Annotated in this window: 44 protein-coding genes, 2 tRNA genes and 2 pseudogenes (2 of these 48 only partly in view); 24 read left to right on the top strand and 24 right to left on the bottom strand. The window is 39.3% G+C overall.

Features of this window, described 5'->3' with window-relative positions:
• The 4 genes from ACRWQN_RS10795 to gloA all read left to right on the top strand — a co-directional run.
• Positions 1-227, top strand: the 3' end of a protein-coding gene (locus tag ACRWQN_RS10795) for an electron transport complex subunit E (protein WP_434937684.1). Its footprint begins 469 nt before the window's first position; the window shows 227 of its 696 coding nt (coding positions 470-696); its start codon lies off the left edge, out of view; its stop codon occupies positions 225-227.
• An 8-nt stretch (positions 228-235) separates the two neighbouring features.
• Entirely contained in the window at positions 236-877 is a 642-nt protein-coding gene (nth, locus tag ACRWQN_RS10790; protein ID WP_434937682.1) for an endonuclease III, read from the top strand.
• 620 nt (positions 878-1,497) lie between these two features.
• Complete coding sequence (locus ACRWQN_RS10785; protein WP_434937680.1) at positions 1,498-3,459, top strand: methyl-accepting chemotaxis protein; 1,962 nt, start codon at positions 1,498-1,500, stop codon at positions 3,457-3,459.
• Positions 3,460-4,051: 592 nt separating this feature from the next.
• On the top strand, positions 4,052-4,462 hold the full coding sequence (gene gloA / locus ACRWQN_RS10780; RefSeq protein ID WP_434937679.1) for a lactoylglutathione lyase: 411 nt from the start codon (positions 4,052-4,054) through the stop codon (positions 4,460-4,462).
• A gap of 129 nt (positions 4,463-4,591) precedes the next feature.
• On the opposite strand, the gene ACRWQN_RS10775 is transcribed toward gloA, so the two are convergent.
• The 7 genes from ACRWQN_RS10775 to ACRWQN_RS10745 all read right to left on the bottom strand — a co-directional run bounded on the left by ACRWQN_RS10775 (position 4,592) and on the right by ACRWQN_RS10745 (position 14,235).
• Entirely contained in the window at positions 4,592-6,997 is a 2,406-nt protein-coding gene (locus tag ACRWQN_RS10775) for a TonB-dependent receptor (RefSeq protein WP_434937677.1), read from the bottom strand.
• A 904-nt stretch (positions 6,998-7,901) separates the two neighbouring features.
• A complete protein-coding gene (locus ACRWQN_RS10770) occupies positions 7,902-8,978 on the bottom strand; it encodes a protein-glutamate methylesterase/protein-glutamine glutaminase (protein ID WP_434937676.1) in 1,077 nt (358 codons plus the stop codon).
• Complete coding sequence (locus tag ACRWQN_RS10765; protein WP_434937674.1) at positions 8,975-9,487, bottom strand: hypothetical protein; 513 nt, start codon at positions 9,485-9,487, stop codon at positions 8,975-8,977. The genes ACRWQN_RS10770 and ACRWQN_RS10765 overlap by 4 nt, the downstream gene beginning before the upstream one ends.
• Positions 9,484-10,284 carry a CheR family methyltransferase gene (locus ACRWQN_RS10760; protein ID WP_434937672.1) on the bottom strand — a complete coding sequence of 267 codons (801 nt, stop codon included), beginning with the start codon at positions 10,282-10,284 and terminating at the stop codon, positions 9,484-9,486. The genes ACRWQN_RS10765 and ACRWQN_RS10760 overlap by 4 nt, the downstream gene beginning before the upstream one ends.
• A gap of 98 nt (positions 10,285-10,382) precedes the next feature.
• Entirely contained in the window at positions 10,383-10,919 is a 537-nt protein-coding gene (locus tag ACRWQN_RS10755; protein WP_434937670.1) for a chemotaxis protein CheW, read from the bottom strand.
• A gap of 9 nt (positions 10,920-10,928) precedes the next feature.
• On the bottom strand, positions 10,929-12,545 hold the full coding sequence (locus ACRWQN_RS10750; RefSeq protein ID WP_434937668.1) for a methyl-accepting chemotaxis protein: 1,617 nt from the start codon (positions 12,543-12,545) through the stop codon (positions 10,929-10,931).
• 43 nt (positions 12,546-12,588) lie between these two features.
• Positions 12,589-14,235, bottom strand: a complete 1,647-nt coding sequence (locus ACRWQN_RS10745) for a chemotaxis protein CheA (RefSeq protein WP_434937666.1) — start codon at positions 14,233-14,235, stop codon at positions 12,589-12,591.
• Between the two features lie 63 nt (positions 14,236-14,298).
• Here ACRWQN_RS10745 and ACRWQN_RS10740 point away from each other — a divergent pair.
• A protein-coding gene (locus tag ACRWQN_RS10740) for an IS3 family transposase (protein ID WP_434937665.1) occupies positions 14,299-15,476 on the top strand; the annotation gives its coding sequence in 2 pieces (ribosomal slippage) (positions 14,299-14,557 and positions 14,557-15,476; 1,179 coding nt in all).
• A gap of 135 nt (positions 15,477-15,611) precedes the next feature.
• On the opposite strand, the gene ACRWQN_RS10735 is transcribed toward ACRWQN_RS10740, so the two are convergent.
• From ACRWQN_RS10735 to ACRWQN_RS10690, 10 genes are all read right to left on the bottom strand, one after another.
• Positions 15,612-16,052: an Hpt domain-containing protein gene (locus tag ACRWQN_RS10735; protein ID WP_434937663.1), complete on the bottom strand. Its 441-nt coding sequence runs from the start codon at positions 16,050-16,052 to the stop codon at positions 15,612-15,614.
• A 42-nt stretch (positions 16,053-16,094) separates the two neighbouring features.
• Positions 16,095-16,409 carry an STAS domain-containing protein gene (locus ACRWQN_RS10730; protein WP_434937661.1) on the bottom strand — a complete coding sequence of 105 codons (315 nt, stop codon included), beginning with the start codon at positions 16,407-16,409 and terminating at the stop codon, positions 16,095-16,097.
• A gap of 42 nt (positions 16,410-16,451) precedes the next feature.
• Positions 16,452-16,814 carry a response regulator gene (locus tag ACRWQN_RS10725; RefSeq protein ID WP_434937660.1) on the bottom strand — a complete coding sequence of 121 codons (363 nt, stop codon included), beginning with the start codon at positions 16,812-16,814 and terminating at the stop codon, positions 16,452-16,454.
• A gap of 55 nt (positions 16,815-16,869) precedes the next feature.
• Positions 16,870-18,036 carry a methyl-accepting chemotaxis protein gene (locus tag ACRWQN_RS10720; protein WP_434937658.1) on the bottom strand — a complete coding sequence of 389 codons (1,167 nt, stop codon included), beginning with the start codon at positions 18,034-18,036 and terminating at the stop codon, positions 16,870-16,872.
• Between the two features lie 873 nt (positions 18,037-18,909).
• The gene (gene ruvB / locus ACRWQN_RS10715; protein ID WP_434926093.1) at positions 18,910-19,914 is read right to left on the bottom strand and encodes a Holliday junction branch migration DNA helicase RuvB; all 1,005 of its coding nucleotides are present in this window, start codon (positions 19,912-19,914) and stop codon (positions 18,910-18,912) included.
• 20 nt (positions 19,915-19,934) lie between these two features.
• On the bottom strand, positions 19,935-20,552 hold the full coding sequence (gene ruvA, locus ACRWQN_RS10710) for a Holliday junction branch migration protein RuvA (RefSeq protein ID WP_434926092.1): 618 nt from the start codon (positions 20,550-20,552) through the stop codon (positions 19,935-19,937).
• On the bottom strand, positions 20,549-21,070 hold the full coding sequence (gene ruvC / locus ACRWQN_RS10705; protein WP_434926091.1) for a crossover junction endodeoxyribonuclease RuvC: 522 nt from the start codon (positions 21,068-21,070) through the stop codon (positions 20,549-20,551). The genes ruvA and ruvC overlap by 4 nt, the downstream gene beginning before the upstream one ends.
• An 8-nt stretch (positions 21,071-21,078) precedes the next feature.
• On the bottom strand, positions 21,079-21,825 hold the full coding sequence (locus ACRWQN_RS10700; RefSeq protein ID WP_434931935.1) for a YebC/PmpR family DNA-binding transcriptional regulator: 747 nt from the start codon (positions 21,823-21,825) through the stop codon (positions 21,079-21,081).
• 153 nt (positions 21,826-21,978) lie between these two features.
• Positions 21,979-23,757, bottom strand: a complete 1,779-nt coding sequence (gene aspS / locus ACRWQN_RS10695) for an aspartate--tRNA ligase (RefSeq protein ID WP_434937656.1) — start codon at positions 23,755-23,757, stop codon at positions 21,979-21,981.
• Positions 23,758-24,156: 399 nt separating this feature from the next.
• Positions 24,157-26,979: a transporter substrate-binding domain-containing protein gene (locus ACRWQN_RS10690; RefSeq protein WP_434937655.1), complete on the bottom strand. Its 2,823-nt coding sequence runs from the start codon at positions 26,977-26,979 to the stop codon at positions 24,157-24,159.
• Positions 26,980-27,282: 303 nt separating this feature from the next.
• On the opposite strand from ACRWQN_RS10690, the gene cmoA reads away from it, so the two are divergent.
• From cmoA to ACRWQN_RS10655, 7 genes are read left to right on the top strand one after another with little or no spacing between them, the layout of a single operon-like run.
• Positions 27,283-28,014, top strand: a complete 732-nt coding sequence (gene cmoA / locus ACRWQN_RS10685) for a carboxy-S-adenosyl-L-methionine synthase CmoA (RefSeq protein WP_434937653.1) — start codon at positions 27,283-27,285, stop codon at positions 28,012-28,014.
• Complete coding sequence (gene cmoB, locus ACRWQN_RS10680; protein ID WP_434932014.1) at positions 28,011-29,003, top strand: tRNA 5-methoxyuridine(34)/uridine 5-oxyacetic acid(34) synthase CmoB; 993 nt, start codon at positions 28,011-28,013, stop codon at positions 29,001-29,003. Before cmoA ends, cmoB begins: the two co-directional genes overlap by 4 nt.
• A gap of 25 nt (positions 29,004-29,028) precedes the next feature.
• Positions 29,029-29,805 carry an ATP-dependent zinc protease family protein gene (locus ACRWQN_RS10675; RefSeq protein ID WP_434931939.1) on the top strand — a complete coding sequence of 259 codons (777 nt, stop codon included), beginning with the start codon at positions 29,029-29,031 and terminating at the stop codon, positions 29,803-29,805.
• 8 nt (positions 29,806-29,813) lie between these two features.
• Complete coding sequence (locus ACRWQN_RS10670) at positions 29,814-31,319, top strand: inactive transglutaminase family protein (protein ID WP_434926084.1); 1,506 nt, start codon at positions 29,814-29,816, stop codon at positions 31,317-31,319.
• A complete protein-coding gene (locus ACRWQN_RS10665; RefSeq protein ID WP_434926083.1) occupies positions 31,319-32,275 on the top strand; it encodes an alpha-L-glutamate ligase-like protein in 957 nt (318 codons plus the stop codon). The genes ACRWQN_RS10670 and ACRWQN_RS10665 overlap by 1 nt, the downstream gene beginning before the upstream one ends.
• Positions 32,238-34,031 carry a hypothetical protein gene (locus tag ACRWQN_RS10660; RefSeq protein ID WP_434937651.1) on the top strand — a complete coding sequence of 598 codons (1,794 nt, stop codon included), beginning with the start codon at positions 32,238-32,240 and terminating at the stop codon, positions 34,029-34,031. Before ACRWQN_RS10665 ends, ACRWQN_RS10660 begins: the two co-directional genes overlap by 38 nt.
• Positions 34,009-35,139: a DUF3541 domain-containing protein gene (locus ACRWQN_RS10655; RefSeq protein ID WP_434937650.1), complete on the top strand. Its 1,131-nt coding sequence runs from the start codon at positions 34,009-34,011 to the stop codon at positions 35,137-35,139. Before ACRWQN_RS10660 ends, ACRWQN_RS10655 begins: the two co-directional genes overlap by 23 nt.
• Before the next feature lie 92 nt (positions 35,140-35,231).
• Here ACRWQN_RS10655 and grxD read toward each other — a convergent pair whose 3' ends face one another.
• A complete protein-coding gene (gene grxD, locus ACRWQN_RS10650; protein WP_434926080.1) occupies positions 35,232-35,573 on the bottom strand; it encodes a Grx4 family monothiol glutaredoxin in 342 nt (113 codons plus the stop codon).
• Between the two features lie 244 nt (positions 35,574-35,817).
• Between grxD and sodB the strand changes: the two genes are divergently transcribed.
• The 10 genes and pseudogenes from sodB to ACRWQN_RS10600 all read left to right on the top strand — a co-directional run.
• Positions 35,818-36,399, top strand: a complete 582-nt coding sequence (gene sodB / locus ACRWQN_RS10645; RefSeq protein WP_434926079.1) for a superoxide dismutase [Fe] — start codon at positions 35,818-35,820, stop codon at positions 36,397-36,399.
• A gap of 296 nt (positions 36,400-36,695) precedes the next feature.
• Positions 36,696-38,630, top strand: coding sequence for a PrkA family serine protein kinase (locus ACRWQN_RS10640; RefSeq protein ID WP_434937648.1), 1,935 nt, complete (start codon positions 36,696-36,698; stop codon positions 38,628-38,630).
• Positions 38,631-38,698: 68 nt separating this feature from the next.
• Positions 38,699-39,967 (top strand): YeaH/YhbH family protein, encoded by a 1,269-nt coding sequence (locus ACRWQN_RS10635; RefSeq protein WP_434937647.1) that lies wholly within the window; start codon positions 38,699-38,701, stop codon positions 39,965-39,967.
• Between the two features lie 8 nt (positions 39,968-39,975).
• On the top strand, positions 39,976-41,523 hold the full coding sequence (locus ACRWQN_RS10630; protein ID WP_434937645.1) for a SpoVR family protein: 1,548 nt from the start codon (positions 39,976-39,978) through the stop codon (positions 41,521-41,523).
• Positions 41,524-42,047: 524 nt separating this feature from the next.
• On the top strand, positions 42,048-43,115 hold the full coding sequence (locus ACRWQN_RS10625; protein WP_434937644.1) for an efflux RND transporter periplasmic adaptor subunit: 1,068 nt from the start codon (positions 42,048-42,050) through the stop codon (positions 43,113-43,115).
• A gap of 12 nt (positions 43,116-43,127) precedes the next feature.
• A complete protein-coding gene (locus tag ACRWQN_RS10620; RefSeq protein WP_434937642.1) occupies positions 43,128-46,379 on the top strand; it encodes an efflux RND transporter permease subunit in 3,252 nt (1,083 codons plus the stop codon).
• A pseudogene (locus ACRWQN_RS10615) lies at positions 46,376-49,440 on the top strand (efflux RND transporter permease subunit). Before ACRWQN_RS10620 ends, ACRWQN_RS10615 begins: the two are co-directional and overlap by 4 nt.
• A 47-nt stretch (positions 49,441-49,487) precedes the next feature.
• Entirely contained in the window at positions 49,488-50,384 is an 897-nt protein-coding gene (locus ACRWQN_RS10610; RefSeq protein ID WP_434937640.1) for an MBL fold metallo-hydrolase, read from the top strand.
• Between the two features lie 397 nt (positions 50,385-50,781).
• Positions 50,782-51,645, top strand: a complete 864-nt coding sequence (locus ACRWQN_RS10605; RefSeq protein ID WP_434937638.1) for a delta-class carbonic anhydrase — start codon at positions 50,782-50,784, stop codon at positions 51,643-51,645.
• A gap of 451 nt (positions 51,646-52,096) precedes the next feature.
• Positions 52,097-52,273 (top strand): annotated as a pseudogene (locus ACRWQN_RS10600) (IS110 family transposase); the annotation flags it as partial.
• A gap of 35 nt (positions 52,274-52,308) precedes the next feature.
• Here the strand turns inward: ACRWQN_RS10600 and ACRWQN_RS10595 are convergent.
• Together ACRWQN_RS10595 and ACRWQN_RS10590 are read right to left on the bottom strand one after the other, a co-directional pair.
• Entirely contained in the window at positions 52,309-52,929 is a 621-nt protein-coding gene (locus ACRWQN_RS10595) for a hypothetical protein (RefSeq protein WP_434926070.1), read from the bottom strand.
• A gap of 110 nt (positions 52,930-53,039) precedes the next feature.
• A complete protein-coding gene (locus ACRWQN_RS10590) occupies positions 53,040-53,474 on the bottom strand; it encodes a hypothetical protein (protein WP_434937637.1) in 435 nt (144 codons plus the stop codon).
• Positions 53,475-53,832: 358 nt separating this feature from the next.
• On the opposite strand from ACRWQN_RS10590, the gene ACRWQN_RS10585 reads away from it, so the two are divergent.
• Positions 53,833-54,048, top strand: a complete 216-nt coding sequence (locus tag ACRWQN_RS10585; protein WP_434937635.1) for a phage integrase N-terminal SAM-like domain-containing protein — start codon at positions 53,833-53,835, stop codon at positions 54,046-54,048.
• A 1,041-nt stretch (positions 54,049-55,089) separates the two neighbouring features.
• Here ACRWQN_RS10585 and ACRWQN_RS10580 read toward each other — a convergent pair.
• On the bottom strand, positions 55,090-55,326 hold the full coding sequence (locus tag ACRWQN_RS10580; protein ID WP_434937633.1) for a hypothetical protein: 237 nt from the start codon (positions 55,324-55,326) through the stop codon (positions 55,090-55,092).
• Between ACRWQN_RS10580 and ACRWQN_RS10575 the strand changes: the two genes are divergently transcribed.
• Positions 55,310-56,635, top strand: coding sequence for a hypothetical protein (locus tag ACRWQN_RS10575; RefSeq protein WP_434937631.1), 1,326 nt, complete (start codon positions 55,310-55,312; stop codon positions 56,633-56,635). The two genes, ACRWQN_RS10580 and ACRWQN_RS10575, sit on opposite strands and share 17 nt — an antisense overlap.
• 403 nt (positions 56,636-57,038) lie before the next feature.
• On the opposite strand, the gene ACRWQN_RS10570 is transcribed toward ACRWQN_RS10575, so the two are convergent.
• The 3 genes from ACRWQN_RS10570 to ACRWQN_RS10560 form a co-directional block, all read right to left on the bottom strand.
• Positions 57,039-57,124 (bottom strand) — tRNA-Leu (locus ACRWQN_RS10570).
• Positions 57,125-57,165: 41 nt separating this feature from the next.
• A tRNA-Gly gene (locus tag ACRWQN_RS10565) sits at positions 57,166-57,241 on the bottom strand.
• Positions 57,242-57,498: 257 nt separating this feature from the next.
• Positions 57,499-57,671, bottom strand: the 3' portion of a protein-coding gene (locus ACRWQN_RS10560; protein ID WP_434929785.1) for a glyceraldehyde-3-phosphate dehydrogenase. Its footprint extends 1,267 nt past the window's final position; 173 of the gene's 1,440 nt are visible here — the last part of the coding sequence; its start codon lies off the right edge, out of view; it ends in the stop codon at positions 57,499-57,501.

Below are 57,671 nucleotides of genomic sequence, written 5' to 3'. Positions count from 1 at the left end.
TATTTTACGGCGCGGATTTATTATTAGGTGATTGGGCTAAATCATTAACCATACATCTTTGGCAAGTTGATAATGCCTTCCTGTTAGCACTACTACCACCCGGTGCTTTCATTGCAATGGGTTTATTAATTGCACTTAAAAATTGGATCGATGATGCGATAAGACAACGTCAGCCTAAGGTGCAAACAGAGGCTGTAGCCCGCGTAAGAATTACTAAAGTGAGCTAGCATTACTGATGAATAAAGATAAGCGTGCACAAATCCTAACCCGATTAAGAGATAACAACCCTAAGCCAGAAACAGAGCTTAATTTCAGTTCGCCCTTTGAATTGTTAGTCGCAGTTACGCTCTCGGCACAAGCTACCGATGTCAGCGTAAATAAAGCCACCGACAAGTTATTTCCTGTTGCCAATACTCCACAAGCTATTTACGACTTAGGTGTCGATGGTCTAAAGAACTATATTAAAACGATTGGCCTGTATAACAATAAAGCCATTAATGTGGTGAACGCCTGTAAAATGCTAATTGACCTTCACGGCGGTCAAGTACCCGAGAATAGAGAAGCATTAGAAGCCTTGCCTGGTGTTGGGCGCAAAACCGCTAATGTTGTACTCAATACAGCATTTGGCTGGCCAACTATTGCGGTTGATACACACATTTTTAGAATGGCAAACCGGACTAAATTTGCCCCAGGTAAAAACGCCGACTTGGTTGAGCTTAAAATGCTAAAAGTGGTACCGAGTGAATTTAAAGTCGATGTTCATCACTGGTTTATTTTACATGGTCGCTATACATGTCTGGCGCGAAAACCACGTTGTGGTAGCTGCATTATTGAAGATTTATGCGAGTTTAAAGAGAAGATTTATCCTGAAGAATAACACCAATTAAATATAATATTTAATGACTTAACTATCTGAAGCATTGATTTAAAAACAAATTATTATTGAGTCACTCTGGGCTTGTTCTAAAAATAACCATTAGCATAAATTAAGCACTTTAAACGTTTTTAAATAACATAAGAAAATCTTCAGATTTTTAACAAACTCCATAATTATAATTTAGTAGTCGCTATCCGATGTCTTCCATTGACTGGACTAAGAAAATACACCGTCCATATTGTTTGATAAACCACGTTATAGATATCTAGATAAAATAACTACCTATTACCTTTGATCATATTTTTCATCTAATATTCAAATAACAGGCTATAGTAAATTAGTTGATTGTTAATATCTGCAATGACTGTTAACTGTCTCAATGTATAAATGCTTCAAAAGTTGCTTATTTGAGTTAATTAACATTGCAAAATACTATGCTATTGAACTAAGAAACTTATCTTAACTCACGATTATATCTACCTGATAAGTCTATTTTTTATAAATAAAACAGTTGCTGTAGAACGAATCGTTACAATAACACCAACATCATCTACATTTAAGGGATCTAATAAAGATGTTTAATCGTACTCGTTATGGGCAATTTTATTGGAGTAAAAAGCATGAAACGTTGGCTATCTCGTCACTTATCTGTGTTAACCCTTGTTCCTGTTATTTTCTTAATTCTGTTTATATGCGCTGATATCGTTCGTGCATATGGTTCTCTTGACCAAGCTAACAAAACTATTGTTGATGCAAAACTAGTAACAATTACTAGTCATTTAGTTCATGAATTACAGAAAGAGAGAGGCATGTCCGCAGGATTTATTGGCTCTGAAGGGGTTAAATTTGCTGCTGAAATTAAACAGCAAAGAATGGTTACTGATAAGCAAATTCTAAATTTAATAAATTTTATAGATAAAGCTGACATGGATGCCAAAAGTGCTCAGGACATTGCCCAACTTATTAATAATCTAAAGAAAATAGAACAAGTTCGTATAAATGTTGATTCTATTATGATTTCATTAACAGACGTACTCTCCTATTACACAATAAATAACCAAATCATATTAGACTTGAATGGATATTTAGCTTCACAGTTGGAAGAAACCACCTCTGCAGAAAAATTTTTGACCCTTTACAATATTTCCTATACCAAGGAACAAGCAGGAATTGAAAGAGCGATACTTAACAGTGTATTTGCTAGTAACACTTTTACGCCAGCATTATTCAGTTCTTTCATTGAACGAGTGACTAAGCAAAATACCTACCTTAAATCGACTTATATTGTTGCATCACCAGCGTACAGAAAAGTATTAGATGGTTTTGTTGAATCAACACAAAACCTAGAAGTGCTTAGGTTTCGTGAAATAGCAGAAAAAAATAGTGGGTTTAATGTCGATGCTAATAGTTGGTTTTCTGCAGCAACGTTACGAATAGATGCGTTAAAAGTTGTTGAACAAAAGTTACTTGATGAGACATCTCAATATGCGATGGATAAAGTAAATTCAAGGCTACTGGTAATTCTTATTGAGAGTGCTGTGTTGATTTTGATGCTGATTTTAGCCTATTCAGTGTACAGCACCTTAAAATTAAGAGCATTACAGTCATATGAAATAAATCGGTTTATGAAGAAAATTGATACCGAAAAAGATCTAACTGACTCAGTAGAAATAATGACTGAAGACGAGCTAGGCAGAATAGCCAAGTTAATCAATATTACATTTTCAAATATAAGAAAAGATTTTGCCAGTTTTCAAGAAAATGCTCATAAAATTGGTGTTGCGACCATGCAAGCATCAAGTGCCTCAAAGGAAAGCAAAGATAGCTTGATGCAATTGCAAATTGATATTTCTAGCATCGCTAGTGCTACAGAACAAATGAATGCGTCGATAAAATCTGTGATGGAAAATATGTTAATTGCCTCGGATGAAGCAGCAAATGCAGCAAAAGAAACTGTCAATGGTGAGGTCGCGGTAAAGACTTCGATGTTGGGTGTATCTAGGACTGCAGAGGAAGTGGCGAGAGTTGGTGATACGATCACTGAGTTGAATACCCGAGTTAACGATATTTTAGGAATGGTAGATGTAATCAAGTCGGTTGCTGAACAAACTAATCTACTTGCATTAAATGCTGCTATTGAAGCAGCAAGAGCGGGTGAGCAAGGCAGAGGATTTGCAGTGGTAGCGGACGAAGTTCGCTCGTTGGCTCAGCGAACTCAACGATCAACTGAAGAAATATCAGGCGTTGTAGATGTACTTAAGCGCAGTTCACAAAAAGCATTCTCAAGCATCGAAAGTGGCAATCAACAAGCTAGGGAGGCTGTAGTAAACGCTCAGAAAATTTCAACAGTTTTAGAAAAAATAGTCAATAATATTAAATCTGTTGATGATGTAACACGTGTTATCGCCATATCAACACAGGAACAAAGTGATGTTATTCAAGACATTAACTCTAATGTCGGCAGTATAAATGATCAAGCACGAAAGAATGTGGTAGGAGCAGAACAATTATCTGCATCTAGTTTACAATTATCGCAAATTGCCAAAGATATGGAATCACGGATTCAAGTTTATAAATTTTAGAATTAATGGTTATTTTTATACAAATCAAAAAGTAAGCTTTTGAAATACTTTGTTCTGAAATGACAACCGTTCTTTTAAATAACAAATCGTTCTAAATTCTCACTTGTAAAAATCGTCAACCACTTTGAGTTTAAAATGCTCAAAGTGGTACCGAGTGAATTTAAAGAGAAGGTTTACCCCAATGAATAAGCGTTTATGATTAAGTTGGGATCAAAAAAGCCGCTAATGCGGCTTTTTTATTATTTAGCATTAATGAACTATTGTGCTCTTAAAAAAGTGATACGAAGAAAGCACTGAAACAAATTGCAATTACCACTGTAGTACCTAAAGCCATTTTAAGTTCAGTTGTCATGTTTAACCCTCCCAAATATTATGATCAAATAATAACGCGATAGAAATAATTTCATAGAGAGAAACAACACAATTGTGATGTAAAGCAAATATTTTGTGCTTTATCGCATGCCTGTAAAATAATACTCAAGCGAATATCTAGGTTTACCGACCAGATCTGACACTCTGGCCTATTATACTCCCATTACTCTTGATATTATTCTGATTTACTCTCTATACCTGTTTTGAAAGGACGATTAACATGTCACAACTTTTACACACCATGATCCGTGTAGGTAACTTAGCGCGCAGTATCGCTTTTTATACTGATGTAATGGGAATGAAATTGCTCAGAAAATCTGAAAATGCTGAGTATAAATATACCCTAGCATTTGTCGGCTTTGGCGAAGAGTCTACCGGACAGGCTGTTATTGAACTGACCTATAACTGGGGTGTTGAACAATATGATTTAGGTACTGGATTTGGTCATTTAGCAATAGGTGAAGAAGATATCTATGCCCGTTGTGAAGCCATTGCCGCAGCAGGTGGTAAAATTACTCGCGCGCCTGGACCAGTCGCTGGCGGTAAAACGCAGATCGCTTTTGTAGAAGATCCTGATGGATACAAAATTGAATTAATTCAAAAGAGTTCAGCAACGGCCGCATTAGGATAATGCTGCAGTCCCACACAGTTTACTAGTGAAAAAAAGCCAGCTTACGCTGGCTTCTATTTATCACTTTGCTGTCTTAGCGCAATTCCTTGCTAGCGCTAACTCAGATTTTAATTTAAGTTTTTATTTGGCTTAGAACTTCATTGAGAAACCAGCATAATACTGACGTCCAATAACATCATAAACTTCAGGTACAGTACCACCATCTGAACCATTTGTTACACTTGACGGTTCTTCATCAGTTAAGTTTTTAACACCTGCAATGACCGTCATATCATTGTTGATATGATATGTACCAGAGATGTTGTGGTAGAGCACTGAATCAGCCTTAGCTAGCGCAGCAATTGGATTATCATTTTCATCATAATCAGTATAGTGGTCGTCCATTGGCCCAATATAGCGATTAAAATACATCACACTCCAATCACCTTGAGACGCTTGAATACTGAAGTTATTACGCACTTTTGCATAGGCGCCAAAATTGCCGTCAATTGTGCCCGTGTAATCTTCGTTATCTTGCTCAAAGTTCAGCAAGTAAGTAGTATCGTTACTGATCTTCCAGTCTAGGCCTAAGCCTTCAAAGGTATACGCTAGGTTAAAGTCGATACCTGAAGTATCTTGAGAGCCCACGTTAGTCAGTGAGCTAGTTAAGTTATCAAACTTAGCCGCTCCGGCCGCTGGGTCAATGCCAAAGGTTTCACAAGCAGTGTTGTCGTTACCAACTAAACATGCATTAATGCCTGATTGCACATCTAGACGTGTAATCGCATTAGTCACTTTGAAGCTCCAGTAATCTAATGTTAACGATAAGCCGTCAATTGCACTCGGTGAATACACAACACCTGCGGTTAATGATTCAGATTCTTCTGCTTGCAAATCATCATCAGAAGTATAACGAACCAGAATTTGCGGGTCCTGCTCATGACCTAACGGATCGGTTAGGTAATCGAATGAACCTGTGTCTCCGCCGTATAATTCGCTGATGCTTGGTGCTCTGAAGCCTGTTGCAGCAACACCACGAAGCATTAAGTCATCAGCGGCTTCATAGGTTAAACCCACTTTCCAGGTAGTCGCTTTACCAAAGGTTGAATAATCATCATAACGTAGCGCAAATTCACCGGTTAATTTATCAGTAAACGGTACACTCACTTCTTGGAAGATAGATAACACGTTATAGTCGCCATCCGTTGCATCCTGCTGCGCAGCAGTGCTGTCACCATCCTGAATAACTTGATCAGGAGTATAGGAACCACTCTCATAGCGGTACTCTGCGCCAATTGCAAAAGCAACTGCACCGGCATCTAAATCAAATAACTCACCGTTTAGACCTGCAGAGAAAGTATGTTGCTCATTGCCACCACTATTTTGTTCGGTAAAACTAATGTCGTCGATAATAGCTTGATTTAATGGGTCGCCACTAAACCATGCATCCTGGTTAGCATAAACAGAGGCTTCCATGTTTGTCGCATTAATTGAATTATCAACCTGTGTTTTCGCTTTGTTGTTGCCGTAGGTATAAGATGCGTCCCAGTTAAAGCCAGTATGAACATCTAAAGTACCAGCTAAACCTGCAGATAAACGATATGTATCGGTATCTTGCGAACTTATACGCGGGCCTACATCAGTGGTACGACGGCGATAATTGACACGGCCGGTATCATCAGCAGCAATACCGCCAGCAATCATTGCATCATTAAACGTGAAACAAGACTCGCCTGGTAATGTGTTAGGATCACCGCACACATTTAACATGATATCAGCTGGTTGAGCTGACATTTGCTGACTAGATTTACGTTTGGTATATAAAAAATCACCGGTAAATACAATATCATCGTTGATTTCTTGTACCATGTTAGCAAACACACTGGTACGTTCATTTGGGGTTTGATAGAAACTGTCTTGGGTATAGTCATAACCACTATCGCGATTAACCCACTCACCCTGATCGTTAATTACCTTGCCACCTAATGAACCCGTCGGGATAAAAGAGCTATAACCAGGATCTGTCCAGTCGCGATCTGATTGAATCACGCCTTCACGTTTAGAATAGGCAACCCCAAAAGTATAGTTTCCTGAGTCAGTGTTCATGCCATAAAGCGCACTGATTTCACCGTTTTCGCCATCGCTTTTATCAGTCATGCCACCTTGAACATCAAACTGAAAACCTTCAAAGTCTTTTTTGGTGATAATGTTTACCACACCCGCAATAGCATCAGACCCATATACGGCAGAAGCACCGTCTTTTAAAATTTCAACACGGGCAATCATGGCGACAGGAATCGCGTTTAAATCGACAGCGCTATCTGCACCAGAACCAGAATTGACCATACGACGGCCATTCAATAGCACCAAAGTACGTTGAGAGCCCATACCGCGTAAATCAACCTGGGCTATACCATCGGCACCATTATTTGTGCTCGAACCAACCGCGGCACCAGCCATTGATGTTTGTGCCTGTAACAACTCATCAACAGAAGTAAATCCTTCAGCTTTAATCGCAGCGGCATCAATTACGGTAACTGGTGAGGCAGTTTCCATATCCTGACGTTTAATGCGAGAACCTGTGACTTCAATACGTTCTACTTTAACCTGCTCATCCGCAGCGAATGCAGAGATTGAAACACTTGAAGAAACGGCAAATGAAGCAATTAAGGCCGATTGAATACTTGTAGAAATAATTTTTTTTGGAACATAGTAATTAACTCCCAGTCATATTTATTATTATATTTTCGTTACCTTTAACTTGGTAAATATAACGACGACTAGATAGTGAATAAATTTATTAAACAGGTCAAACATAAAGGAACAAGCTTAGCAGATACATAGGTTGCAATCACTTTGAAAATAATAATTATAATTGTTAATACCAAATAACATTTACTTTAAAACGGATAATATAGCGTCAAATACCCTAGCTCTACTTACTTTTAAAGCTGAATCCTCTGTAGAAATAATAACATTAAACAAGCCCAATAAATTAACAAAACGTGACGTAGGTCACGCCAAATACCGTTAGGCTGATGATAAAGCAACAAATCTCGCTGTTAACCAGTATTGATATGGCCATTTACTAAACAAAACAATATTTAACTTAACTTTTCAGATTAATTACTATTCATAAACCTCACTAATTTTGTATCAGACAATTTAAATACAAACATTAAATTAACACCTTAGACATTTAGAGTTAATGCGGCTTACGTTGATATTTTAATATAAATAGCAACAACACTTTAATCCGGCGGATACACTTGTTAATATTCCAGTGGAATAAGGAAGGATTTCAACAGATGCAACCTAGGTGTTATATTTATAATATTGATTTAAATAAGAAGGGAAATGCTTTATTTAATAATGATATAGTCTAAATTACTTTTTGAATTAATCATTTATTTTCAATAATGTAATTTCTATAGTCTACACTCTGATTTTAACTATTCTGCTAGTCTTTTAAATGAGCATAACGCATGATTTCTTGCGGGATTTGATTTAACGCTAATACTTTATTCGCCGCTCCAAGTGCAATAGCTTCTTTTGGCATGCCAAATACTACACAAGATTTCTCATCTTGAGCCACCGTAGGCGCGCCAGCATCCAGCATATCTTTTAGTCCTCTTGCACCATCATCGCCCATGCCGGTTAGAATAAATCCTACCGCATTCTTGCCGGCACATTTAGCGGTCGATCTAAAAAGTACGTCTACCGAAGGCTTATGACGATTCACTAAAGGGCCATCAATAACTTCCACTATGTACTGTGCGCCATTACGTTTAAGCAACATGTGTTTCCCTCCCGGAGCAATAAGTGCATGGCCAGGTAAAACACGATCATTGTTACGGGCTTCACTTACACGTATATCGCAAATATTATTAAGTCGCTCAGCAAAAGATGCGGTAAACTTTTCAGGCATATGTTGAACAATCACTATGCCAGGACAATTAGAAGGTAAAGCTTTTAGAAGGTACTCTAAAGCTTGAGTGCCACCTGTGGATGTACCAATGGCGACCACATGTTCGGTCGTTTTAGACATAGCCGATGCCCCGCAAGGTATTAAGCTTTCTACACTATTTTTTACTCTTACAGTGACCGCAGCCTTAGGCATGCGAATATTGCTCATATTTGCTTTTGCTGCGGCTTTAACTGCGTTTGTAATATCACTCGCGGCATCTTGGATAAAATCTTTTAAACCTATTTTTGGCTTGGTCACTATGCTAACGGCACCAGCAGACAAAGCCTGCATAGTTGTTTCAGCACCTTTGTCTGTTAATGTTGAGCAAATCACAACTGGAGTTGGCCGTTCTGCCATGATTTTTTTAAGGAAAGTGACGCCATCCATCCGCGGCATCTCTATATCTAAAACAATGACATCAGGCCACTGAATTGCCATTCTATTCATGGCAAATAAAGGGTCAGCAACAGCACTAATGACCTCAATGCCAGGGTCTTTATTCAATACACTTTGCAATACCTGTCTGACGATGGCCGAATCATCGACTATCATTACTTTGATTTTTGTCATAGCGCTTCTCTAGTAAGATCGCGTTCACCGTATTTTACCCATACATCACCATTCCATAATTCTAGATAGACTTGTCTGTGAACCGAGCCTCCTAAATCCATGTTTTGAACATTAAATCCGTTAACGGCTAATAATTTTAGTCCCGCATCAATATTTTTTTCAGCAACATTAAGAAAATGATGATTAAAATTGAGTTGTTGAAGCATATTACTGCCACCGAATAGCTTGACATGATAGTCTTGAGGTAAGGTTTTATATTTTCTTATTTCCTTTAAAAACAGTGAAATAGCTCCATCGGCAAAGAAACCAACATCGAGTCTTTTAGAGGTGCCACAGCAAGGCAACATATAGTGGCACATTCCACCTAAATGTTTTTCAGGATGCCATAAAGTGATGGCAACACAGGAACCCAGCAAGGTATTAATTTTTACCTTTCCTTGGTTAAAGTGAAACTCACCAGGTTGCAAGGTTATGCTCTTAAAATCAGTGTTTGGCAATGCAGTATTCATCGTTTTTGATACACAGAAGGAACAATGACTTTCAGGTTATCCACAACACCATTGAGACTCTCAGAATGGCCAACTATAAAGTATCCATTGGGTTTTAGTTGTCTTAGTAATTGATTAACAACTTGTTGCTTTGTTTTCATATCAAAGTAAATGAGTACGTTGCGAAGAAAGATCACATCAAAACTACCAAGTTGACCAAGGTTATCTTTTAAATTGGCATGTATAAATTTAACTTTTTGCCTCAGCTCAGGACACACGATGAACGTGCCTTGCTGCTGCCCTGTTCCCTTGAGGCAATACTTAGTCAGATAGTTTTTTGGAATATTATCTGCTTTTTCAATAGCGTAATGCCCGCTTCTGGCTCTATCTAATATTTGAGTACTGATATCTGTACCCAAGATTTCCCAATTTTTACTACCAGCATGTTCTGCCAGTATCATTGCCAGAGTATAAGCTTCCTCACCGGATGAACTTGCTGCGCTCCAGACGCTGTGGTGAACACTATTCCAAGTTGGGATAATGATATCTCGAATAAAGTCGAAGTGTTTGGGCTCGCGAAAGAAAAAAGTCTCATGGGTCGTCAGTAAGTCTATGGCTATTTGATATTCGTTATGAGATTTACTCTGCAGTAACTCAAAATATTGCGTATAACTATTTAATCCAAAATGTTTAACCCTTTTAGCAAGCCGGCTGCTGACAAGAGCTTTTTTATTTTCAGATAAATTAATACCAGCTATTTCATAAATCATTCGTTGAAATAAGCAGAACTCTTTATCACTGAGGTTTAAAATATCCATACTTATCCTCAAAAAACAGCAGATCAAAAATATTCCCACACCTGTTAGGTTTTGAAAGCGTAGGAATAAAGCAGTGATTTACAGCATTTTTTTTCTGATCACTGTTTGTTATTAGGCAATTGATCTTGAACTAAGGTGCTTACCATTGTCATTTCTTGGACGGACAGGACCTTATCTACCTGTAAGATAATCACAAACTTACCATTTATCTTACCCATTCCGTGAATAAAATCTGCCCTTATTTGTGCGCCAAAGGCTGGTGCAGGTTCTATATCTTTGTTACTTATTTCAATCACTTCAGAAACAGCATCAACCATTACACCAATAACTTGCATTACATCTTCATTCAGTACTTCGATTATGACAATGCAAGTCCGTTTTACAATATTGCTTTGTTCAGCCCCAAAGCGAGCAGCTAAATCCACGACTGGAACGACAGAACCTCTTAGGTTTATCACACCTTTGATGAAATTTGGCATCATAGGAACAGGTGTAACATTACTGTACTCTAGAATTTCCTTTATATGTAAAATACCAATTGCATACATGGCTTCTTTTAAATTAAAGGTTAAATATTGCCAATCATCTTCAATATTATTATCAATAGAACTGGCCAGCTTGCTGGGAAAATTCATTATTACCTCCTAAAAGCGTACAAAGTCATGTTCGCTAGTGGCAGCAGAACGATCTTTGGTCCTGGTTCTTGATTTATCTGCTTGACCTTGATGATTTGTTCTCTTGCTATTCATTTGAGTTGAGCTGGAAATTTCAACCTTAAAGAAGCTAATAACGTCTTGAAGTAATTCAGCTTGGCTACTCATTTCCTCAGCGGTGGCGGCAAGCTCTTCAGATGCAGAAGCGCTTTGCTGAGTAATTTGACTGAGCTGTTCCATTGCCGTGTTAATTTGCGCGGCTCCAGAAGATTGTTCTTCAGAAGCGGCGCTTATCTCTTGGACAAGATCCGCTGTTTTCTTGATTGAAGGTACAATCTCATCCAGAAGCTTACCCGCTTTTTCAGCCAACCCGACACTATTTGCCGCCACGCCGCCAATTTCTTGGGCAGCAACTTGGCTGCGCTCAGCGAGTTTGCGAACTTCAGCGGCAACAACGGCAAAACCTTTACCATGCTCACCGGCCCTAGCAGCCTCAATAGCGGCATTAAGCGCTAATAAATTAGTCTGATAGGCGATATCATCGATAATACTGATTTTATCAGCTATTGATTTCATAGCAGTTACTGTTTGCTGTACCGCGATTCCACCTTCGTCAGCTTCTTTAGCCGCCTTAGACGACATACCATCAGTAACCTTGGCATTTTCGGTATTTTGACTGATTGATGCGGACATTTGCTCTATTGAAGCAGAAGTTTCTTCCACACTTGCCGCTTGCTCACTTGCCCCTTGACTCATGCTCTGAGCCGTTGCAGAGACCTGTTCAGAGGCACTAGAGAGATTATCGGCTGATGCACGAATGCTAGTAATGATTTCTGAAAGCTTGGTTACCATTGTATTAACAGCAAAAAGCATACTTGAGGTGTCATTTGCTTTAACGTCAACTTTAACTTGTAAGTCTCCATTAGCGATTAAACTGACGACCTGAGTAACGTAACTAGGCTCACCACCAAGTTGACGGGTAATGGATTTAGTCACTGCAATCGCGCCTACTATGGCGACAACGAAAGCAAGTAACCCCGCAATCCCCATTGCCCAAATACCATCTTCATAGCTCTGCTGAGAGACTTCGGCTGAGCCTTCTAGCACAGAGCCTTGAAAACTAACCAATTCTGCAGCTGCTGCTAAATAAGCATTAAGAATAGGCATGGCATCATCGATCATCACTTTGATGGCCTCTTCTTTTAACCCCTTGTTAATCAGGTCATTGATTTGATTAAACTCTGTTTGAAAATTAACCCTCATCTCTTTAAGTGCTGCCATTTTAGCCTTTCCATCGGGCAATTTAATCATTGCATCAAGTTCAGCGGTTTTTTGGTCTATATCAATCTTATTGCTTTCTAGTCTTTCATGCAGTGATTTTTGATCGCCTGGATCGTCATTTATTAATAGTTCTAAACGGCTTTTTGCATTGCTATTCGCCAAATCTATTAAGTCATTGGCCAAAACTGTTTTACGCCAATCATCGGTGACGATCCTATAGGTAATACTATTAACGGTTGACAGCTCTTTTAAGCCAATCCCGATAATGACTAACATTAAGACGATTAGCAGCGCAAAGGTAAGACCAAGACGCATACTTAGTTTCATATTATTAAACATCCATTTATTCCTTTCGTTAAGAAATTCGAAATCAAGCTTGGCTGTAAAGGGCTTTGGCTGATTCAGTTGTTAGTATCTTTTGTACTAAGTTAGGCACGTCAAGGATTAGCGCAACTTCGCCACTGCCCAGCACAGTTGAACCACTTATTCCTTGTATATGACTAAATATGTTACCTAAGGGCTTAATAACAGTTTGAAACTCCCCTACTAGTTTATCGACCGCCAACCCTACTTTGTTGCCAAGGTAAGAAATTACGATAACATTTTCTCGTTTAGGTGGACGCCCGCCTAAATTGAACAAACGCCTAAGTCTAATAAAGGGCAATACTTCTCCCCTTAGATTGATATAACTTTGCTGTGAATTAGGGGAAATGTCCGAGTTAGCTTCATTCAACTCAACACACTCAAGCACCATGTTGAGCGGTATTACAAAGGATGATTTTTCGATTTCGACTAGGAAACCATCAATAATGGCCAGGGTCAGCGGTAGACGAATGCTAAATGTTGCTCCTTGACCAAGAATACTTTGCACTTCCACCGTTCCCCTTAGCGCGGTAATATTGCGTTTTACCACATCCATGCCTACACCACGGCCTGACAAATTAGTTACCGCTTCAGCAGTGGAAAAACCCGGTTCGAAAATCAGATTATTCACTTCCTGAACATCTAGGCTTTCTCCCTCAGGAATTAAACCCTTTTCTTGAGCTTTCTTGAGAATTTTTTCATAATTAAGACCAGCACCATCGTCAGAAACTTCTATGACTATCATGCCTGAATCATGATAGGCATTAAGAGTGAGCCTGCCCTTGGGATCTTTCTGTTTTTGAATACGCACATCTGGTGCTTCAATGCCATGATCCATAGAGTTTCTAATTAAGTGCATTAACGGGTCGCTAATTTTCTCAACAACCGTTTTATCTAATTCAGTTTCAGCTCCGGTTATCACTAGCTCAATATCTTTGCCTAATTCTTTTGCTACATCACGAACCACCCGTTGAAAACGCGTAAATGTGACACCAATCTGTACCATCCGGAGCTGTAAAGCAGCATCACGTACTTCTTCTACCAAACGAGTTAACATGGAAAAAGATTCAATTAAGATCCGATCACCGGAACTATGTGCGTGCAAACTAGAGCCTGCACCCGCTATTACAAGTTCTCCTACCAAATTTATCAATTGGTCAAGTTTATCTGCATCGACTCTTACCGATTGAATTTCCTTTGTTTTCCCGTCACGAATCTGATTTTGTTTAGCAATTGCTGTTTCAAGTACAGGTTGTGGCGTCAAACCGTTATTTACAACAATCGATCCTAGCGGAACATTAATTGACTGATTTTTGAGATCTCTTTGAAGCCCTAAAGCATATTCAAGTTCATTAGGCGTTAATGAGCCTGACTGGACTAAAATATCGCCTAATTGAAAATCTTGCTCAGGCAGTGCCTTTATAAGAGCAATATAATCACTTACACGACTACTCGGAGGTAATATATGCACTTGACTATCTTCGCGAATAAATTCAAAGGCACCTTCAATTTCAAGTTTGTCAGCTTGGCTATTAAAGTTAATTTCGTAACCTAAATAACAGGTTTCAGGATCCATCTCGGAGGCAGGAGGTAAGTTGGGAAATAACGTGGTAATTGACTCTATTGCCCCTAGGGTAGCCAGATGTAGTGGCATAGTTATTTTGGCCACCTAAATAGAGGTGATATTATTACCTCGTACATGACTTTAGGTGAACACATGAGATCGATAACCAGAAAAACATTTAGTGCTGAATTCAAACTTGAAGCAGCCCAATTAGTCCTAGATAAAAACCATAGCATCATCGAAGCTGCAAAGGCGATGAACGTGGGTAAATCAACCATGGACAAATGGGTGAGACAGTTAAAACTAGAACGCCAGGGTGGCACTCCCAAAGCCTCTCCCATTACCCCTGAACAAATTGAAATTCGTGAGTTGAAGAAACACATAGCACGTATTGAGGAGCATAATCTTATCCTAAAAAAGGCTACCGCTCTCTTGATGTCAGACTCGATGAACAATTTGCGCTAATCAGCCAACTCAAGCAGAGCCACTCTATTCTTACAATTTGTAATGCATTCAAAGTGCATCGAAGTAGCTATAAATATTGGCTAAAAAGAAAAGAGCATATTGATGCTGATTTTACAATTTTATGCAGTGAAGTGAAGACCGCGCATCGTATTAGTAATGGCTCTGCCGGTGCCCGAACGATAGCGCAATTAGTGACTAACAAAGGGATTAAACTTAGTCGTTATCGAGCTCGTAATCTCATGATAAAGCTTGGGTTAGTCAGTTGTCAGCAGCCTAAGCATGCTTATAGGAAAGCAACACAAGAACATGTAGCTATCCCTAATACGCTTAATCGACAGTTTGCTGTTACCCAACCAGATCAAGTGTGGTGTGGCGACGTGACGTATGTTTGGGTCGGTAATCGTTGGGCATATTTAGCGGTTGTTCTAGATTTATTTTCCCGCAAACCTGTGGGATGGGCTTTGTCATTATCGCCAGATAGTGAACTGACGTGCAAAGCCTTGAATATGGCGTTTGAGTTAAGGGGTAAACCTGAGAATGTGATTTATCACAGTGATCAGGGCTCGCATTATACTAGCTTGAAATTTAGGCAGTTATTATGGCGTCTTCAGATTGAGCAAAGTATGAGTCGTCGCGGGAATTGTTGGGATAACGCACCAATGGAGCGTTTCTTTAGAAGTTTGAAATCTGAATGGGTACCCGCTAGTGGCTATGGGAGTTTTACAGAAGCAGACAAAGCGATCACAAATTACATCACTGGATATTACAGTGAAACTAGACCCCATCAATATAATGGTGGGTTAACGCCAAATGAGTCAGAACGTTTATATTGGAATGACTCTAAAACCGTGGCCAATTTTACTTGACCACTACAAGATAACGTAAAATAGCTAAAGGGTCCATACCGAAGCGGAATGAATCTGGATGATAACGTACTGAAATATGCCAATTATCACTTTTAACTTGGGGACTATCCTCCCTTTCAACTGCTTGAGTTGTTGTCAGCTGAGTATTGATAGTTGCCGACTCTTCTGCGCCATCCGTCCCCCCTGCTTAACAACAATAACTAGCGTTTGAAGTAATGCTCTACCATTAAGTTCATCATGCTCTGATAAGGCTGTTTTGTATTCGACATTATCTATAAGTAAGCTTATGTGGTCTTTACAGTCTAACAATAAAGAAGTTAACTCAGAATTAGAGGGAATTTTTCCATCCCGCATTTTATCAAGCAAACTTTCTACGCCATGTGTGAAGTGAACTACAGCATCGAGCGAGAAAATTCCGGCCGAGCCTTTAATTGTATGCGCAGCACGAAAAATACCATTAAGACTTTCACTCTGGTTTTCATCATGTTCTAGGTTAAGTAATAGAGACTCCATTTCGTCAAGTAACTCTCTACTTTCTGAAATATACAAACCCAATACTTGTTCGAATTCATCCATGACAATATCCTTATTAATTTCTTAATAATTACACTGACAACGTTATTGTCTAGTAATCACCACAGGGTCATTGAACCAACTGATTAATCCCATAATTTCAATAGCTTCTAATACAGCCGCACTATGGCTTACCAAAGTAAGCTCATGCTGTATTAAAGTTTGTTGTTGCTTTGCCATTATCAAAAGTTGTAATCCTGCCGCATCGATTTCGGTCACAGCCGCCAGATTTAACTCAAGATCTTGGCCAGTATTTAAGGCGTCAATAAATTGAGCTTTTAAGTCTAGCGCATTGTGAATTGTCATTGGGCCCTCAATATAGGCTCGGGCCCCTAAATCTGTTTTTGTGAAAGTCAGCATAGTCGTTAAATCCTTTTAATCACTTGGATAAAAAGCGAATAGTTATATTAACTTAGATACAGCAGCGAGCATTTGTTGTGGCTGAAAAGGTTTAACAACCCAGGCTCTTGCGCCGGCTGCTTGACCCTCAGATTTTTTGTCTGCCTGAGACTCCGTGGTAAGCATTATGATGGGAGTAAATTTATGTGCGGGGAGTTTTTTAACTTCTTTTACCATGCTAATACCGTCCATGTTTGGCATATTAACATCACTGATGATTAGGTTAATTTGCGCACCAGCAAGTTTTTTTAGTGCATCGACACCATCGCAGGCTTCCACTGTATTATAGCCCGCCCCTTTAAGGGTAATACTGACAACCTGCCTTAAACTTGCGGAATCATCTACTATCATAATTGTTTTAGCCATTAGTTCTTCCCTGTGTTTTTATAATTTCCGACGTTGTTTAGTTAGTATTTTAAGATTAAAAGAAGGTTATCTCTTCCATGACATCCAATTTTTGCCTACCTGAGTTATGATTCATTCTTTGATCAAGCATGGCATAACCCTTTTCCATATTAGTAAGCCAATGACTAAGATCTTTGTCAGTAAACTCTTTGCCAATTTGCTTATTTTCATGTGCATGAGCCATGGTCACAGTCAGTTCATCAATACTGTTGTTAACTTGTGTCAAAATTTGGCTAGTTCGGTCTTGAAACTGAAGAGACACTAACATTTCAGATATTTCTTGTTGTATTTTTTGCCCTTCTTGTTGCATGGTCTGTTTAGAATCAGCTAACTCTTCAACAGTAATTGTAAAGCTAGCCAGCACTTCTTTAATTGATTTTTCCGCACGTTCCATGATGCCATCATCATCATTAGTGGCTTTTTCTGCCACCGCAAATGCGCCATTAACTGCACCATTAATGACATTAACTTTTTCGGTCATATTTCTGCCGGTTGCACTGGACAATGACGATAATTTTCTCACTTCATCGGCTACTACGGCAAAGCCTCTGCCCGCTTCACCCGCTCTAGCCGCTTCAATAGCGGCATTCAAAGCCAGTAAATTTGTCTGTCCTGCAATAGCATCAACTTCAGTAGCCATCTTTTTTAACTCATCAGTGTAAGTTGTTAACATTCTAACTTCATCCAAGATTGCTGCTCTATCATGTTGTGTTGCTTGCAAGGAGGCCATAACACTATTCAGCGCTTTTTCTGAGAAAGAAAACGTTTTCTCTATCGTGTTATCTTGTTCACTGTTTGAACTTGAATGGGACGGAAAAGCTTGGCTTAAACTTTCAACTAACAAGCTAAAATTGTTGGCTAACTCTGTAGTTGCTGTTTCTGTTTGTTTGCGTGTTGTTTCTCTTTGTCGACTCCAGATAGGGAACACTGCTAAGCAGAGTTTATCTGTGTTATTGATTATTTTATTCGTTTCGATTTGAGTATTAACTTGAGATTTAAGTTCAACAAGTTGTGTGTTAATTGAACTTAACGTTTGACGTGTCCAGTGGCCAAACAACAAACCTAACCCAGTAAGAAGTAAAGCACTGATGATGGTAACGAGGGACACTGGGGAAAATGATAACAAAAGTATGCTACCAAGAACGCCAAGTACTATTGGGTAGATATGAACCTCTGTACGCATAACACTCCCTGTTACTCTGTCGGTTATATTTTTGACGAAAAACCTGATGCCTTCCAAGATATCTAATTTGATTAAAATGGCTGCATTCATTAACTATAAAGCACTAATAAACCAATCATTCAATAAAATTTATATAACGTCTGGAATTAAATATATCAGACATTTTCTTATTTGCAATCAAACACAAAAATAAACTTAACCGCCATAAAATGAGTTATACTGAGCGATATTTAGAGTAATTACTTTGTGCTAAATAGCGCTACATAAATAGAGATCAGGACAATATAAAAACCTATCCAACTGATTGTATTGGCTTTAGCTATGGAAGTTGATTTCGAATATCTAGATGCAACTACACTCTTTAATTAACTACATTATCTATACTTGATTTTAAAGGAGGTTAAAAATCTAAAATAGGCACATTGTACTTGTATAAATGACATAGCTCATTAGAAATACAGGAGTAATACTTTAGGTTTACTTTATTTAATGGTATCTAGTAATTAATAAGTACTTTTAATAATTATTTTTATTAAGGTTTCAACAGTCAATACCACTTAATTTAAAAATATTCTACCGGCATAACCTATCATTTACTTCAATAAGATAAACAATTGTGATCTGTACTATTATGTCTTATTTTCTCTCTGCACACCGAATAGTATAAAAATTTAGTTACAGAATTTAGATGATTTAGATGGCTTAGATGGCTTAGATGGCTATTTAATAAAAAATTGTGGTTTGAATTACTATCAAAGAACATTAAAGTAACAAATATTAATTAACGATAAAAATCAGAACTAATACATCCAGAAATCTTATAATAAATTTAAGGGCACCTAAGTGCCCTTATATAGTTAGTCGCTAATTCAACTATTCTGGTTTGATTATATTAAAGTGCTGATAAGCCCTTTGAGTCGCAATACGACCTCGAGGTGTGCGCTGGATAAACCCTTGTTGAATGAGAAAGGGCTCTAGGACATCTTCAATGGTATCTCTATCCTCTCCAATTGCGGCTGCAAGGTTATCAAGCCCTACAGGTCCCCCCATAAATTTATCTATAATTGCTAACAACAACTTTCTATCTAAATAATCAAAACCTTCAAGGTCGACATCAAGCAAATCAAGCGCTTGCTCTGCCACTTCCTTAGTAACAACACCATCATGTTTCACTTCAGCGTAATCTCTTACTCGGCGTAATAGACGGTTTGCAATTCGAGGTGTTCCGCGGGAGCGCCGTGCAATTTCAACCGCGCCTTCAGGGGCAATAGACAAGTTCATCACGTTAGCTGAGCGAGTCACAATCGTGGTTAAATCTGCCACATTATAAAATTCAAGACGTAACGGAATACCAAAACGGGCTCGCAGTGGAGATGTTAATGCACCAGCTCTAGTTGTTGCACCAACCAATGTAAAGGGTGGTAAATCTAATTTAATCGAACGCGCGGCAGGCCCTTCACCGATCATTATATCGAGTTGATAATCTTCTAAGGCTGGATATAAAATTTCTTCAACTACCGGGCTCAGACGATGTATTTCATCAATAAAAAGCACATCGCCCTCTTCTAAATTAGTCAACAAAGCAGCTAAGTCGCCCGCTTTTTCTAAAACAGGCCCAGAGGTTGATTTAATATTAACGCCCATCTCATTAGCAACAATCATTGCCAAAGTGGTTTTGCCTAACCCTGGAGGACCAAATATAAGCATATGATCAAGCGCTTCTTTTCGATTAAGTGCTGCTTGAATAAATACTTTTAGCTGTGCTCGAGTATCATCTTGCCCGGTATACTCATCAAGCATCTTAGGCCGCATAGCCCTGTCGACGACTTCATCGTGAATTTGAATTTCAGGCTGTATTAATCGATCCGCTTCAATCATGGTGTTACTGTCCTTTTACCTTAAAGCATCGACTTGAGTGCCGCTTTTATCAGTACTTCTGATGTCATCCCAAGCTTGAAATTAGCTGAAACAGCTTTGCTGGCTTGAGCTGGCTTATAACCTAATGATATTAAAGCTGAAATGGCATCTTCTTCAGCACTTTCAGCAGCAGGAACTGGGGAGTAATTTGATTGCAGCACAAATTCGCGCTCTGATCCTACCGATGCTTCAAGTAAAGATCTTAGCTTATCCCGCATTTCAACAATCAAGCGTTCTGCGGTTTTCTTACCGACACCGGGTAATTTAACTAAAGTGGCAATATCATCCCGCTCAACGCAAGCAACAAACTCACCCGCATTCATGCCCGATAAAATGGTGAGTGCCAATTTAGGGCCAACACCATTGGTTTTGATTAACAAACGAAATAACGCGCGTTCTTGTTTAGTAATAAAACCGTATAATAATTGCGCATCTTCACGCACCACAAAATGGGTATACACCATCGCGGGTTGATTAAGTTCAGGTAACTCATAAAAACTGGTTAGCGGTACTTGAAGCTCATAACCTACGCCATTAACATCGATGACGATTTCAGGGGCATGTTTTTCAACTAAAATTCCATTCAAACGACCAATCATTTGTATCTTCCATATGTTCTTGTATTTGCACGGCCGCTTAATGCCACTAAGCTTTGGCTTGTGTGATAATGACATATCGCCACAGCCAGAGCATCTGCCGCATCAGCTTGCGGCGCTGCGGGTAATTTCAATAATTGAGTAATCATATGCTGCACTTGCGTTTTTTGCGCTCTGCCTGTGCCTACCACTGCACTTTTTATTTGTGTTGCACTGTATTCTGCAACGGGTAGGTCTGCACATGTTGCAGCCACAATAGCGGCACCGCGTGCCTGGCCTAGCTTTAGTGCTGAGTCTGCATTTTTCGCCATAAATACACGTTCAATGGCAAATTCATCGGGTTGATATTGTCTAATAATTTCAGATAATCCAGCATAAATCTGCTGTAACCTAAGGGAAAGTTCATCAGATTGTGTACGAATACAACCACTGCCTAAATACTGCTGTTGTCTACCCACACATTTTATTACACCATAACCGGTGATCCGTGAGCCTGGGTCAACACCTAAAATAATTGCCATTAATTGAGTTAGCCTAATTGTTCCATCACATCATTACTTATATCAGCATTATGATACACTTCTTGTACATCATCATGATCTTCTAATGTATCGATTAATCTTAAAAATTGTTCGGCATTTTCAAGGTCAAGTTCGGCTTTGGTTGATGGCACCATAGTGACCTCTGCATTGTTACTGATAAATTTAGCTTTATCTAATGCATCTTTGACTTTGCCAAAAGCATTGGGTGAGGTATGTACATCAATAGAACCATCATCATTGACAATAACATCGTTAGCACCTGATTCTATCGCTGCATCCATCACACTATCTTCGTCTAAGCCTTCTGGATACGAAATAACACCCAGTTTGGTAAATAAGTAAGCAACTGAACCATCTGTGCCCAAATTCCCACCGTTTTTACTAAAAGCATTGCGAACACCTGATACGGTTCGATTTCTATTATCTGTCATGGTTTCGACCATAATGGCACTGCCACCAGGACCATAACCTTCATAGATAATCGTTTCTAGTTGCTGGCCTTCGATTTCACCGGCGCCTCGTTTTACCGCGCGCTCAACAGTGTCACGGGTCATATTATTTGATAAGGCTTTATCAATGGCAGCTCTGAGTCGTGGATTCGCGTCAGGGTCTGATCCACCTTCACGCGACGCGACGGTCAACTCTCGAATAAACTTAGTAAATAACTTGCCGCGTTTAGCATCTTGTGCCGCTTTACGGTGTTTAATATTGGCCCATTTACTATGTCCTGCCATGAAAACTCCTTTGTATTTATTTGTAACGCTACCGCTTTTAAAATAATCATTTACTGCTTGGTGAAAGCCTGTTGGCCACCAAAAATAGAGTGCCATAAACACAGACCGAGGCATAAGCCTCGGAATGTAGGTAAAACTTAGCTTAACAGTAAATTACTCTGCGTCAGCTTTAGGCTTCTCAATCACTTGAATACCTAATTCGATTAATTGCTGTGGATTAGCAAAACCAGGGGCATTAGTCAAAGGACACGCCGCAGTGGTTGTTTTAGGAAACGCCATCACATCACGAATAGAACTTGCACCAGTCATTAGCATAATAATTCGATCTAAACCAAACGCTAAACCTGCATGAGGAGGCGTACCATATCGTAATGCTTCAAGTAAGAAACCAAATTTTTCCTTAGCCTCTTCTTTCTCGATACCTAATAAATCAAACACTGTACTTTGCATTTCAGCATTATGAATACGCACTGAACCGCCGCCTAACTCACAACCGTTTAATACCATATCGTATGCATCGGATACTGTGTTAGCAGGATCAAGCTTTAATTGCTCTGCGTTCACACCGCGTGGCGCGGTAAATGGATGATGCACTGCGTGTAAGCCGCCTTCAACCTTTTCAAACATAGGGAAGTCAACAACCCATAATGGACGCCATTGCCCTTGTAATAAGTTAAAGTCTTCACCCGCTTTTAAGCGAAGTGCACCCAAGGCTTCTGCCACAACATTTGCTTTATCTGCACCAAATAAAATGATGTCACCTGTTTGAGCGCCTGTACGGTCAATGATTTGCTTAACGATGTCTTCATTTAAGAATTTAAGCACGGGTGATTGAATACCGTCCATACCAGCATCTACATCATTTAGCTTCATCCAAGCTAACCCTTTGGCACCATAAATACCGGCGAATTTGGTGTAATCATCGATTTGTTTACGTGATAACGAAGCACCAGTAGGAATGCGAAGCGCTGTAACACGACCTTCTATATCATTTGCCGGACCGTTAAAGACTGCAAACTCAACGTTTTTAACTAAATCGGCAATATCGACTAATTCAAGAGGATTTCGTAAATCTGGCTTATCTGACCCAAAACGGCGCATTGCATCTGCATACGTCATTCTTGGAAAATCACCTAAATCAACATTTAATAAGTCTTGAAATAAACCGCGCATCATTTGCTCAGTTTTTTTCATCACTTGCTCTGATGTCATGAAAGATGTTTCGATATCAATTTGAGTAAATTCAGGTTGACGATCAGCACGTAAATCTTCATCACGGAAACATTTCACGATTTGATAATAACGGTCAAAACCTGACATCATCAATAACTGTTTAAATAGCTGTGGTGACTGTGGTAATGCAAAAAATTGACCTTTATACGTACGACTTGGGACTAAATAATCTCGTGCACCTTCTGGCGTTGCCTTGGTCAATATTGGCGTTTCAATGTCTAAAAAGCCATTGGTGTCGAGAAAGTTACGCACATAACTGGTGACTTTGGCGCGGAATACGATCCGTTCAGCCATTTCAGGACGACGTAAATCAAGATAGCGATATTTTAAACGTTGTTCTTCACTATTATTTTGATAATTATCCATACTAAGTGGTAATGGCGCAGATGCATTGATAATCGTTAAGCCTTTACCTAAGATTTCAATTTCACCTGTTTTCATTTGCGCATTAACTTGGCTGTCTGGACGAGCACGGACTAAGCCAGTTACTTGGACACAAAATTCACCGCGCAAGGTACTGGCGATATCAAATACGTCTTTTAAGTCAGGATCGTAAACAACTTGAACTAACCCTTCACGATCACGTAAATCTAAGAAAACCACTCCGCCTAAATCACGGCTACGATTAACCCAACCTACTAAGGTAACTTCTTGACCTAAATGAGACTTATTAATGTCTCCACAATAATGGCTACGCATTGAACTCTATCCTTTAAATAAAAGCGATTTTAGCAAAGCAAACGTTCGCATATCAAAAATGATAAAAACGGCATTATATACCCAAACAAACCTAAGATGCTCGTCTCAAGCATAATTTATTAATCCTAATTGAGCCTATATTTCGCGGCGTTAGCTTTTATAAATTAAATAGCTAAAATAGCGGGCTTCATTAAGAATAATCAGGCTATATGTCGTTATCAGAATATAAAAGGCAGTATCAAGGAGAATGAGTTAATTGACCAGAGTAGAAGTGATTATTTGTCATCAACTGAATAAAAAAACGACACTCTATGTCGGCTTGAAAACAATATGTCTCGGTATATTGCAGATTCCAATATAAACGACTGCGATATTAGCCACATACTGGGATGCTCTACTTTAATGATTTGTTCGATATTGATGACCACCCACTCTTTTAGCTTGGTACATCAAAAAATCAGAATGCTTCATTAATTCCTCTGCTGTTACGCCATCATGTGGGTACATTGCAATACCAATACTGGCGGATATTTGAATTGATTTACCTTCAATGTTATCAATTTGAGACAAGCTATTAAGTAACGAACTCGCCAGTTTTTTTGCATCATCAACTTTTTCTAATTGATTGATTAAAACAATAAATTCATCCCCACCGAAACGAGCAACAGAGTCAGTATCTTTGACAAGCGATTTAAATACCTCAGCAACTTGTGCTAAGAGAAGATCACCTATGGCATGGCCATGAACATCGTTAACAATTTTGAAGCCATCCAAATCAATAAACAATATTGCAAACTTTGAGTGAGTTTTTTGATGGGTCTCAATTGCGACAATTATCAGTTTATCGATTAATGTACGATTAGCTAATCCCGTCACACTGTCATGATTTGCCAAAAACACTAATTTCTCTTCGGCATGTTCGCGACGGTGAATCTCTAATTTTAATCGACGATTGACCACTAAAACCATTACAGTTATCGCACTTACTACCAAAAGCCCGATAATAAGAGAATTCATCCAACGCTGGTAAAACAGATCGTCGGTATTTAATTTAACATCGTTCCACTTTTGATAAAGTTGTTGTTGAGCTGCTTTATCAATTGTACCAATCACCCGATTAATAAGTGGCACCAGCTCCTCAAGGCCCGAAAATATACCAATCCTACTCTGTTGATCGGCTAAATCCGCAAGTAAAGACAGTTTTAAACTAGGGTAATCGCCATTTTTAAGTGAATCAGCCAATGAGGTTACTTTTTCAACAAACATGTCCGCAGTCCCACTCACCACAGCATTTAGGCCTGCACGTGTATCAGGGACTAATACTAATTTCAACTTTGGGAGTTGTTGATTTAATTGATCAATTAACTGATAGCCTTCGACAACAGCAATCGTTTTATTGTCTAATTGATTGATATTAAAAATTGGCGGTTGAGTTAAATCACTGGCCACAGCCCAAGGTGAAGGCCAATAGGGATCACTAAATAAAATGGTATTATCACGCTCACTGTTAGAGGCCAAACTGGCCACTAATTGAATCTCACCACTGCGCAGTTGCTGCATCATTTTATCAAAGGTTTCAAATGCAACAGGGATAACTGACACACCCAAGTGATTAACAAATAAAGACTTAATATCAGAGTTAACCCCTAAAAACTCGCCATTTTTACCTTGAAACTCCATCGGACGCCAATCTTTGACGTAACCCATTTTGATCGCGCCCAGACTTGATAAGTATGTTTTATCTTGACTGGATAAGACAATGTTTTGATGCTGCCCTGAAAAATATCGATCATCAGGATTAATAAGCCATTTTCGTTCTATTTGCAGGCGTTCTTCGGGAGAAATTAATTCAAATCCAGCGCGGATTCTCTCCTCTAAGCCACTGTCTTCCGGGCGGATCAAGCTATAAATATCAGTTGAGAACTCAATATTAATATATTGAGTAAAATCAGCCCAAAGCTTGCTGCCGAGTAAATAATGAGACGTGGTGGCAGAAGAGGCTATAAAACCAATAATGTCACCTTTAAGCGCAGCGTCAACCATCAACTCTGTCGATTCATAAAAACGTAATTGTGCATTTGGGTATAAATTGTGGATTTCAGAAATATAAGGCGCGGTAGGAAACACGCCGATTCGAATATTTTTAAGTGTATTTAAATCAGCAATGTTGTTTTTTAAACTGAAGAAACGGCTCTTCACTGACGTGATATGCCAAGCTTGTTTGAGACCAGTGTTCATTTCATTGCTTTCAGGATACCCAATATGAACATCAGCAAAACCACGCTTAATATCTGCAATAGAGCTGTTCATATCGCCAACAACAAAATCAATACTAATGCCACTTTTGCTTGACCAGAGCTTCCATAAATCAACAAATAACCCGTGGGGTAATCCGTCATTACCGATATCAACAAAGGGTTCTACATTGCTTTGCATGGCAATAAGTAGTCCGGCATTTTGTCGATTGTAACCTAACCAACGCCGCTCAATTCGCTTAATCTGTTCAACATCAACTTTTTCAAATCCTTGATTAATTTTAGCTAATAATGGGGTATTACCTTTTTTAACTGCTGCAACGAGATCAACCTTCGCTATCGGGATCCTTGAAGAACTATAATAGTCATTAGCAATATTTTGCTCCAATGCCATATCACGTTGATAGCCTTCAATTCCAGCAAAGACCAACACCTCGCCATTCATAGCTCCAACAAGTAATGCATCTCTACTACTATATTTGCGAAAATTAAAGTTGGGATTAACAGATAGCAGTGATTGTTCATGGGATGAACCGTCAACAATACCAATTTGATAAGGTATTAAATCAGTTAACTGATGCTTTTTGCCAATCGATTTATGAATAAATAAATAGGTTTGCAACGATGTAATTGGGTTGGAGAAATCAAACAAGGTTTGCCTAAAAGCATTAGGTGCCATACCGATATGTATATCGGCATCACCCGACTGAAGCTGGTCCAAAGATTGCTGCCAATTTTGTATGAGGAATTCAACTTTAGTATCTGTAACAAGTGCCCACTCACGCCAAAGATCAACTAATATACCTGCAGCATGCTGATTTTCGTCTATGTATTGAAATGGATAAGTATCCTCTCCCATAACAATTTTCAATGTCCCCCCTGCAAGGGCGGTATCTTGTGAGCTTGCAAAAACTATATTGGCAGTACTGATTACCAAACAAAAGAGTAATCCGACGATTAATTTCAAGTGTCATCCCTATCTACTAGATATACTAATCACTATTAACGGTTTTAAAGCAATGCTTGTTGAAGATATTCCACTAATAGTTAACAAAAATTGAACAATCCTAAGAACGTAATTTACCGCAGATTGCGTCACAATTCTAATAAATATTGTTTTGTTAACGGCCATTTGAGCAAGGTTTTTACATAAAACTGCAAATAAGCCTTCACACACAAGATAATAAATTTAATATATTTTTAACCAGCACTTGCTGGTCATCACTATGATTAGCTAAAATGTGCTTAGAATTTTAAAACCTGTTATCACATGCACTCAGAATTAGATAATATTTATGCCTCAGCTACTAATAAAGTTGCTGATTTTGTATTTGATCAAAAAGTCGCTGGCGTGTTTAACGACATGATACGTCGATCTGTTCCCGGTTATGGCCAAATCATTAATACTATTGGTGACTTTGCAAGCACTTATGTCACTAAAAACTCTACTGTTTACGACCTTGGCTGCTCGCTTGGAGCTGCAACATTAAGTATTAGGCGTCAAATTGAACAACGTCAATGTAAAATTGTGGCCGTTGATAACAGTCAGTCGATGATAGAACGTTGTAGTGAAAACCTTCTAGCCTACGTCAGTGATACGGATGTAGAACTCGTTTGTGGTGACATCCGGGACATAGAATTTAAAAATGCTTCTATGGTGGTGTTAAATTTTACCCTACAATTTCTGCCAGTAGCCGATCGTGACACGTTAATTAACAAAATATATCAGGGTATGCTACCTGGTGGTATTCTAGTTATTTCAGAAAAGTTACGTTTTGATGATGACACCATACAAGTGTTACTTGATAAACATCATTTAGATTTTAAACGTGCAAATGGCTACAGTGAGTTAGAAATAAGTCAAAAAAGAAGTGCACTTGAAAATGTGATGCGTCCAGATACACTTAATCATCATCAACATCGCTTCGAAAAATGTGGCTTTCAACACTTTAATGTGTGGTTTCAATGTTTCAATTTTGCATCGATGGTGGCGATAAAATGATAAGCTTTGGCGCATTTTATAAAGAAATTGCAGATTCTAATTTGCAACATTGGTTAGAAACGCTACCGTCTATTTTGGGTAATTGGCAGCGTGAACACAAACATGGTAACTTACCTAAATGGGAAAAAGTGCTCAATAAACTGAACTATCCAACACCAGATCTAGTTGAGTTTACATCAAATGTGACCATTGGGAGTGGCAAACAGCTTACAGATGGCCAGACAGAAAAACTGTCTAATTTGCTCGGCTTATTTCAACCCTGGCGAAAGGGTCCCTTCTCTATCCATGGCATTGAAATTGATACAGAATGGCGAAGTGATTGGAAATGGGATAGAGTTAAGCCCCATATATCGCCATTAAAGAACCGAACAGTATTAGATGTTGGTTGCGGAAGTGGCTACCATATGTGGAGAATGTTTGGTGATGGCGCAAAATGCGTTGTGGGAATAGACCCTTCTCCGTTATTCTTATGCCAATTTGAGGCTGTAAAAAGACTAGCTGGAAATCAGCATCCTATTTATTTGTTACCATTAGGTATTGAAGAACTTCCACCTCTAGATGCTTTTGATACGGTATTCTCCATGGGCGTACTTTATCATCGCCGCTCACCGATAGATCACATTATGCAGTTACGTGATCAATTAAGAATGGGAGGTGAGCTCGTTATAGAAACATTAGTTATAGATGGTGATGAAAATGCTGTACTTGTCCCAAAGGACAGATATGGAAAAATGAATAATGTGTGGTTTTTACCATCAGTGGCGGCATTAATTCTGTGGCTAGAAAAGTGTGAGTTTACTAATGTAAGATGTGTTGACGTCGACATCACTTCATTGGCAGAACAACGCAGTACAACTTGGATGAAAAATGAATCACTTGTTGATTATCTTGATCCAAATGATGTGAGCTTAACGGTTGAAGGCTACCCTGCACCGAAAAGAGCCATAATCATTGCCACTAAAAACCAACCCAATTTAGATTTAATTTAACTCATAATATCCAACAGGAATTGACATGTTTAAGCAGGCACTTGCACTAACTATTGCAGTATTGATTGTTTCAGGTTGTACAGCAACCCAGCATTCCCATGCTCCATCAATCTCAAATGCTGATTTAAACAGCACGCTGCAAACATCCCAAGCACAAATTATTACCGCTTTTAATGATCAATGCAGCAAACAATCTGACGATATTACTGGATTATCGATAGAGTTACGTAAGTTAAAGACACAAGTTAGCGAAGCAATGGCACAGTCGCAAAAGCTCGCTGTTGCCCCTGTAGTTGCTCCAGCACCTAGACCTGTAGCAGTGCCGTCACAATGTCCTGAATCTCTCATTGGTGAGAAATTCTTACTAGGTGAAGCTGAAAGTGTTTATATGGATGAAGTTAAAACAACATTCGCTACCCGTATCGATACCGGAGCTGAGTCATCTTCATTAGATGCTCGAAACATTGTCCTTTTTGAACGGAATGGCGAAGAATGGGTGAGATATGATGTAATGACTAATGGCCCAGACAAAGCAGGAAATACTTTCGAGTCAAAAGTTGAACGCTTTGTCCGCATCAAACAAGATGCTACTAGTGATGATGACCGCCGCCCTGTTATTCATGCGCATCTAAAAATTGGTCAATATTCAGCTGAAACTGATTTAAATTTAACTGACAGAAGCCATTTAGATTACCCACTACTTCTTGGCCGTAAGTTTATGAAAGATATTGCCATCGTTGATGTAGGTCAGATCTACATTCACGGTAAAGATAAAAACCAAGTGACCACACTTATTAAATAGGCGACAAAATGCACTCTCGTAAACCGTTTTATATATTTGTATTTTTACTGTTTTTTGTCGGTATTGGTGCCAGCATCTATCGTGGTATTGAGCATAATGTGCCATTTTTGCCGGGTGAACAGGTTCAAAGTTGGGCAATTGATGCAAAAGTCAGCTTTAGTGGCCGTAACCAGCCTGCAGAAGTGCAATTTTCATTACCTAATGATCCCGCGTTTGACATTCTAGTCGAAAACACAACCTCACCAGGTTACGGTTTAACTATTACTGAAGAGCAAAATCGCAAAGCGATTTGGTCGATTAGAGAAGCATCTGGACCACAGTCTTTATTTTACCGTGTCACACTAGTGCCAACAGGCAAATTAGAAATCAAATCTGAACAAGAACCCACTGACACTGAAGTTTATCTTTGGCCTGCAACAGAAAAGGCCGCTGCAGAACAAATTGTAGAAGAAGTTTGGCTTCGCAGTGCGACCAATTTATCTTTTGCAAAGCAATTGTTGGATTTGATCCACGATAAAAATCAAAGTCAAAATATGTCGTTATTGCTATCGACTAACACTTCGACCAAATTATTCTTACAAATGCTACACACTAAAGGCGTTCCAGCACGAAATGTCAGTGGCTTAGTATTAGAAGATCAACGTCGTCGTCAAACATTAACGACTTATGTGCAAGTTTATCAAGATGGTTTATGGCACTTGTTTGATGTTGTTAACAACAAGCAAGGCAGAGACGGTAATCTTGTATTATGGGAATATGCTGGTGGCTCTGTTTTAGAAGTTATGGGCGGTCGTAGCTCACAAGTTAGCTTCTCAATGTTACAAGATACGCGCTCCGCATTAGCCACATCGATTGATATGATGATGACTGATGACGCATTAGATTTTTCTTTGTACCAACTTCCACTTGAGGAGCAAAGTTTATTTAAAGGTATATTATTGATCCCTATCGGTGTGATGGTGGTTGTTTTCCTTCGCGTGATTGTCGGTATTAAAACATCTGGTACTTTTATGCCAGTATTAATTGCGATGGCCTTTATTCAAACCACCCTACTAACGGGTTTAATTGGTTTCTTATTGATTGTCGCATTCGGATTAATGATCCGCTCCTACCTCTCAACCTTAAATTTATTGTTGATATCCCGAATATCCGCGGTGATTATTGTGGTGATCTTCATCATCGGCCTGTTCACCTTAATCTCATTTAAATTAGGTTTAAGTGAAGGGTTAACTGTGACCTTTTTCCCAATGATCATTTTAGCGTGGACAATCGAGCGTATGTCAATTTTGTGGGAAGAAGAAGGCCCTAAAAAAGTGTTCATTTCAGGTGGTGGCAGTTTGTTTGTTGCAACCATAGCTTACCTCGCTATGAGCAGTGAATTAGTACAACACTGGGTGTTTAACTTCCTAGGTATACATTTGGTTATCTTAGGTTTAGTGCTTGTAATGGGACAATACACTGGCTACCGTTTAACCGAGTTAAAGCGCTTTAAACCCTTAGTGGGAGAGAAGTAATGAAGTATGCCTGGCCTTGGGAATTAAGCCGCGCAGGCGTGCTGAACATGAACAAGCGAAACATCGGTTATATAGGTAGATACAATCCACGTAAGCACTACAAACGTGTGGACGATAAGTTAATTACCAAGCAATTAGCATTAGCAAATGGCATTGCCGTACCCGATTTAATTGGTGTTGTTCAAGAACAACATGATATTGAACTGATACCTGCGATGGTAATTGATAGAAGCGGTTTTGTTATCAAACCCGCTAAAGGGTCTGGCGGTAAAGGGATCCTGGTGATTACTAGAGTTGACAATGGCCGTTATTACAAGGCAAATGGCGATGAAGTAACCCCTAACGAAATATATCGTCATGTTTCAAATACATTAAGCGGTTTATTTTCACTGGGTGGCAGACCCGATGTTGCCATTGTGGAAGGCTTAATTGTATTTGATCCCGTATTCAACGGTGTCAGTTACGAAGGTGTGCCTGATATACGATTAATCGTATTTAAAGGGTTCCCTGTCATGGGTATGCTGCGTTGTTCAACTGCAGCTTCTGACGGTAAAGCTAACTTGCACCAAGGTGCTGTGGGTATTGGATTAGATATTGCCACAGGCAAAAGTTTACACGCGGTTCAATTTGACGTGCCGGTAGATAAACACCCTGATACTCACTTCCCTTTATCCGACATTCAAGTGCCGCATTGGGAAACGCTACTTCATACAGCCTCTAGAGCCTATGAAATGTGTGAAATGGGCTACCTTGGGACCGACATGGTATTAGATAAAAATCGTGGCCCCTTGCTGTTAGAGCTTAATGCTCGTCCAGGTTTAACCATTCAAATAGCAAATGGTAAAGGCATTCTCCCCCGCCTTAAACACGTAGAGTCTTTAAAAGGCGCGACAATGTCAGTTGACCAACGTGTAGAATATGCGAAAAAGCATTTTTGCGATCAGCCTAAGTTTTAATTTATTGGCCACGGCACTCGCCGTGGCCAATCCTTTAAGCCTGTTTGTAGATCAATGTTTACAATTTGATGCCGAAAGTCAGGTTGCAATTCCTAATGCCTGGCAATCATCAAGCAAAACACCTTATCCTCCCCTAACGCAATCAGTATCGTTAAATGAATTAGTTGCATTTGAATCGCCGCTTCTGTCACTGAATAATTTAAATGATCGCAATAATTACTATCGCCGCTTGACCCAACAAACAGAATATCAGCAGAATCTGCTGATGTGCCAAGTTCATTTAGCCGATGAACTCTCATGGTTACTTAATCAAATTGATCCACAATTATTACAAGCTGACAAAGCCAGCTTCAAATTATCGCCACATCAACAGCCTTATTATTGGTATCTAACCAGTATTCAACAATTAAAAAATGCCAAGCTCAATGTTGACGTTAAATCTATGCTACATGGTTTACAAACAAGCATAGAATACAACCTAAGACAGCAATATCTATTCGAGGCAAACGCAGAATGTGCACTTGAGACAGCCTCTGAATCAACAAAAAAATCTATTAATAATATCTCGACTACTGCACAGAATGTTGCTCGTTACCTGTTATTACAACCGAAATCATCATGCAGACAACAAGCTTGGTTAGCTTATCAAGGACGAGCGAAAGAGGTTAATCAAACAAATTTACTTGTTATTCATAAAATTAAAACTAAACAGGCAAAAGAAAATGGATTTGCTGACTCTGCTGACTTCCAATTAAAAAACAGTGAGTTGACTGTTGAACAATTATCTCTATTTTTAAACAGCCAAACAGAAAACATCGAAGTTGCGCCTTGGGATTTACCACAAGCATTAAAAAAACAACCCAAAATTGCAACCGAGATTCAAACCACTGCGCATTTCATTGACACGGTATTTGAGCTGCTATCCCCATTTAGTTTAGATTTTGAACGACTTCCAACAAGCGCAAATACCACCGATATTTATCGCGTTTGGCATAAAAAAAGATTATTAGGTGAAATTTTTCTGGATATCAATACAGGCGAAGCAGCCCAAGCAGTAAATGTTGACTATTTCACTATAAAGCAGTCTGTTGTAGGACAACAATTAGGCCAATATGCTTTAAATGTGCCTTTTGAATTAACCAAGGTAAAACAGTATGATGACCTAATATTTGCCCTAAGCGATATCGTCAATCAGTTAGCAAAGGGAAGTCAATTTTACTATGTTAATCAACAGAATATTTCGCCACTAAATCAGCAGTTAGGTACTTATTGGTTAGCAACATGGTTAACATCAAATTTAAAACTAGATCATCAACAACACCCTAGGGCCAAACTCATTAATTCATTTAAGAAACAACAGCTGGTCTTTCGCTCCAAAGTTGCGCTACTCTTTTACCAACAACAAGACCTATCTAAGTTTGAGTTATACCAGCCAATTTTGAACCGAATGTTGTCTCAATCCTTTGAAGACAGCTTTGGTGTGCCCTATTTATCGGCTTCTGATGCAATATTTAGTTATCTTGCTATTGCTAATCAAGGGATTAGTTATTATCTTCTGCTGTGGCAACAAACACTGGCGCAGTTAATCTACAATGAATCACTTTCCAGCAGCCAAGCCAAGGCTATATTTGATGTCATCGTTGTGAATGAACATCATCAAAGTCTTTATGATCAATTGTCTGCCGTATTTAAACAGCCAATGGATTTTGAACATCTATTATGGAGAATCAATTATGTTGGCACTAAGCAAGAGTAAAACACTCTCGTTTTTTGTATTATCCGCTGTACTATTAAGCAGTAGTTTATTTGCTAAAGAATCATACCTAAAACAGACTCATAACTTAACCGATGAACAAGTTTACCAGCAAATCAAAACCAATCTCGAAACTAATCTTTATACTTTACCTCCAAGAGTCCAAGGCCATTACGCTATTCGTCAATTCCGCATGACAGGTGATCCCAAATACGCTAATGGTGCGTTAATTGATTTACTCACCATAGCTGAATCACAAGCTTATTTTGCCTGTAATCTCAATAAACCACACTTCATTGATGATGAGTCAGCATTGGCAGGGAGTCTGTTAGGTCATAAAGCGAGAGGTTTAGCACGTAAAGAAGCTATTGCTCCTTATCCAAAATTCATGTTGTTTACTGACTTATTGCGTTTTTCAAGTCGTATAGATGAGTTTGGTTTTACGGGTCCTTGCCATGATTTGCTATTCAGCACCTTAAAGGCGCATGATTTTACTCCCTCCTTTACCGACAAGAAGATGATTGAGTCATGGGCTGCGCAACTGATTAACTATGTATATTGGGCTAAGCAAATCGGTGTGGGCGATTATTACCAGGCCTACAAAACGGCGTTTATTAATACTTATCCTGATAGTAAAGATGCGACACTTTCAAAGGCACAGTACAAAAATAAGATTTATGGCATGACCCATTTTATTTTTGCTGCCAGCGGATATTATCAAAATGAAGTTGAACCGAAAGAATTCCAATGGATTTTAGATTATTTTGAAAAAAATCTAGATAAAATTATCGCCGACACTACAGAAGATATCATTACAGAAGTGGGAATTAGTTTCCTAATAACGGGGCATAGCAATCATAACGTCACTCAAAAAGTTAAAAAGCACATCATTGCGGCATATAATCCAGAAACTCAAATGATACCATCACCCAAGGGTAGATCAGACTTATCCTCTGGCGAACACAGAAATGTACTTGCCATGATGCTATTAAATTGGCCAGAAACGCTTCACCCTGGCCCATATCTGAACAATATCCCGAGTACCAAGAAGAATCTTCCTCGTTTAGTTAATGTAAAATCTGATCAAAATACACTCGACAGCAAGCAGTAATCATATTAATAATATCAATATAATTGCCAAGTCTTAAATATAAAAAACCCAATGCATGCATTGGGTTTTTCTTAAGCTAAACAATAAACAGCTTATTCTGCGGCATCTTCAGTGCGGAATTTATCTGCAGTCGCTTTAATAATCGGTTGTAACTCACCTTTTTGGAACATCTCGGTAATAATGTCACAGCCGCCAATCAACTCACCCTCAACCCACAACTGTGGGAAGGTTGGCCAATTTGCAAACTTAGGTAATTCAGCGCGGATATCTGGGTGCTGTAAAATATCTACAAACGCAAACTGCTCACCACAGTTAATCATCACTTGTGCAACTTGAGAAGAAAAACCACAACTAGGTAATTTAGGAGAGCCTTTCATATAAACTATGATTGGGTTTTCACTCAGTTGCTGCTTAATTTTTTCTACAGTTTCCATTTTCATTCCTAATGGTAGATAAAGTACTAATAGCCATATTGTACGACACCTTAAGCCATAACAAAATGCCACAGTTTGTAAGGGTATAGATTAATTCATCTTATGAATGGCCATAATCGAGATTTTTCCAGAAACAATGATTCACATCACAAAAATAATCAGTACAATAGCTGCAGAGCAGTGTACCTATTTAGTATTTAATTTAGGTATAAAAACGATAACCTAACTCCATGGAGAGAGACTAATGGCTTTCGAATTACCAGCATTACCTTATGCAAAGAACGCACTTGAACCGCATATTTCTCAAGAAACGATTGAATACCACTATGGTAAGCATCACAACACTTACGTTGTAAAATTAAATGGTTTAGTTGAAGGCACTGAATTTGCTGGAAAAAGCTTAGAAGAAGTCGTTAAAACTTCTACTGGTGGCATGTTTAACAATGCAGCTCAAGTATGGAACCATACCTTTTACTGGAACTGCCTTGCACCAAATGCTGGCGGCGCACCAACTGGTGCTGTTGCAGCTGCTATCGATGCTTCATTCGGTTCTTTCGAAGAATTCAAAACTAAATTTACTGATTCTGCAGTAAATAACTTCGGTAGCGCTTGGACTTGGTTAGTTAAGAAAGCTGATGGTTCATTAGCAATCGTTAACACCAGCAATGCAGCTACGCCACTGACTGATGAATCAGTGACCATTTTAATGACTGTAGATGTTTGGGAACATGCTTATTACGTTGATTACCGTAATGCACGTCCAGAATATTTAAATCACTTCTGGCAATTAGTTAACTGGGATTTTGTGAACAGCAACTTCGCTTAATCACAATCCTCGTTATCTTAAAAAGAGCCCTAGGGCTCTTTTTTTATAGGTGTAATTTAGCTTATTTACTTCTTCAGAACAGCAAACCCCTATTGCTGACTATAAATGCAACTATTGCAATTGCTACGTTCCTCCTTGTTTTATAAACAATAATTTACAAAACTGTTGCGCAATATCACACTTTCTATTCTAAGCTTATATTGTAGAGGCCAAAAAGATTGATTGGCAACAACGCCAATATTGCTTAATTCCTCGCCATTGTTGCCATCCCGGCATAGACGTCTAAGGGGCTTATTATGGGCATTTTCGAACATTACCAACAACGTTACGAGAAAAAACTCGATGAGGAATATACCTTAGAGCAATTCCTTGATATCTGTAAACAGGATAAAGGTGCCTACGTTTCAGCTGCAGAGCGGTTGTTAATGGCGATTGGTGCACCTGAAGTCATAGACACATCGAAAAACTCTGTCTTAAGCCGTATTTTCTCTAATCGCCTTATCTCTCGCTACCCAGCCTTTAAAGACTTCTATGGCATGGAAGAAGCGATTGAGCAAATCGTATCTTACCTTAAGCACTCGGCTCAAGGCTTAGAGGAATCAAAGCAGATTTTATATTTACTCGGTCCAGTGGGTGGGGGTAAATCATCACTTGCAGAAAAGCTTAAGTCCCTTATTCAGCATATGCCGATTTATATTTTAAGTGCCAATGGCGTGCGCAGCCCAGTGAACGATCACCCATTTTGTCTTTTCGATTTAGACGAAGATGGCAGCATATTGCAGCAAGAATATGCAATACCGCATCGCTACCTAAAAACCATCATGTCACCTTGGGCAGTTAAAAGATTACATGAGTTTGGCGGCGATATTAGTCAATTTAGAGTCGTTAAAGTCTACCCATCAATTCTGGATCAAATCGGCATTGCAAAAACCGAACCTGGTGATGAAAATAACCAAGATATCTCCGCATTAGTCGGCAAAGTCGATATTCGTCAGTTAGAGCACTTTTCACAGGATGATGCCGATGCATACGCGTATTCAGGTGCATTATGTCGAGCAAACCAAGGCTTGATGGAATTTGTCGAAATGTTTAAAGCGCCGATTAAAGTATTACACCCATTATTGACCGCCACACAGGAAGGTAACTATAACGGTACAGAAGGCTTATCGGCATTACCTTACACAGGGATTATTCTGGCTCACAGTAATGAATCAGAATGGACCACATTCAGAAATAACAAAAATAACGAGGCATTTTTAGACCGAGTTTATATCGTCAAAGTACCCTACTGTTTACGCGTTTCAGAAGAACTGGAAATTTACCAAAAACTGTTGTTTAATTCAGAATTATCTCAATCTCCTTGCGCGCCTGGCACACTGGAAACATTGGCCCAATTTAGTGTGTTATCCCGCATTAAAACACCAGATAACTCCTCTGTTTACTCAAAAATGCGCGTCTATAACGGTGAAAGCTTAAAAGACACAGACCCCAAAGCAAAGTCATATCAAGAGTATCGTGACTATGCGGGTGTCGATGAAGGAATGAACGGTCTATCTACCCGTTTTGCATTTAAAATTTTGTCTAAAGTGTTTAACTTCGACCATACAGAAATCGCCGCAAATCCGGTGCATTTATTTTATGTGCTTGAGAAGCAAATCGAACAAGAGCAATTCTCTAGTGAGGTAAGTGAACGTTACCTTGAGTTTTTAAAAGGCTATTTAATCCCTAAATACGTTGAGTTTATTGGCAAGGAAATTCAAACCGCTTATCTAGAGTCCTATTCCGAATACGGTCAAAACATATTTGATCGTTATGTAACCTATGCTGACTTTTGGATCCAGGATCAAGAGTATCGAGATCCAGAAACAGGACAACAATTTGACCGAGCATCACTTAATGCTGAATTGGAAAAAATAGAGAAGCCAGCCGGAATAAGTAATCCTAAAGACTTCAGGAATGAGATTGTTAACTTTGTATTACGCGCCCGAGCTAATAATGAAGGCAATAATCCTTTGTGGACCAGTTACGAAAAACTGCGAACCGTGATTGAAAAGAAAATGTTCTCCAATACCGAAGACTTACTACCAGTGATTTCGTTTAATGCCAAAACATCAAACGATGATCAACGTAAACATGATGATTTTGTTAATAGAATGATGGAGAAAGGCTATACCAAGAAGCAGGTCAGATTGCTGTCGGAATGGTATTTACGCGTACGTAAATCATCATAACCCAACAACATAGGCTTTACTGAACAGTACTGGGATGTAAAGCCTGCATTTAGGCTTGGGAGGTGCGTATGGCTAACTTTATAGATAGACGATTAAATGCTAAAGGAAAAAGCACGGTTAATCGTCAACGATTTATTGAACGATATAAAACCCAAATAAAAAAAGCCGTCAGTGATGCAGTGACTAGACGCAGTGTGACTGATATTGATAAAGGAGAACAGATTAGTATTCCAACTCGGGATATTAGTGAACCATCGTTTAGACAAGGACAAGGTGGTAGCCGTGAAAGAGTTCACCCAGGCAACGACCAATTTAATCGCGGCGATAAAATAGCCCGCCCTCAAGGTGGACAAGCAGGCGGCGCTGGTGACGGTGATGCTTCTGATTCTGGTGAAGGTCAAGAAGATTTTGTCTTTCAAATATCAAAAGATGAGTATCTTGAACTGTTATTTGAAGATTTAGAATTACCCAACTTACAGAAAAATCGCTTAAATAAATTGGTAGAATATCAAACCTATCGGGCAGGATTTACCAATGATGGGGTACCTGCCAATATCAATATTATTCGTTCATTACGCTCATCTTTAGCCAGAAGAATAGCCATGAGCGGCAGTAAGAAAAAGCAACTTAACCTACTTGTGCAACAGCTTGCTGAACTTGAAAACACCCCCGGTGCCAAAGCCGAACTTATTTTGGACTTAAAAGCTCAAATTGACATATTAAAAAAACAAATTGCTAAAGTGCCTTTTATCGACACCTTTGATTTACGCTTCAACAATTACGCAAAGCGAGAAAAACCTTCAAGCCAAGCGGTGATGTTTTGCTTAATGGATGTCTCTGGTTCAATGGATCAGGCAACCAAAGATATGGCCAAGCGTTTTTATATCTTGCTGTATCTTTTTTTAACTCGTACTTATAAAAACCTCGAGGTGGTTTACATACGCCACCATACCCAAGCTAAAGAAGTGGATGAACAGGAGTTTTTCTACTCCCAGGAAACCGGCGGCACAATAGTGTCAAGTGCTTTAAAATTAATGCATGAAATCCAGCAAGCACGTTACCCCGCCAGTGAATGGAATATTTATGCTGCGCAAGCATCTGATGGTGACAATTGGTCAGACGATTCACCCGTGTGTAAAAATTTGCTTAGTCAGCATATTTTACCTTTAGTGAGGTACTTTAGTTATATTGAAATAACCCATAGACCTCACCAGAGCTTATGGCAGGAATATCAACAATTACAACAAAGCTTCGATAATATAGCGGTGCAAAATATTAAGCAAGTTGATGATATTTATCCGGTATTTAGAGAGCTTTTTAAAAAACAAGCTGTATAGGAGGCACTATGGATACATCTTCCCGTTCGCCTTTAAGCGATGGTCCAGAGTGGACATTTGACTTGTTGCAGGCATATCTACATGAAATTGAAGTGGCGGCTAAATTTTTTAAAATTGATGCTTACCCCAATCAAATTGAAATTATTACCGCAGAACAAATGATGGACGCCTATGCAGGAATTGGTATGCCTATTGGATATACCCATTGGTCGTTTGGTAAACGCTTTATTGAAACAGAACAAGGCTACCGTCGCGGACAGATGGGACTGGCCTATGAAATAGTGATTAATTCTGACCCATGTATCGCCTATTTAATGGAAGAAAATACCATTACTATGCAAGCATTAGTGATGGCGCACGCGAGTTTTGGGCACAATAGCTTTTTTAAAAATAACTATTTATTTAAAACCTGGACAGACGCGAGTTCAATTATTGATTATTTAGTTTTTGCTAAAAACTATATTCATCAATGCGAGCTAAAGCATGGCGTTGAGCAAGTAGAGTTAACCATTGATTCATGCCACGCCTTAATGAATTACGGTGTAGATCGTTACAAACGTCCTTCTGAAATATCTTTTAGTGAGGAGCAGGCTAGACAGGAAGAACGTGAGGCTTATTTACAAAGCCAAGTCAACGACCTGTGGCGCACTGTGCCCACCAGCAACCAAGAGCAAATCACTAAAAAAAGTAAACAATTTCCGTCAGAACCTCAAGAGAACCTTTTGTATTTTCTTGAGAAAAATGCACCACTGCTTGAACCATGGCAACGTGAGATAGTGCGCATTGTGAGAAAAATGGCACAATATTTTTATCCGCAAAAACAAACCCAGGTAATGAATGAAGGTTGGGCTACGTTTTGGCACTACACTATTTTAAATCGCTTATATGATACCGGAAAAGTCACCGACAGATTTATGCTGGAGTTTTTGCGCAGCCACACAGCAGTAGTCGCTCAACCTGCATACAATAGCCCTTACTACAACGGCATAAACCCTTATGCTTTAGGTTTTAGTATGTTTATTGATATTAGGCGTATTTGTGAAAACCCTACCGATGAGGATAAACTTTGGTTTCCAGATATTGCTGGCAGCGATTGGTTAACCACCCTGCACTTTGCAATGAAAAACTTTAAAGATGAAAGTTTTATCAGCCAGTATTTGTCGCCTAAAGTTATCCGCGATTTTAAATTGTTTGGCATATTAGATGATGAAAAACGTGCTGAATTAAATGTGTCAGCAATACATAATGAACAGGGTTATCAACAAATTCGTCAAATGCTGTCGCAGCAATATAACTTAGCGAATATTGAGCCTAACATTCAAGTACAACATGTCGACATTAATGGTGACCGTTCATTAACCTTGCGATACACACCACACAATGACATCCCTTTAGCCAATAATCATGATGAAGTATTGAAGCATTTACATCGTTTATGGAAGTTCAAAGTCAGTATTGAACAAGTCGATTCAAATAATCAAGTGTCGGTTTTATCAAGCTGTCCGGATCCAAAAACTGATACTGGAGATCAAAAGAGCACTATATTATCCCAATAGAATTCTTAACGAATAGTCTAGCCTTGTAAACAGATCCAATGTATCAGTCTCAATTACATCGATAAACATCAGCAACCTCTTCTCATCAATGGCCAGTAACTTGTTAATCAAAGTAGCTGGCCAGCTACTTTTACGCAATCAATAAACTAATACTGTTATTAATATATTTATTGATACAGTCGCTAATAAAGCAACTAGCTGATTTATGATATTGAACCTTACATCAGACATTATTGGTACATTAAGTCAAACTTAACAAATGTTAGTTATTCTCACCATTTATTTAACATTATAACTAGCGCTATAAATTCAACGAAGTCACCTGCAAACAAAATTAAACTTAAGTACCTGTAAGTAAATGATTTATTATTTTGGCACAATTAATGCTTTCAACGTTCATAAACTTATTATTAATTGTTACAAAAGTCAGCGTGACGGCAGCATTTATTGGCGTAGTCTTATTCTTAAGCTACCGCTAAATAATCGCAAGGTAGCACTTGGCTTCACTATAAAGGCAGGTTCCCATGGACAGGTTTCAATCCGTTAAAAAAGTTGTTATTCCTTTTTGTTGTTTAGTAATGTTAGCTGGTTGTACAGGAGATGAAGAGCAAGTAAAAGAACAAGAAAAATTTGCTGTTCCAGTAGAAACAACCTTTGTTGAACAAGGTAATGTGTCATCATTTTACAGCACAACAGCGACCTTAGAAGCCCCACAAGAAGCCCATGTGATGACCCGTATTTCTGGCTTGATAAATACTATCAATGTTGAAGAAGGCGACCGGGTAATTAAAGGCCAGGTATTAGCGGTTATTGATGCAAAACGCCAACAGTATGATTTCAATCGCTCTCAGGCTGAAGTTCAAATCATTGAGCAAGAATTAAATCGTCTGCGCAAAATGGATAATAAAGAGTTTATTAGCCAAGATACCATGGCAAAATTAGAGTTTAACCTGCAAGCAGCTGTCGCCCAGCGAGACCTTGCTGAACTACAGGTGCAAGAAAGCCTTATTGTTTCCCCCATTGACGGTGTCGTCGCTAAGCGTTATGTAAAGCAAGGTAATACCGTTAAAGAGTTTGATGAACTTTTCTATGTTGTAAACCAAGACCAATTATACGGCATTGTCCACCTACCAGAGCAGCAACTACCTAGTTTACGATTAGGACAACATGCCAGTGTTCGTCAAAATCAACACACTACCGACATAATAGATGCTACCGTGCTGCGTATTAGCCCCATAGTTGATGCCCAAAGCGGTACCTTTAAAGTCACCTTAAATGTGCCCAATAACAGTGGCCAATTAAAAGCAGGCATGTTTACCCGGGTTGAAATTAAATACGACACCCATAACAACGTCATTACCGTGCCTTATAACGCCTTAATTAATCAAGATGACACTCAAGCAATCTATGTCATTAAAGACACTGTTGCTGAACGTCGTGAAGTTAGCTTAGGCTATCGCCAAGATAATACTATTGAGATTACCTCTGGGGTGATATTAGGCGAGCAAATCGTTATCCGTGGTCAGCAAAACTTAAAAGATCAATCACTGGTCGAAGTGATAAATCCTCTAAACGTAGCTGCTATCAAATAACGGAGCGAGCCCATGTCAATCATTAATACTGCTGTCAACCGTCCAGTGACGGTGTGGATGTTCATGCTTGCGGTAATGTTATTTGGTATGGTCGGCTTTAGTCGACTTGCGGTAATGTTACTGCCAGATCTTAGTTATCCCAGTGTCACTATTCGTACCGCCTATGATGGCGCTGCGCCAGTTGAAATTGAACAACTCGTGTCTAAACCCATTGAAGAATCCGTTGGCGTTGTTAAAGGCTTACGTAAAATCAGCTCTATTTCACGCTCAGGTATGTCAGATGTTGTCCTAGAGTTCGAATGGGGCAGCAATATGGACATGGCCAGTCTTGAAGTGCGTGAAAAACTAGACACCATTGAACTGCCATTGGACATCAATAAACCATTGTTATTAAGGTTTAATCCTAATCTAGACCCCATCATGCGTTTAGCTTTTTCTGTACCCGATGCGTCAGATAAAAATTTAAAACAAATGCGCACCTTTGCCGAAGAGGAATTAAAACGCCGCTTAGAAGCGCTATCAGGGGTGGCAGCGGTAAGATTGTCTGGCGGGCTTGAACAAGAAGTTCATATTCTTCTTAACCAACAAAAACTTAGCCAATTAAACTTAAATGCCGATGATATTAAACAAAGAATCAATCAAGAAAATATCAATTTGTCTGCGGGTAAAGTGATTCAAAGTGACAAAGAGTATCTAGTTAGAACCTTAAATCAATTTAATTCGCTGGAAGAACTGGGCAATGTCATCATCTACCGTAATGATCAAACCCTAGTGCGTCTCAATGAAGTGGCTGAAATTAGTGATGCCTATAAAGAGCGCAGTGATGTCACTCGTATTGGTGACGTCGAATCTATCGAACTCGCCATTTACAAAGAAGGTGATGCTAATACAGTTACCGTTGCTAAAAAGCTCCAGGCTGAGCTGGCATTAATCAACAAAGCTGATGAAAACAAGCAACTGAATATTATTTATGACCAGTCAGAATTTATTGAAAGCGCGGTAAATGAGGTTACTTCATCGGCATTAATCGGCAGTGTGCTTGCCATGTTGGTCATTTACCTATTCTTGCGCAATATCGTCGCCACCCTGATCATTTCTATCTCTATCCCGTTCTCGGTCATTGCCACCTTTAATATGATGTATTTTGCTGATATCAGTCTCAATATCATGTCGTTAGGCGGTATTGCTCTCGCTATCGGGCTGTTAGTTGATAACGCCATTGTGGTGTTAGAAAATATTGACCGCTATCAATCGCAAGGTATGAGTAAAATTGAAGCGGCGGTTACTGGGTGTAAAGAAGTTTCAGGCGCAATATTTGCCTCTACATTAACGACATTAGCCGTATTTGTGCCGTTAGTGTTTGTCGATGGCATAGCAGGGGCATTATTCGCCGACCAGGCACTTACTGTCACCTTTGCTTTGTTAGCTTCATTGTTTATTGCTTTAACAGCAATACCTATGCTGGCTTCTCGCCAAGGGTTTAAAAGCTTACCTGCGCCAACTGAAACACCCATCAAAACTATCCCACAATCGAAACTAGGTAAAACCGGTTATTACACTCTTGCCGTTATATCTTGGCCATTCAAGTTGTTGTTTAGCTATATACCAGCAGGTTTATTAACCTTCGGCTTATTGGCTATCCGCTTTTTTAGTTGGTTAATTGGCTTAGTCATGCGCCCACTTGCCAGTGCGTTCAATTATGTTTATGACGCCTTAGCTAAAGTGTATGACGGTTTACTGAATAAAGTACTCAAACAAAAAGGGCTTACACTACTGATTGCCCTTAGTATTACTTTAGGCGCAGGAGGTTTATTACCTAAACTGGGCATGGAACTTATTCCACCAATGAATCAAGGTGAGTTCTATGTAGAGCTATTATTACCACCAGGAACCGAGGTCAGTGAAACAGACAAAGTATTACAGCAGTTAGCCTTAAGCATTAACGATAACCCAGATGTAAAACACACTTTCAGCCAGGCTGGCAGTGGCGGATTAATGACATCAGATACCGCCAGAGGTGGTGAAAACTGGGGACGTTTACAGGTTGTACTGGCCAATCCTAGTGCATTTGACGCTGTGGCTCATATTTTAAGGCAAACCGCTAAAAAAATACCCGAGTTAGACGCTAAAATTGAGCAACCAGAGTTATTCAGTTTCAAAACACCCTTAGAAATTGAATTGTCTGGCTATGATTTAGCACAGTTAAAGCGAAGCGCCGACACTTTAGTGAGCGCGTTAAGCCAATCATCCCGCTTTACCGATGTCAATACCACGCTACGTGATGGTCAACCTGAAATCAGTATTCAGTTTGATCACCAAAGGCTCGCAGCATTGGGTATGGATGCCCCTACCGTAGCAAGTCGTATTGCGCAACGTGTTGGTGGAACCGTTGCCAGCCAGTACACAGTGCGCGATCGTAAGGTGGATATTTTAGTTCGCAGCGAGCTGTCAGAGCGCGATCAGATAAGTGATATTGACTCACTCATCATCAACCCTAACAGTGACCAGCCTATTCCACTTAGCGCAGTTGCAGACATTAAATTACAGGTTGGCCCATCTGCGATTAACCGTATTAGTCAGCAACGTGTTGCTATTGTGTCAGCAAACTTAGGTTTTGGTGATTTAAGCGATGCAGTGGTAGAAGCTAAACAGATTTTAAGCCAACAGCAATTCCCCTCTTCCATTCAGTCCTCTTTTGGTGGCCAAAATGAAGAAATGGAACATTCATTTAGCTCATTGAAAATAGCCCTAGTGTTAGCAATATTTTTAGTTTATCTGGTCATGGCCAGTCAATTTGAATCATTGCTACATCCATTACTGATCTTAATTGCTGTTCCTATGGCGGTTGCTGGCAGTATTTTAGGCTTATTCATCACCAACACCCATTTAAGTATCGTGGTGTTTATTGGACTGATTATGTTAGCCGGTATTGTGGTTAATAATGCCATTGTATTAGTGGATAGAATTAACCAATTACGCCGTGAAGGAATAGAAAAAATCAGCGCCATTGAACAAGCGGCAAAATCACGTTTGCGCCCTATTTTAATGACAACATTAACCACAGCGCTGGGGTTATTACCAATGGCGATTGGTATGGGCGATGGCAGCGAAGTACGAGCACCGATGGCGATTACGGTTATCTTTGGTTTACTGGTTTCAACATTACTGACTTTGTTGGTGATCCCTTGTTTATATGCCCTGTTTGACCAGAAGTCTTATGCCACAGAGTCAGAGCAGGCAGCATCAGCAGAGGCAACGGTATGAACCTGACAAAACTAGCGTTAAAACGCCCTGTCACCACCAGCATGTTCTTTGTCGCTATTATGCTATTTGGTATGGCGGCAAGCAGAATGTTGCCGTTAGAAATGTTCCCTGGCATCGACATTCCTCAAATCATGGTGCAAGTGCCTTATAAAGGTTCAAGCCCAGCTGAAGTAGAACGCGATATTACCAAAGTACTTGAAGAAGCCTTAGCCACTATGGGCGGTATTGAAGAGTTACACTCTGACTCCACCCAGGATGGTGCTTATATTCAAATGAATATGAAATGGGGAGAAGCTGTTGCCACTAAAAGCTTAGAAGTACGTGAGAAAATTGACTCGGTTAGGCACCTTTTACCCAAAGATGTTGAACGGGTGATGATCCAGCAATTCTCTACCGCCGATATGCCGGTGCTCACCATCAGGATATCCAGCGAACGTGAACTATCTAACGCCTTTGATTTACTCGACAAACAACTTCGCAAACCCCTTGAAAGAGTTGAGGGTGTATCAAAGGTCACTTTATACGGCGTTGAACAAAAGCAAATCGATATTCGAGTTAATGCCGACAAATTAGTTGCCAGTGGTATCAGTAATCAACAACTGCAAACCAGCTTATCAGCACAAAATTTTGTCATCAACGCTGGCACATTAAGAAGCAATGGCAATGTGTTTCAAGTATCGCCTAAGGGTGAGTTTACCAGTTTAGATGATATCACCCGCTTAGTGCTTATTCCTGGTATCACGTTAGGCGACATCGCTACAGTTAAATTTGCCTTACCAGAAAAAATTGAAGGTCGTCATTTAGACCAAAAATACGCCGTGGGTATCGACGTGTTTAAAGAATCAGGGGCTAATTTAGTCGAAGTATCTGATCGGGTCATGAAGGTCATTGAAAAAACCAAACAAGATAAGCAATTCAATGGCGTGAAGTTGTTTATTATGGAAGATCAGGCCTTTGGCGTTAAATCTTCATTACAAGATTTACTGTTATCCGGTTTATTGGGTGCCCTATTATCTTTTGGCGTACTGTATTTATTCTTACGCAATTTAAAGATGACGTTAGTGGTGGTCTCTTCTGTGCCTATTTCACTTTGTATGACCTTAGCTGGAATGTACTTTTTTGGATATAGCCTCAATATTTTATCCATGATGGGATTATTGCTCGCCGTGGGTATGCTTATTGATAATGCAGTAGTAGTGACTGAGAGTGTGTTACAAGAAAAACAAGCCGGTCATATAGATGATACCCAGCAAACTAAAGCCAATGAGCGTGCTGTGTTAACAGGGGTAGATAAAGTCTCCCTTGCGGTGTTAGCGGGTACATTGACCACAGCCATTGTATTTTTACCTAATATCTTTGGCGTTAAAGTGCAGCTAACTATATTTCTTGAACATGTGGCCATTGCAATTTGTATATCATTAGCGGCATCGCTATTAGTGGCGAAAACACTTATCCCGTTAATGCTGAACAGCTTCCACTTCGATATTAAGACAGATGATAAGCAAGGTAAAATGGCGGCATTTTATCAGCGCAGTTTATCTTGGGTATTAACTAGACCTAAGCGTTCTGGGGTTATTGCCGTACTTATTTTAGCTTCAACTGCCTTGCCACTTAGTATGGTTCAGCAAGATCAAAATGACGGCGAAGGCAATGACCGACTTTATATTAACTATCAGCTAGAGGGACGTCACGCACTTAGGGTAACCGAAGCGCTTGTCAGTGAAATGGAGGCTTATCTATATGCCAATAAAGAGAAATTTTTTATTGATGCCGTATACAGTTACTATGCCCCACATGATGCGCAATCCACCATTATTTTGCAAAAAGACATCCCTATTGACACCTCTGAACTGAAAAAAATGATCAGAGAAGGATTTCCTAAATTCTCCATTGCCACGCCACAATTTGGTTGGGGCAATGAGCAAAATGGAATACGTGTCACTCTAACGGGTCGCTCAACTTCAGAACTGATTAACTTAAGTAATCAAGTGGTGCCATTGCTTAATGGAATTGAAGGATTAGTCGACGTCCGCTCTGAAGTGAATAGTGCCCAGCAAGAAGTGGTGGTGATAATCGATAGAGAAATGGCCGCAAGACTTGATGTAAAACTAAGTGAAGTGGCGTCAAGTATTGCATTAGCATTAAGAGGCACACCACTGAGGTCATTTAGGCACGACCCATCTGGTGAGCTACGAATTGAACTGGCCTACGATAAGCTATGGCAGTATTCCCTTGAGCAGTTAAAGCAGTTACCTGTGTTACGACAACAGGACAGGGTTTACACCTTAGACAGCCTTGCACAAATAAAAATTGTGCCTCGTTTTGACAGTATCAAACATTATAATCGCCAAACGGCCTTATCTATTGGTGCCAATCTAGATAAGTTAACCACTGAGGAAGCGCAGGAAAAAATCACTCACATTATGGATTCGGTTAATTTCCCCTACGGATACAGTTATTCATTGCGGGGCGGATTTGAGCGCCAAGATGAAGATCAAAACATCATGGCGGTTAATATGATATTAGCTATCATAATGATTTATATCGTTATGGCGGCATTATTTGAATCATTGCTACTGCCGACAGCAATTATCACCTCTATTTTATTTTCAATTACCGGAGTGTTTTGGGCCTTATGGTTTACCGCAACGCCTATGTCTGTTATGTCCATGATAGGGATCCTTATTTTAATGGGGATCGTAGTGAATAATGGCATTGTGTTAGTAGACCAAATTAATCAAATGACCCCCGCGCTGGATAAGCTTTCGGATACTATATTAAGTGTCTGTAGCACCCGTTTACGTCCAGTACTGATGACAGTGGCCACAACGGTATTAGGTTTAGTGCCATTAGCCATGGGGGATACCCAAATTGGCGGTGGCGGCCCCCTTATTCACCGATGGCAATAGCTATTATAGGCGGGTTAACCTTTTCTACTGTCACCAGTTTGTACCTTGTGCCATTGTGTTATCAAGCGCTATATAGAGTTCGCCATAACGCGGCGATTAGATTAGGTCTAGCTGACAAATTTGCCAAAAAGCTGCTACCTTGGACTCGGTAGCTATAATGTGTAAATGATATTTTAATAGACTATTTTAAGGAAAAATTATGCCGTTAAGTGCTTTAAACCAACAAACAAAGCGTAAACCGCTTGCCAACTTACTTGCGCTAACAGTGCTGGCAAGTATGACGCTTAGCGGTCAGAGCTTTGCCGATGACAAATTTAAAGATGTCACTATTACCTCAAAGCAACTCACCGATACCACTTTCATGTTCACAGGTTCCGGTGGCAATATTGGTGTATCGGCTGGCACTGACGGCATATTGATTATTGATGACCAATTTGCCCCGCTGGCAGAAAAAATAACCGCATCGCTTAATAATATTCAGCCCGGTGTACCTAAATATATCGTCAACACCCACTACCACGGCGACCATACTGGCGGTAATGCTCACTTTGGTGAAAAAGGCACTATATTAGCTCACCATAATGTCTTGAAGCGTTTAGCTTCAGATAGCAATACTCCCAAAAGTGCCCTTCCTGTCATCACATACACTGACAGTATCTCGATACATTTCAATCAAGATACCCTCGATGTGATCCATTTAGGCCCAGGACACACAGATGGAGACAGCGTAGTTCATTGGCAAAAATCCAATGTTATCCATATGGGCGATTTATACTTTAAAGATAGATTCCCCTATATTGACCTAGACGGTGGTGGCTCTGTTGTAGGTTATCGCGATAATGTCGCTATCATATTAGATAGAATTGATGACAAAACTCAAATCATTCCAGGCCACGGTGATTTAGCCAATAAAACCGAATTACTCAAGTTTAAACATATGCTTGATGACAGCATTAACTGGATTAAATCGGAAAAAACCCAAGGTAAAACCTTAGCCCAGATAAAAAAGATGGGCGTACCTAAAGCATACCAAGATTGGAGTTGGGCATTTATCAATGGCGACAAGTGGATAGAGACACTTTACAATGACTTATAAAGTAATATACAACAGTCACTTAAAAAGTGACTGTGATAAAAATGGGTAACTAACCCAATAGATAAAAATGGCTAACACAACTGTTAGCCATTTTTATTCAGGTAATATTTATAGTCAGTTTTAATAGGTTTACATCTCACACAAAAACATACCCTACTGTAAATAAAAAACATAGCCTGAAAACCCTAAGGTATTCGCCTAGCGATGCATCAAAAACACTCACATTTAATACACATTTAAGCTTGCTTACGTACATTACCGCCAACGCAAATCCTACCGTGTCGTAAAATTATCTTAATCATACTTGTACAGCTTTTTTGCCCACCCTATAAAAGTTGACTACGCTAAAAGCTGTCCTGTCCTTTATCGAAAATGCTATTCCCCAAAAGGAAACCAAATGAAACATATATTGATGCTGGCTATTGCCTCGGCAACCTTAACCACCAGCGTGTCAGCAAAAGACAACCATACAGAGCACAATGTCGCCGTATCAGATAAGACCATTGCTGCGCAGCGTGCAGAACTGGCAGAAAATACCGCTGGTAAAGGTTTCGGCCCTCAATCACCTCGTGATATTGATTCTTTGGTCGGCAACAATAAGATTATTTTCAGCCAAGCTCCGGCCTACACCCAAATGAATTTATGTAATATTCATTTTCATAAAAATGCCGAGCACTCTGGCGGTGAATTTACTACCTATGCGGGTAACGGTGACGGTAAAGGTTACTCAACAGGCTTTAAATACTCAGGTAGCATCAGTAAAAAAGACTTATTACCGGTTAAGCAAGCTATTTGCCCAAGTGAACACGGTAATCTAATACCTGGCGATACCATTGAATTGCACTATGTGCATTCCACAGCTCAAGTGAGCCCAGGCCCAACTTTAGGTGCCTGTTTAAGTGAGTCGGTTAAAAATCCACAGTTGAGAGTTGAAACGCAAGTTTTTGTATTAGTGAATAATGCAAAGGCATTAGATTTTGGTCAATTAACCCAGTTAGGCCAAAGCAATGGCTATCACCAAGCATTAAATATTCCATCAAATACAGGTGATGCGATTCAATATGCCGGCTCGACAACGGGCCCTGGATATAATGAACAAGGCTCACCGCTTCAAGTATCGTGGAGTGTTCGTCCAAAAGTGGCTCAGGTGAATATCGCCACTGTGGGTAAATGGTGTGAAAGTAATGTGTTCAATGAAGATCATGCCCATGGCGTAAGAAATCTAGTGACGAATCTTGAGTTATTGTCAGCTGGTCAATAATTTTTAACTTATTAATTTATGAAGCAGTAACAGTGGCTATCTGGTCACTGTTACATTTAACCTCTCGCTCAGAAACATTAAATAGCCTTCATTCTATGGCTATCAAACTTTTGAACAAAAGCGGGTTGGAAGGTTTCATTTTAATAAAAATTTAATCAGATCCAATTAAATCCTCATAGGTTTGAGATTGACTACAGGTACAGATGATCCAACGAGACGCCGCAAGCACGTCCATGTGGGCTCAACCAAAACATCCTTGTTTTGGATACTCGATGGCTCATCTGCACCCGCATTTTTGTTTCTTAGATTTAGCTTCATTGATGGCAGTGGCAACACTAGGGTTAACTTGTTACTGCACAGAAATGACTTAGTGCAAAGGGTCTAAAGGTAGGTCGTGGGATTAGTAAATGTGGGGTAATTAAGTAAAGTTTACACTGACCCCACATAATTTTATATGGCCATGATGTCAGCGATACAATCTAACCCTGTTTTTAAAGAGACTTATCAGCGGTTGGTTGCGGCAGGAAAACCAAAGAAAGTGGCTATTATTGCCTGTATTAGAAAGATGGTTGTGATCTTAAATTCGATGTTAAGAGATGGTGTTTTATGGGAAGCGCCAAAAGCATAAAATTAACTATTGACGCCATAGTCTCTTGTTAACCCTTAGTGATGAGAAACAAGATACCAATTATTTTCAATATGTTTTATTTCGGTTGAATCAGTTTCATTTAAATCACTATACTTTTCGGGTGAACCACCCTCAGGAACATATAGATAGCCTGAATAATTATCCATTATTCCTCTAAAAGTGAAGAAGAAAACATAAGTTAAACTTTCATGATTTTCTATGACAATATCATTACCACCGCGAGACAACCCTCGATAATTTTCGCCTAAGTGAATCAAAGAAGAGTTATGATCAACATTTGGTTTTAGTTGACCATTTAATACCTCAGTAACTACTACGTCTCGTTTTTCTTTATTTATAGCGTAATCCACTTTTAGCCATAACATGGTAAATGGAACATAAATTACCAATAGAAACACTGCGACCTGAATACCTATTGGCGCAAAAGTCTTTTTACCAATAGCTTTGAATTTTAATAAACAAGTTAAACTCGATATTATACAACCTATAAAAAGTAACCAAACAGCCCCAGACAAAGGCATCATAAGAAAAACAGTTATGATTTCCACGAGTGACCATTGAAATGCAGATAGTAAAATCAGTAAAAGTGAGCTAATAACAGCAAGATTGAATCTCCATTTTATTTCGCTAAACACGATACTACTCCATGAGGGCTAACGCCTAATTAACAGGCAAAAAATAGTTGGCTAAAATAGGCGACGAAGGAGCAAAAGCCAACTGTTTTTTGTCCTTGTTTAATTTTTTGTTAGCTGCTCACTTCCGCTTTAAGTGGTTTGAATTTTTTACTAATTTCGCCAGTAAACATCATTGCTATTAATACACCCTCTAGCATCAATGCCACATCAGAAAACATAGCTTCCCATCCGTTCATTACTACAGGACCAATTACAGGGTAAAGTGGGATAAAAGCGACTGATATTACGACATATAATGTACGAGCCCAGCTCTTAAACTTCCAGAGACCTATAGTTGAAATAGGTAACAAAACTAAAAGCACAGGGGCAAGGATTAAGAATAAAATGAACTCCATACTCGAAAGTTCCTCATTCTCAGTTTGCAAAAGATAATCCTGTAATATTAGGGGCAATGTATCAGATAAACTGACTCCTGCAACAATACCAATAATTGCGACAATTAAACCTGAAATTAAGATTACTCTGAATAATGATGTGGTTTGCATTTACTACTCCTTTTTGATGATTCATCTGCACGATTCTTGTGACAGCTAACAGCTTATTGAACGGCTCGACCGATAAAGTCGCCCGTTTAAGTTATTGATTAATATCATCCTACATTTCCTATGTCTTTGAAGTAAAGCAATTTAATGACTCTTACACTCAAATATAAAACTAAAATTGCGCGTTAAAAGTGTCTGCGCCAAATGTAAAAAAATAAACCAAGCAAGATCAATATATTAGAGCAGCCCTATTTTTCTCGACATAGTCCTTTAGACTGCTTTTTGTTCACTTATTATTGTTATTTCGTCAAAACCCATTATAGCTGTATATAAATACAGTACAGGTAACATAAAGGGGGAAATGATGGCAGGAACTGGATATTTAGAAGCGATTAGACAACAAATTAGAGTAAGGCATTACAGCTACCAAACTGAAAAGTCATACCTTTATTGGAACCGTTATTTTATAAGATATTTTAAGTTTACTGCTGCAAAACATATTTTACCTACGCACATTGAACAGTTTTTATGTTTTCTAGCAAACGAACGGCGAGTGTCTAGCAGTACGCAACAGTAAATTAGTTGGGTCAGGGTAAACATTTTAGGGGAGTTAATAGGCACATGTTATTGAATGGTTTTTCTTCCCTAAATGGCACACTCGATGATAGTGTTCGAGGTAACCATACTTTGTCCTTAAGTTTTCATACTTTAATCTACTTTATAGCATTAATTCAATGTTTTAATACAAGTCATATTGGTCCGATTAAGTAAGTTCGTGACTTCAATCTAATCAATTGCATGCCGCAAGTTCTTATGCAGATGATATTTTCGCCTCTTCGATTTAACTTCATTTGTAACAATTCTATAAGAAAAGCTGGGATGTCCGTTTTGAATTGAGGTCATCGAGACTCTTTATTCCGAGAACCCGTGAGCTTGGCATGGATACCACGCTAGCTTTCGTTGGGCCAGGGACGGCTCATCGGAAGCGTTAGGATATTTTTTATATTAGGTGACAATGGCCGAAGCCGGATACAGATGAAGTTTAAAGCTGGATCGATCCCCATCGAAAATTATGCGCTTTTCAGCATTTTTCGTCTGGGGCGGCAGGGCCTAATTCTTTAATTAAAAGTAAAGAGAGTATTGCTGTTGATACCCTCTTGGTCTGGTGTGGGTGAAGCGCCACGGCGTTGGTGGCCGCAGGCCATATTTCCAAACAAAGCTTGGGGCAAAAACGTATTACAACATTTCTTTATTTTGAACAAAAGAGCGCTAGTAATTATCAGACGTTAATAAACGGACGTGTGGTGCTGCAACCAAATTAATATTATTTACCCAACCAATTGTATCTAATTTGTTACGAAAGTAGGTGTGGTATTTATTTTCAGTCGCTTAGCGAGTAGTATACTTTTGCATTAGGCTTAAAGAGCCAGGGATGGTCGGAAAAGTATTTACAGGGCAGTTAAAGATACTTCACGCTTGTTTAATCCGCTTCCCGCCCGGTCCCAACTCAAAAAAGCTTAACCCTTTGATTAAAAATATTAAAAAATATAACCTGACTCTCTTGGTTTAGCCATTAGATCAACATAATAATGTAGTAAGGATATTACATGACCTTAGTTCAAAATAAGTGGCTAGTACCCGTCGCGATAGCTATAACGTTATCGTTAATGGCTTGTGGTGGTAGCTCAAATTCAGCCGATACTGAAGTAATTTCACCACCTCCGCCTCCACCTCCGCCTCCACCTCCACCGCCGCCTCCACCGCCACCTCCACCGCCGCCTCCACCGCCACCTCCACCGCCGCCTCCACCACCGCCGCCGCCGCCGGTGACTGTAGGCTTGTCTGGTAAGGTCATTGACGGTTATGTATCTGGTGCAACTGTGTGGTTAGATATCAATGGCAACAGTATTTTTGATGTAGATAGCGAGCCATCTGCAATATCTGGTGCAGCGGGTGAATATGCGTTTGAGTTCACTCAAGAACATGCTGAATGTGTCCCATATTCAACTATGTATGTGGATGTGCCTGTAGGTGCGATTGATGAAGATACAGGCCCTGTCACAGAGGCTTATCAGATGGCATTGCCACCTTCTATTACCCCGCTAACAGATGATGAAATCCGTCATATATCACCACTAACATCACTATTATGGGAGCAAATTTCTGCCAAGCTAAAGGCAGCTCAACAGCCTATTTTAAGCTGTGAGAATTTAAAAAATAATGTTCAGCTCACAAATGACCTGCAAAATGAAATTCGATTAGTAATGATATACTTAGTGACTCATTATAATCTTTCTGAAGCACAAATTTTTGCTGATTTTATCGCCGATAATAATACTCAAGCCTATGAAATAGCCCAAGCTATCGTTATAGGGTTAAAGGCCTCTTTTGGTCATAAAGCGAATATACAAGCACAATATCCTGACGCTGTAGAAATTCGAGTCATTATTTATCAAGATAAAAATAAGGATGAAAAATATCAATTCGATAATGCTTGGTACCGAGAGACTTTTGTCAGCCTATCAGACGGTTGGATACTGAACATTGTTAAAATGGAACAAGACTTATTTGAAGTCGATATTATCTTGTCTGACGTAGTTGCCCATAATAGTAGCTGGGGAGATCAAACATTCGCGGGAAAATTACAGATCCGTAAAGATGCTTACTACGATATAGATCGTGGATATAATTGCTCTGCTTCTGAACAAGTCACCTTTAAAAAAGATGATATTGAGTATCAATTAACTAACATCCCTAAATTTAATTCTGTTAATGCAATGTCTGAGTGCACGCAAAATCTTGAGGTTCCTCTAGATCGTATGCATACGGTGTCGTTTTCCGAAAATGGCATGGACTACTTTGCTGAATTTATTTTCCGTGAGGCGGATCCTGAATTTGCGTCATTGCCTGACTGGATAAATATGAAGGATAAGGCTCAACAGCTTAATGCTACCGAACTTATCGAGCATTTATCTATTCTGCCAAAGGGCTGGGATGAGCACGTGTCGTTTGACACTCACTATTGGCGTAAACGGATGAATAACAGCTTGGTGCAAATTGATAAGAATAGTTTAGGTGAATGGACTAAAGCCAAGCGTCAGGACGACGGTACGATGATTAATGAATGCAGCACAGATGGAGAAATCTGGACTGACTGTAATTAATATTCTCTAAAACAAGTCTACCCTGGTTGTCATGTTAACAATAATGCCTTTACTATTAAGTGAAGGCATTATTTTATCTAACCTAAACCTAAACCTAAACCACCTTTTAAAAGCTGTGCAGCCATAGCAACTCGTCTTTTTCACCTGTTAACGATTTTTTTTAGGGTAAAAACAACAAAACTAAATATTTTATACGCTTGAGACATCTTCAGGCAGAGAGTGTCTAATAATCACTGCCTATGACATTCCTCAGGCGGCTAAAGTATAAATTTTTGGTGAATGGAATTTACATTACAAAGGCATAGACATAAAAAGATATAGACATAAAAAAGCCCCGACATAATGTCGAGGCTTTTTTATCCATCACTCTTTTTTAACTTTGCAATTAAAAAGAGTCTAATAATGGTACCCGAGGCCAGACTTGAACTGGCACGCTTATTCAGCGAGGGATTTTAAATCCCTTGTGTCTACCGATTCCACCACTCGGGCAAACTGTTGTTTAAACTGTATTGTACAGTACAAACTCAATTTGGAGCGACATATCGGGTTCGAACCGATGACCTATACCTTGGCAAGGTATCGCTCTACCAACTGAGCTAATGTCGCTGAATCTTTATCGCATCTGGAAATACTTTACATAAACTGTATAAGTTCCCCTGAGTGCGGGTTCGCATTCTACCGTTTTCACTTTCAGAGTCAATCAATAAAATAACAATTATTGGTTATTTTGAGTTAACTGCTGAATAAACGTTCATCACTGTTTAAAAGTTAACAGATAGACCTAAAAATAGAAAAAGTACCCTAAGGTACTTTTTCTAAATATCCATTCCCTGCTCGTTAAACGACAGCAGGAACTGAGTTATCTATTGGCTATTTGGTAAAGATAACGTGGTTAATCCAAGCATCTTTTGCATCACGCCAACAACCTGACAGCTATAACCAAACTCATTGTCATACCACACGTACAAAATGGCGCGTTTACCTTCAGCAATAGTCGCTTGAGAATCTATCACACCTGCATAACGCGAACCAACTA

Origin of the sequence: Shewanella sp. HL-SH8, from assembly GCF_051165765.1 — a bacterium.
Classification (GTDB): Bacteria; Pseudomonadota; Gammaproteobacteria; order Enterobacterales; family Shewanellaceae; genus Shewanella; species Shewanella glacialimarina.
Note: the sequence above shows the minus strand (reverse complement) of the source record. Positions and strands in the feature narration are given on the sequence as shown.

What these genes read in the sequence shown, in the direction of transcription:
- nth (WP_434937682.1), top strand. Translation starts at nt 236, where the DNA reads ATGAATAAAGATAAGCGTGCACAAATCCTAACCCGATTAAGAGATAAC.
- ACRWQN_RS10785 (WP_434937680.1), top strand. Translation starts at nt 1,498, where the DNA reads ATGAAACGTTGGCTATCTCGTCACTTATCTGTGTTAACCCTTGTTCCT.
- gloA (WP_434937679.1), top strand. Translation starts at nt 4,052, where the DNA reads ATGTCACAACTTTTACACACCATGATCCGTGTAGGTAACTTAGCGCGC.
- ACRWQN_RS10775 (WP_434937677.1), bottom strand. Translation starts at nt 6,997, where the DNA reads ATGGAAACTGCCTCACCAGTTACCGTAATTGATGCCGCTGCGATTAAA.
- ACRWQN_RS10770 (WP_434937676.1), bottom strand. Translation starts at nt 8,978, where the DNA reads ATGACAAAAATCAAAGTAATGATAGTCGATGATTCGGCCATCGTCAGA.
- ACRWQN_RS10765 (WP_434937674.1), bottom strand. Translation starts at nt 9,487, where the DNA reads ATGAATACTGCATTGCCAAACACTGATTTTAAGAGCATAACCTTGCAA.
- ACRWQN_RS10760 (WP_434937672.1), bottom strand. Translation starts at nt 10,284, where the DNA reads ATGGATATTTTAAACCTCAGTGATAAAGAGTTCTGCTTATTTCAACGA.
- ACRWQN_RS10755 (WP_434937670.1), bottom strand. Translation starts at nt 10,919, where the DNA reads ATGAATTTTCCCAGCAAGCTGGCCAGTTCTATTGATAATAATATTGAA.
- ACRWQN_RS10750 (WP_434937668.1), bottom strand. Translation starts at nt 12,545, where the DNA reads ATGAAACTAAGTATGCGTCTTGGTCTTACCTTTGCGCTGCTAATCGTC.
- ACRWQN_RS10745 (WP_434937666.1), bottom strand. Translation starts at nt 14,235, where the DNA reads ATGCCACTACATCTGGCTACCCTAGGGGCAATAGAGTCAATTACCACG.
- ACRWQN_RS10735 (WP_434937663.1), bottom strand. Translation starts at nt 16,052, where the DNA reads ATGGATGAATTCGAACAAGTATTGGGTTTGTATATTTCAGAAAGTAGA.
- ACRWQN_RS10730 (WP_434937661.1), bottom strand. Translation starts at nt 16,409, where the DNA reads ATGCTGACTTTCACAAAAACAGATTTAGGGGCCCGAGCCTATATTGAG.
- ACRWQN_RS10725 (WP_434937660.1), bottom strand. Translation starts at nt 16,814, where the DNA reads ATGGCTAAAACAATTATGATAGTAGATGATTCCGCAAGTTTAAGGCAG.
- ACRWQN_RS10720 (WP_434937658.1), bottom strand. Translation starts at nt 18,036, where the DNA reads ATGCGTACAGAGGTTCATATCTACCCAATAGTACTTGGCGTTCTTGGT.
- ruvB (WP_434926093.1), bottom strand. Translation starts at nt 19,914, where the DNA reads ATGATTGAAGCGGATCGATTAATACAGCCTGAAATTCAAATTCACGAT.
- ruvA (WP_434926092.1), bottom strand. Translation starts at nt 20,552, where the DNA reads ATGATTGGTCGTTTGAATGGAATTTTAGTTGAAAAACATGCCCCTGAA.
- ruvC (WP_434926091.1), bottom strand. Translation starts at nt 21,070, where the DNA reads ATGGCAATTATTTTAGGTGTTGACCCAGGCTCACGGATCACCGGTTAT.
- ACRWQN_RS10700 (WP_434931935.1), bottom strand. Translation starts at nt 21,825, where the DNA reads ATGGCAGGACATAGTAAATGGGCCAATATTAAACACCGTAAAGCGGCA.
- aspS (WP_434937656.1), bottom strand. Translation starts at nt 23,757, where the DNA reads ATGCGTAGCCATTATTGTGGAGACATTAATAAGTCTCATTTAGGTCAA.
- cmoA (WP_434937653.1), top strand. Translation starts at nt 27,283, where the DNA reads ATGCACTCAGAATTAGATAATATTTATGCCTCAGCTACTAATAAAGTT.
- cmoB (WP_434932014.1), top strand. Translation starts at nt 28,011, where the DNA reads ATGATAAGCTTTGGCGCATTTTATAAAGAAATTGCAGATTCTAATTTG.
- ACRWQN_RS10675 (WP_434931939.1), top strand. Translation starts at nt 29,029, where the DNA reads ATGTTTAAGCAGGCACTTGCACTAACTATTGCAGTATTGATTGTTTCA.
- ACRWQN_RS10670 (WP_434926084.1), top strand. Translation starts at nt 29,814, where the DNA reads ATGCACTCTCGTAAACCGTTTTATATATTTGTATTTTTACTGTTTTTT.
- ACRWQN_RS10665 (WP_434926083.1), top strand. Translation starts at nt 31,319, where the DNA reads ATGAAGTATGCCTGGCCTTGGGAATTAAGCCGCGCAGGCGTGCTGAAC.
- ACRWQN_RS10660 (WP_434937651.1), top strand. Translation starts at nt 32,238, where the DNA reads ATGCGAAAAAGCATTTTTGCGATCAGCCTAAGTTTTAATTTATTGGCC.
- ACRWQN_RS10655 (WP_434937650.1), top strand. Translation starts at nt 34,009, where the DNA reads ATGTTGGCACTAAGCAAGAGTAAAACACTCTCGTTTTTTGTATTATCC.
- grxD (WP_434926080.1), bottom strand. Translation starts at nt 35,573, where the DNA reads ATGGAAACTGTAGAAAAAATTAAGCAGCAACTGAGTGAAAACCCAATC.
- sodB (WP_434926079.1), top strand. Translation starts at nt 35,818, where the DNA reads ATGGCTTTCGAATTACCAGCATTACCTTATGCAAAGAACGCACTTGAA.
- ACRWQN_RS10640 (WP_434937648.1), top strand. Translation starts at nt 36,696, where the DNA reads ATGGGCATTTTCGAACATTACCAACAACGTTACGAGAAAAAACTCGAT.
- ACRWQN_RS10635 (WP_434937647.1), top strand. Translation starts at nt 38,699, where the DNA reads ATGGCTAACTTTATAGATAGACGATTAAATGCTAAAGGAAAAAGCACG.
- ACRWQN_RS10630 (WP_434937645.1), top strand. Translation starts at nt 39,976, where the DNA reads ATGGATACATCTTCCCGTTCGCCTTTAAGCGATGGTCCAGAGTGGACA.
- ACRWQN_RS10625 (WP_434937644.1), top strand. Translation starts at nt 42,048, where the DNA reads ATGGACAGGTTTCAATCCGTTAAAAAAGTTGTTATTCCTTTTTGTTGT.
- ACRWQN_RS10620 (WP_434937642.1), top strand. Translation starts at nt 43,128, where the DNA reads ATGTCAATCATTAATACTGCTGTCAACCGTCCAGTGACGGTGTGGATG.
- ACRWQN_RS10610 (WP_434937640.1), top strand. Translation starts at nt 49,488, where the DNA reads ATGCCGTTAAGTGCTTTAAACCAACAAACAAAGCGTAAACCGCTTGCC.
- ACRWQN_RS10605 (WP_434937638.1), top strand. Translation starts at nt 50,782, where the DNA reads ATGAAACATATATTGATGCTGGCTATTGCCTCGGCAACCTTAACCACC.
- ACRWQN_RS10590 (WP_434937637.1), bottom strand. Translation starts at nt 53,474, where the DNA reads ATGCAAACCACATCATTATTCAGAGTAATCTTAATTTCAGGTTTAATT.
- ACRWQN_RS10585 (WP_434937635.1), top strand. Translation starts at nt 53,833, where the DNA reads ATGATGGCAGGAACTGGATATTTAGAAGCGATTAGACAACAAATTAGA.
- ACRWQN_RS10580 (WP_434937633.1), bottom strand. Translation starts at nt 55,326, where the DNA reads ATGACCTTACCAGACAAGCCTACAGTCACCGGCGGCGGCGGCGGTGGT.